This is a genomic window from Pedobacter nutrimenti (assembly GCF_032678445.1).
In the GTDB taxonomy this organism is placed as follows: Bacteria; Bacteroidota; Bacteroidia; order Sphingobacteriales; family Sphingobacteriaceae; genus Pedobacter; species Pedobacter nutrimenti_A.
On record NZ_JAVTSQ010000006.1, the window covers coordinates 288,358 to 346,028 of the forward strand.

Consider the following 57,671-nt stretch of genomic DNA (forward strand, 5'->3'; position numbering starts at 1 on the left):
TGTCGCCCTGATTGATCAGGATGAAGCCAATTCTGAGAAGTATTACGCTACCGCGGTAGAAACCTTAGATTCTGCAAAAAGACTGGATAAGTTTCAAAGCAATACAGCATTAACAGATGCAGCAAATTACAATATCATCCTAAAGAAACAGGAAAAAGGAAATAAAGCCTATAATAACAATGAATTCAAAACAGCCTTTACTTTATTGAAAGAAGTAAGTGATTTTTTCCCAAAAGACACTGTCATTTCGATCAATACAGCTCTAAGTGCTCAAAACATCAATGATTATAACAGTGCATTGTATTATTTTAAACGCGCTAAAGACAATGGCATTAAAAATCCTGTCGTATTTCAATCCATGGCTGGAATATATACTTCCAAATTTGAGCAGGAAGCAGCCATCAGAATTCTTGAAGATGGACTGAAAGTTAATCCATACAATATTTACCTCAATAACAATTACATTAACTTACTGCTCGACAATGAGCGTTACGATCAGGCCAAGCAAGTCATTGAGAAATCACTCACTATAGAATCCAAAAATAAACTGCTGTATTTTCTATACGGCTATTTGTACCAAATCAGTTCCAACAATTCTACAGCAGAATTGGCTTATAAAAAAGCACTTGCACTTGATCAGAATTATTTTGACGCATTGTACCAGTTGGGACTTGTCTATGTCAACAATGCTAATGATGCTTTAAAGGGCGATAAAGAAAAACGCGCACAAGAATTCTCCGCATTAATCAACCGTGCTGAATTTGTATTACTGCAAGCCCACGAGATCAATCCCAATGACAGACCTACAGTACAGCTCTTAATTGATATTTATACCCGTAAGAACAGATTGGACAAAGCACAGGAGCTTAAAAGAAAATTAGAGGAATTTTAGAGTAAATACGGTAGAGGGATAGTGCATATAAAAACGTACTTAACATAATATTAATTATGATACATATTTATAATTAAGCAAACCGGCATAAAGATTGTTCTCAGACGCTATAACAAACACGTAACACCACATATGTTCCAGAAGCCAATAAGAAATATACATGATTTTTTATTAAGTACTTATTTTGCTGATGGGCTTCGGATCACTTTTGGAGTTTTATGCCCGTCATTAATTCTGGCCCAGTTTGGAATGCTTAAATTTGGAATGACGCTGTCCTTAGGTGCATTATGTGTTAGCGTTGTAGATACACCGGGGCCAATTGTACACCGCAGAAATGCAATGGCTGTAACCACAGGATTAATCTTTGTATTGTCCATACTGGTTGGCTTAACCAATCGAAATATTTATTTTACAGGAATTCTGCTCGCTCTTGGCAGTTTTGTATTTTCCATGTTCTTCCTGTACGGCACTCGTGCTGCTGCAATTGGAACAGCATCCTTGCTGGTCATTGTTTTGAGTGTTGACGATATCAGGCCATGGCAGGAAGTTTTACGCTATGGAGGACTCATTTTATGTGGCGGCTCCTGGTATGCCTTGCTCAGTTATTCCATCTACAGACTTCGTCCATACCGTGTTGTACAACAAACCTTAAGTGATTCCATATATGAAGTTGCTTCATTTTTAAGGGCAAAAGCAAAATTTTACCACGAGAACATCAATTATGATGATCATTACGCAATATTGCTTCAACAGCAGGTTCTCGTTAATGAAAAACAAGATGCCGTAAGAGAAGTTTTGTTCAAAACCCGCGAAATTGTTAGAGAATCGACACCTGAAGGCCGTTTTTTACTGTTGGTTTTTGTTGATATGGTCGATTTATTCGAGCAAATCATGTCTACCTATTACAATTACAAGCGTTTGCATGAACAATTCGATTCCATTGGCATTTTGACCAGTTACGAGTTGGTTATCAATAAAATAGCAGACGAATTAGACGAAATTGCCTTTTCATTAAAAACAGGTGGCACCCCTCGCCTGCCGACCCTCCTGATCGAACAGGTGGCAAAGTTAAAAGCACAAATCATTGATTTAGAATCCAATAACGTAGATGGTCAATACAATACCCTGGGCATTGTAGCGCTAAAAAATATCGAGGTAAATATCGAGAATATCCTGGCCAGAGTTAAAACCATCAACAGCTACTTCAATAAAAACGAGAAGAAAAACCTTAAAGCCAGGCAAATAGACACCGAAAAGTTCATTACCAGGCAAAACATAGATCCAAAATTGATGCTGGAGAATTTAACCTTCAGCTCATCAACCTTCCGTCATTCGATAAGAGTTGCCATCGTCATGCTGATCGGCTACATTGTCTCTAAATCTCTCGGTTCTTCTCATAGCTACTGGATCCTGCTTACCATTCTGGTAATCTCAAAACCCGGTTTTAGCCTTACCAAACAGCGAAACTACCAAAGAATCATTGGTACTACCATTGGCGCCCTGGTTGGAATGCTCATTCTTACCTTTGTACACGACAGACATGTACTTTTTGTGATTCTGTTGGTTTGTATGGTGGCCTGTTACAGCTTCCAGCGCAAAAATTATGTGGTGAGCGTTCTTTTTATGACACCCTATATCCTGGTACTATTTGATTTTCTTGGTATGGGAGGTCTTTCAATAGCCAGCGAAAGGATCATTGACACCGCTATAGGTTGCGGTATTGCTTTGGTAGCGAGTTATTTCCTTTTCCCGAACTGGGAATATGAAAAACTCAAAGAAGCCATGATCGAGACCTTAAAAGCCAATGTGAACTATTTTGAGCAGGTGACCAGTTTATATTTCCAGGAAGAACAGAACCTTACCAATTATAAAGTAGCGCGAAAAGAAGTATATGTGACCTCTGCAAACCTGGCCTCACTCTTCCAAAGAATGTTTTCTGAGCCCAAGAGCAAGCAAATACTGATGAAGGAAATGCACCAGTTCACAGCCTTGAACCACCTTCTATCCTCCTACGCAGCTACACTTTCTTTATATAATAAAGAACATAAATTTAGCTTTAAGAATTTTGAAGAATTACAACCTGTCATCAAAAACACCATTTACCTGATCAATCTCTCTGCAGAAATCTTAACAAACCATAAAGCTGAAATCAGTAATGTCCCCCTGATCAGAATTAAAGAAGAAGTTACAGGCCCTATTCCACAAGACGATTCTTCGGTGATCAGCGACCTTCTCGATCTTATCCAGAAAGTAGCTTACGACATTTATAAACTGAGCGAAAAAATCAGATTCTAAAAACATACTACCCCTTACTTTGTTCCTTTAATATAGAAATTAATATTATGGAAAAAGTATATACGGCCTCAGTACTGGCCAAAGGTGGCCGCGACGGGCATATTAAATCAAGCGACGGACAAATAGAATTTGACCTTAGAAAGCCAAAAGAAATGGGTGGACAAGGAGGAGCAACAAATCCTGAACAATTATTTGCAGCTGCATGGGGACCATGTTATTTAGGCGCTTTAGGCTCTATAGCCAAACATGATGGCGTAGATGTTTCAGAAGCTACCGTCAATGTACATGTCTCCTTTAATAAAGACGGAAATTCATTTGTACTATCCGCAGATCTGGATGTGCATATCCCAGGAATTTCACAACAGGAAGCTCAGCAATTGGCAGATAAAGCCCATCGGGCCTGTCCATATTCCAAAGCAACTAAAGGCAATATAGAAACGAGAGTAACAGCCCTTTAAAACCTATAGGTTCAGGCCTGAGAAAACTTAGGCCTGAATTTTATAATAACAATTTGCTCGCCAATCCCAGGAGCAGAAAAAAACCAAAAACATCCGTAAACGTAGTAATAATAATAGAGGAGGCAATTGCCGGATCTATCCCTACCCTTTTCAGTATCAACGGAATTCCAGCCCCTGTAATACCGGCAATCACCAGATTTCCGGTCATTGCAAGAAAAATGACCACACCGAGCAAAGGATTGCTGTCAAAATAAAGCGCAAAAACCAATACAATCAGGCCAGTCGCCGCACCATTAATCAAGCCCACTGTAAACTCCTTTAATACCGTACGATACGCCTGACTATCTGTTAAGTCGTACAATGAAATCCTCCGTACAGTAACCGCCAGGGCCTGAGTAGCTGCATTTCCACCCATTCCGGCAATAATGGTCATATAGGCAGACAGAACCGCTATTTTTTCAAGTGTGGGCTCAAAATAACGTACCACCGCCGAAGCCAGAAAAGCTGTAGCCAGATTGATAATTAACCAGGGTAGCCTTGATTTTACCGCGTCTATCCAGTTTCCACTTAATTCCTCATCTTCCGATACCCCGGAAATTTTCAAGATATCCTCCGTATTCTCATCTTCCAGAACGTCAATAACATCATCAAATGTAACCCTTCCAAGCAGATGCATCTCATGATCAACTACCGGAATACTGGTAATGTTGTACTGCGAAATTAAACGGGCCACCTCTTCCTGGTCCATATCCGGATATACCCAGGCCACTTCCGTTTTAACCAGCTCTGTGATGTGTACGTTTCCCTTCGATTTGATAATATCTTTCAGAGAAACAATTCCACGGAAAATATTATGGTCATCTACCACAAATATGGTGTAGAACTCTTCAATCTCCTCGCTCTGCCTGATGATCTCCTCAATCGCATCCTTTTTAGTAAGGTTCAGGTTAATCCGGATGAACTCCGTGTTCATCAAACCACCCGCAGTATCCTCATCATAACGAAGCAAATTTCTGATCTCAGATGCGTCATCTTCGCTCAGATCACCCAGGATTTCCTTTTGTTCATGTTCCTCCAGTTGAGAAATGATATCCGTTGCATCATCATAATCCAGCTCCTCAACAATCTCCGTACGTTTTTCCGGATGCAGCTGCAAAAGCAGTTCTTCAGGGTGCGCCTCTTCATGCATCTCCGAAATTACCTCAGAAGCGATTTCTACAGATAGAAGATTAATGATCCGCTGGCGATCCTCTTTAGTAATGCTCTCAAATAAAATGGCAATTTCAGAGGCATGATATTCCCCAAGAACAGCCTTTAAGTGTTCGTCATTACCACTACTTAATGCCGATTTTATCTTAGATACATCGGTCTTATCCAGGTCAAAAGATTGCATGTATCGCGAATGTAAAAATAATTTGGCTTAAATCCCCTTCTTAAGCTATTTAAACCAACCTTTTCTCCAGAAATAAATGACCTGTACTACGGCTATCACCACCATAATGATCATGGTATACAAATAGCCATGCTGTGCATACAATTCCGGCATGTTATCAGGCATCAACTTACCGGTAACGGGATCCTGCCTGGCAAAGTTCATCCCATAAATCCCAGCGATAAAGGTTAGAGGAATAAAGATCGAAGACATAATGGTTAAAACCTTCATGATCTCATTCATCCTGTTGCTGATGATAGAAAGATACATATCCAGGTTACTGGCCGAAATCTCCTTCAAAGACTCTACAATATCGATAATCTGGATACAATGGTCGTAAGCATCCCGAATGTATAATTTAGTCTGATCTGTAATCAACGGGCTGTCACTTCTTAAAAAATCATTCAATTTATCACGTTCAGGCCAGGCAACCCTTCTGATGGCAATTAAGTTTCTCTTCACTGCCTGAATATCATACATGATCGAGCGATCGGGCTTGTCAATCAGGCGATCTTCGATCTGGTCCAGATCTTCTCCCCAAATATTCAGAATTTCAAAGTATTTGTCAATCACCACATCCATAATCGCATACATGATGTAACTGCTGCCAGAAACCCGGATATTGCCCTTACCCGCTTTTAACCGGCTCCGAACAGGATCAAGACAATTCTCATAGCCTTCCTGAAATGTAAAAACCGCATTATCCGTCAAAATGAAAGAAATCTGCTCATTTTCCAGGTTGTTCTCCTCATCAAAAAACAACATCCTGCTCACCGCAAAAACATAGGTATCGTATTCCTCTTGTTTTGGCCGCTGATAGGTTCTGGTAATATCCTCAAGAACCAGTTTATTGACATTAAAATCACGTGTCAGTGTTTCAAACATTGCTTCAGATTTGAAACCTCTGATGTCGACCCAAAAAGTAAGATTCTTATCCGATAAAACCCTGCTTAAGTGCTCAATAGAATTGGTTTCCTCAATCTTATATTCGCCAGCGTTAAAAGCGTGAACGGTCACCTTGGGTTCCAGTGAATGCTCATCAATATAGACCTGACCCGGGCTGGAGCCCACCACAGGCAGAGCGTAATGCTTCCTTTTTCTTTTTGACTTAATGCGTTTTCCCATATGCGTTAGAAGAATAATTTTGCCTGAGGGCCCTGGCTAAATAACAAATCCACCACACTCAGGTTTTCAATAAAACCAGTCCTGTCATCAAAAACCTGGAAATAAGGCTTAGCCGGATGAACCAGTGATGGATTTTTAAAACTAAGCCTGTCCCTGTAATCCAGTTCCGTGCCTATATTTTTAATGTACTCTTCCGTAAAAGACAATTCCGCAGGCTTTTTTAGTTTTTGCAAAATCCATTCAAAAATCTCCAGGTTGTAATCAAACAGGAATTCAAATTTCTGCGTATAAAAACGGGAAAGCTCATCTTCATAGTACTCAAAGTAAGCAGAATTCCTGTAGGAAGTCTGTAAACTAAGCCAGTGAAGCCGCTGCCATTTAAAATCGTAACTTATTTTGACATCTTTATAAACCGTATGCACTTTTGACCCCTTAACCACAGGAACATATAAATCCAGACTCCCGTTTGGAGAGGCAATTTTAGCTCTGTTCCTATACGTTTGCTTAGGAAAATGTTCAAATCTTTCTATTATAAAATTAAAATCATGCGCATTAAGTGCTGAAAAATACCCTACGGGCGGAAGATAAAAAAGTGGAAATGTTGCCGGACTTTGCATTTGTTAATTTATGTTTGCATTCTCAATTCGCCAAATTAATGATAAAAAAGGGGTTTTCTTACATGGGTATATTTTTTTTATACCTCATCGCTCTATTGCCAATGCCCCTATTATATTGTTTTTCAACAGCTTTATACCATTTCGTCTATCATATTACCGGCTATAGAAAAAATGTAGTTCGCGAGAATTTGACTCGCTCCTTTCCCAGTAAAAGCACAGCTGAAATTGAAGTGATAGAAAAACGCTTCTACCGCTTTCTGTGCGACTTGATCTTTGAGATTATAAAAATGCCACTGATCAGTAAAGCAGAATTGGAAAAAAGATGCAAATTCACTAATCTCCATCATATTGAAGCCTTACTCGCCAGTAAAAAAAGCGTAATTGTTTGCTCTTCCCACTATGGAAACTGGGAATGGGGAATGCTGGCCTTCGGAATCAAAGTATCCAGTCCAAAGTTTGTGGTTTATAAACCTCTGCACAGCGCAGCCTTTGACGCCTGGTTTTACAAAATGCGCTCCAGATTTGGGAACACCATGGTGTCTATGAAACAAACCCTAAGGGTACTGGCCAGTTCAAGAAACACACCTTCCGTACTTTGTCTGGCCTCAGATCAGACACCAGAAACAGACCAGGCCAAATACTGGATAGACTTTCTTCATCAACCAACAGCTGTCTATACAGGACCCGAAAAAATTGCAGTTCAAACCGACAGGGCAATTTTTTACATACAAACCCGTATACTCAAAAGAGGATATTATGAGTTAGATTGCGTCCCCCTGTCGGAAGAACCAAAGGAAACTGCCACACACGAAATCACAAAAAAACAATTTAAACTACTAACAGAGAGCATACTTGCAGAACCACAATACTGGTTATGGAGTCACAAAAGATGGAAGCACAAACAACAATCAGCATAAATATGGAGCCAAGTGTAGCAGTTGTTATCTTAAACTGGAATGGAAAAGCATTGTTAGAGCAATTTTTGCCCAGTGTTGTCCAATCACAATACCCCAACCTTCAAATCATTGTTGGCGATAATCACTCTTCAGACGACTCCGTAAATTTTGTTAAAACAAATTACCCGGATATCCAGATTATACAAAATGACCAGAACTACGGATTTGCCGGAGGCTACAATAAAGTTTTAGAACAAGTAAAAGCAGACTATTTCATCCTCCTAAATTCAGACGTAGAAGTGCCGCAAAACTGGATCAGCCCGGTCATCAGCCTGATGGAAAGCGATACGAACATAGCAGCTGCACAACCAAAAATCAAATGGCAGAAAGATAAAAGTCAATTTGAATATGCAGGAGCCGCAGGCGGGTTCCTGGATAAATACGCCTTTCCATTTTGCCGTGGAAGAATTTTTGATGCCATAGAAAATGATCAGGGACAATACAACAACACTCTGGAAATCTTTTGGGCAAGCGGTGCCGCTTTTTTTATAAAAAGCAAGTATTGGATAGAAACCGGGGGACTAGATGCAGCACTATTTGCCCATATGGAGGAAATTGACCTCTGCTGGAGACTAAAGAACCTCGGCTATACCATCATGTTCTGCCCGGATGCCGAAGTTTATCATGTAGGTGGTGGCTCATTAAACGCCACCAATCCGTTTAAAACCTATTTAAATTTTAGGAATAACCTGATGATCATGCAAAAGAACCTTCCTGCACCAGAAGTGTTTTCAAGAATATTTATCCGCTTTTTCATTGATTTTGCTGCGTTGCTCCATTTCCTGTTAAAAGGAGAAGTAAAATTTGCAATGGCCGTATCCAAAGCCCATTTTCACTTCTTCAAACACCTTTCTGCAACACGCAGAAAAAGAACAGCTAAACAGATACCATATAAACAGCATACAGGTGTATTGCATGCCAGTATTGTTTACAGCTTCTTCATTAAGAAAATCAGAAAATTCAGCGGCATCGAATTCAAATAACCCTATAATGGATGAATCAGGTGCTCTATCGCCAGCCTGTAACCGTCCATTCCAAATCCGGTTAAAATACCTTTGCAGTTTTTGCCTGTAATGGAAACATGACGGTATTCCTCTCTCGCGTAAATATTAGAAATATGCACCTCTATAACCGGAGTCTTTATAGCCGCAATCGCATCAGATATCGCAACCGAAGTATGCGTATACCCCCCTCCATTCAAAATGATACCATCAAATGAAAAACCAGTTTCATGCAGTTTGTTGATCAACTCTCCCTCTACATTGCTCTGATAATAATGAATATCAACCTCTTTATAGTGTTCCTTCAACCGCACCAGATAGTTCTCAAAACTCTCGTTACCGTAAACACCAGGCTCCCGTACCCCTAAAAGGTTCAAATTTGGTCCATTTATAATTTGTATCTTCATCCCGTCAAACATAATGGTAAAAATTTACAGTATAAAATTTTTGTGTGATAATCCACCCCTACCTAAAAGAATTTAAAAGCTACCTCAAACTGGAACGTGCGCTTTCGGGGAACTCTGTTGACGCCTATCTGAACGATGTCGCTAAACTCAGCCAATACCTGGACGCGGTAAACCTCGATCTGCAGGTTAAAGAAATTCATACCGAACATTTAAAGGCACTCCTGGTCTGGCTTCATGAACTGGGCGTACTTCCCAATACACAAGCAAGGATCATTTCAGGTTTGAAAGCCTATTTCGGCTACCTGCTCCTGGAAAATCTCATCCAGAGTGATCCATCAGAACTACTCGAAACCCCAAAGATCCGTAGAAAGCTTCCAGACGTGTTAACCATTCACGAAATTAATGAACTCATCGGAGCAATTGATGCATCAAAGCCCGAAGGTATGAGAAACAAGGCCATTATAGAAGTACTCTACGGCTGTGGGCTCCGTGTTTCAGAACTGGCCGGCTTAAAAATCTCTGACCTCAACTTCGAATCCGAATTTATTAAAGTAACTGGTAAAGGAAATAAAGAAAGGATCATTCCCATAGGTACAACCGCACTTCATCTCATTCGTATTTACATCACAGAAATCAGAGTACACCTCAACATTAAAAAAGGGAATGAAGATTTTATCTTTCTCAACAGAACAGGCACAAGTCTGTCCAGGATATCCGTCTTTACCATGATCAAGAGCCTGGCAGAACAAATTGGTCTAAACAAAAGTATCAGCCCACACACCCTAAGACATTCATTTGCAACACATTTAGTAGAAGGCGGCGCAGACCTGCGTGCAGTGCAGGAAATGCTGGGACATTCCAATATCACAACTACAGAAATCTATACCCACTTGGATAGAGATTACCTGCAGGGCATTATCACACAATTCCATCCAAGAAACTAACAGACAGTACGTTAAATACTACAACTCACCATTCTGTCCTTACCCTGCATATCACTTTTAAGGGTAACTCGTTTAAAGCCTTTGAGCTCCAGCATTTCAACAGTTTCCTTTCCGAGATATTCATTGATTTCAAAAAAGAGCAAGCCTTGCGGATTCAAATGCACCAGCGCAAAATCGGCTATTGCCTTATAAAAAATCAACGGGTTCTCACTACTCACAAAAAGCGCACGATGAGGCTCGTGGGCCAAAACATTTTCATGCATTTTAGGCTTCTCATCTTCCTTGATATATGGAGGATTACTCACAATAAGATCAAAACTTTCAGTTCCGGAATAGGCCAGAATATCTGCCTCTATAAAATTCACAACTACCTTATTCATAGCAGCATTATACTGAGCGACCTCAAGTGCATCCACAGAAACATCCAACGCAGAAACCTGGAAACCATCCAATGATTTTTTCAGCGCAACAGCAATGCAGCCACTCCCGGTACCTATGTCCAGCAAGCTTCCGCCATTCTGGCCTTTTAGCGTTTCAATAATCCAGTGAACCAGTTCTTCCGTTTCCGGCCGGGGAATCAAAACCCCAGAATTTACCTTGAAAGGAAATCCATAAAACCACGTTTCTTGAAAAATATACTGAATAGGCTGTCCGGACTTCAGTTTTTCCAAAACTTCCAGGTATTTGGGCAAATCAGAAGCCTCAATATATTTATCCAAACTCGTCACTGCCTTCGTTCTGCTCCAGCCCAACAGCTGGTCTAGCGTCCTGTAAAACAATGCGGAAGCCTCTTCCTGGTTGTAAAATTCAGCGCCTTCCCTAATAAAAAGGTCTCGTAGTTCTTTAAAATTCATGACCTGTAAAAGTAACTAAATCAAACAATATACCTTACTTTTGCCCTAATGAGAGATGAATTATATATGCAGCGATGCCTGGAACTGGCAGAATTAGGAATGGCCTCTGTAAGTCCAAACCCAATGGTCGGCTGCGTCATCGTCAACAATCATAAAATTATTGGTGAAGGTTACCACCAAAAAATCGGGCAGGCTCATGCAGAAGTGAACGCCATTCGTTCTGTACTGGAAAAATATGGCGAACAAGCCGAAAGCCTGTTAAAAGAGGCCACAGTATATGTAAGCCTCGAACCTTGCGCACATTTTGGTAAAACACCGCCCTGTGCCGATCTGCTGATCAAACACCAGGTCAAAAAAGTAGTCATAGGCAATAGAGACCCCTTCCCTGATGTAAATGGTAAGGGTATATCCAAACTGGAAAATGCAGGCATAGAGGTGATCCACGGCGTTCTTGAAGAACAATGCAGGCAGCTCAACAGACGCTTTTTTACCAGAATAGAAAAACAGCGTCCTTATATCATTTTAAAATGGGCACAAACAGCCAATGGATTTTTTGCACCCCTAAAACCTTCCATGCAATGGATTACAGGTGCACTTTCCAAAAAACTAGTTCATAAATGGAGAGGTGAAGAAGATGCTATTCTCGTTGGTAAAAAAACCGTACTGACCGATAATCCCGAACTCACAACCAGAGCGTGGCATGGAAAAAACCCAATCCGGATCGTTATCGATAAAAACCTCGAAATCCCATCTGATAAGAACATTTACAACGATGCTGTTAAAACTATTATTTTCAACGAGTTAAAAACGGATGTAATGAATAACCTGCATTACGTTCAAATGGAAGATATGCAATACTACCTGCCACAAAAAATTGCCTTCCAGCTTTACCTGATGGATGTACAATCGGTAATGATTGAAGGCGGCGCCAATATCTTAAATCAGTTCCTTTCTGCAAATCTATGGGATGAAGCACGGGTCTTAACATCCCCCGTAAGTTGGGAATCAGGCATTTCCGCACCCCGGATCAATGGGAATCTTGTAAGTGTTTCACCAATAAATGAAGATCAACTCATTCTATATAAAAATACGTCATCCTAATGATATACATACTCTTAAGTATTTTTTGCAGTGTTACTGTAGCCGTTTTTCTAAAACTCGCCAAGCGATATAAGATCAATGTGATCCAGGCAGTTACCTGGAACTATTTGTTCGCTATCTTATTTAGCCTGGTGTTTTTCAGACCAAAATTAGGAGACCTGCTCCAGGCACCATCGCCAGTATATATCGGGCTGGGTATACTATTGCCTGTTGTATTCTGGATACTAGCTGCTTCAATCAAAAATATTGGCATTGCAAAATCAGACATTGCCCAGCGCTTGTCTCTTTTTATCCCCATACTAGCCTCCTATTTCCTGTTTAAAGAAAACATCAGCGGTTTAAAACTTGCGGGCCTGCTCACCGGGATAGTCGCTATACTCCTTACCTTATTTAAAAAACAAGGTAAAAGAAGCGGCAGCCAAATTTCCGATTGGATCTATCCAACCGTGGTATTTATAGGCTTTGGTGTCATCGACGTTTTGTTTAAAAAAATAGCCCAGGTTCAATCCATGCCTTTTACCACCTCATTAGTGCTGGTATTTGGACTTTCATTTGTCATTTCCCTGATCGCTATTGGCTATCTGGCCATCGTAAAAAAGCAAAAACTGGAACTGGTCAATTTTTTATGCGGCTGTATCCTGGGGGCCTTTAATTTTGGCAATATCTTTTTTTACCTCAAAGCCCATCAGGCATTAGCCGGTAACCCCTCAACGGTATTTGCGGCCATGAATATGGGGGTTATTATTCTAGGCAGTCTGATTGGACTGATCATCTTTAAAGAAAAGTTCATCAAAATCAATTATATCGGACTCCTGCTGGCCCTTGCCTCTATTATTTTGATCACCTTAGCTCAGTTGCATGCTTTTTGAAGACACCTATAATACTATTGAACAGCCATCCGAAGGACTGTTTAAAGATAAAGGAAGTAAGTTTATTGGCTATGCCTATCCCATCAGCAGTGAAGATGAAGTAAAATCCATCCTGCTCAACCTCAGATCTGAACACGCCAAAGCCAGGCATTTCTGCTGGGCATTGCGTTTAAGTCCAGACAGAAGCGTATTCAGGTTAAATGACGACGGAGAACCCTCAGGAACAGCAGGAAGACCTATATTAAATACACTGTTATCTGCAGACCTCACCAATATCCTGGTGGTCGTGGTCCGCTATTTCGGAGGAACACTTCTAGGCGTACCCGGACTGATCAACGCCTATAAAAATGCCACCATAGATGCGCTGGACCATGCGGTAAAAATTCAAAAAACTGTCAATGATCTATATAGGATCTCTTTTGAATACCTGAGTATGAATGAGGTGATGAAAGTCATCAAAGATGAGGAACTGGCGGTTAAACAACAATCCTTCGATACCAACTGCAGCATGGACATTGAAATCCGGAAGCTAAAACTAAATAAGGTCATTGACCGTTTAGAAAGCATAGACAGCGTAAAAACGACCTATCTCAGTACCATTTAACAAAATTAACTCTATATACTATGAGCAAATTATCAGAATCAGACTTAGTGATCAATGAAGACGGAAGTGTTTATCACCTTAATTTAAGGCCCGAAGATATTTCCAATACCATTATAACTGTGGGAGATCCGGACCGCGTTTCCGAAATCACCAAATATTTTGATCGGATAGAGCTAAAAAAAGGAAAAAGAGAGTTCATCACCCATACCGGCTACCTTGGGCAAAAGCGCTTAACCGTTTTGTCAACCGGCATTGGTACCGATAACATAGACATCGTCATCAATGAATTAGATGCCCTGGTAAATATAGACCTCGAATCCCGCGAAATAAAAAAGGACCTGACCTCTTTAAACATCATTCGCATAGGTACCTCCGGCGCCGTACAACCGGATCTGGCCATGGGAACCATCCTGGCCTCCTCTTTCGGCCTCGGACTTGATGCACTGATGAATTACTATGTACAGGAACACTCCGGAGAAGAACACAGTTTGCTGGATAATATCAAAACACATTTCGCTCACCTGAAAAACATCCATCCCTACCTCACCGCTGCCAGCCCGGAACTGCTACAAACCATTGGAAAAGACCTGGCACAAGGCATAACGGTAACTGCGCCTGGTTTTTACGCGCCGCAGGGCAGACAAGTCAGAGCAAAAAATGCGGTACCCAACTTTATTCAGATGATCAACAGCTTTAAACAAGGACCTTACCGCATTACCAATTTAGAAATGGAAACCGCAGGTATCTATGCCCTTGCTAAAACACTTGGCCATAAAGCATTGTCTATTAATGCCATTCTAGCTAGCCGTGTAAACTTTGAATTTAGCAAAGAGCCACAAAAAGTAGTAGAGAATGCAATTAAACTGATCCTGGAACGCCTAAGTGACAGCGAAAATTAATTCCTTCAAACAGAAGCAGATAAAATCACAATTCTAGAAATTACCCGTTTGGGCAAACAAAATGTGGCTTAGCAGTGTTAAATTTAAAGATTAAATTGAGAACGAATGTTAAGAATTTTAAAACATAAACTTGCAATTTTTACTGGAAAAACCCTTCTGTTAAATAGTGGCGATAGCAAAGAACTGGAAATAGGTAAACGAATAGTGTCGGTTATAGCAGGCGCTTATATCTTTCAAAGAGGAATACGTACAATTTATAAAACCCCCGCAATGGGAGTACAGGAACTCCTGTTGGGAGGCTTCCTGTTGTATAATGGTGCCACAGGAATTAACGCACTGTTCGATAAAAAACCAAAAGAGATCTCTGATGTAAGGAAAAACCAGATACAGGGAAACGATCCTGCTGAGCGTGTACCAGCTTTCGTTTAGTAAAAATTTCCTGGTCAGGAACATCCTGATCAGGAATTACAATTTGTTTCGAAAGATACTTACATTTGCCCTAAGCTTTCTAAGGGCAATCTCCCGGAGCTGCCGCACACGCTCCTTTCCAATACCTAATGCCTTGGCTATATCCTGAAGCTGAACAGGTTCTGTATTTCCCAAACCAAAATTTAAGGTCAATATATATCTTTCTCTTGGAGACAAGATGGACATCATCCGCTCAATAGAACCTTGTAAGGACTCCGCATCCATACTTTTATCCGGAGCATACCTGTAATCTCTCAACACATCCAATAAAGAACTACCAATATCTGATGTAGCATCCATCGAAACCGGTAACCTCGCATTCAACAGATAATCCTCCACACTTTCTTTCGCAATTCCCGATTGCTCCGCTAATTCTTCAGCCGTAGGAAGCCGTTCCAGCTGTTGTTCCATACTTTGTATCACATTATTCAATTTCGTAATATGACTTACCTGGTTGAGCGGAAGCCTGACCGTACGTGTCTGGTCACCAAGGGCCTGCAGAATGGTCTGCCTGATCCACCATACTGCAAAAGAAATAAATTTGAAGCCCTTGGTTTCGTCAAACCGTTTTGCCGCTTTAATCAGCCCTAGATTTCCCTCATTAATCAGATCTGTCAAAGCTATTCCGCGGTGCTGATATTGTTTCGCAACCGAAACCACAAATCTTAGATTAGAGACAATAAGCTTATAAAAGGCTTCCTGGTCTCCTTCCCTGACCTTCTTTGCCAAAATGCATTCATCATCAGCCGTTAAAAGTTCAAACCTTCCAATCTCGTTCAGGTATACATCTAAAGATTCAGATTCCCTTTTAGTAATACTTTGTGTAATCTTCAATTCCCTCATACTACAGGTATTATTTTCATAATTATCTAAATATTTACTTAAATCAACATATTTATATGTCACTGGCAAATATTAAAAGATATTTGAAAACAGAAAGCGCATCCCTTACATTCCGGAAATAAACCTGAAATGCCCTGATCAATCAGAACTAAATTCTTAATATACTTCAAAACACCTCATAATATTTAGCCCTGAAAATGTCATTTTACAAGGAACTGACTTCAGAACCGACTTTTTTTACATTAAAAAAATTACTTTTGCATTTGATAAAAAGACAATGAGTAAAAGAGGCAGAATTTTAGTAGCCATGAGTGGCGGTGTGGATAGTTCAGTAGCAGCAGTGATGTTACACGAACAGGGATATGAAGTAATTGGCCTAACCATGAAGACCTGGGACTATGCCACTTCCGGAAGCAGCAGCAAGGAAACTGGATGTTGCAGCCTGGATAGCATCAATGATGCCCGTACACTGGCCGTAAATTACGGCTTCCCTCATTATATTCTCGACATCAGGGATGAATTTGGTGATTATGTTATTGACAACTTTGTTGATGAATATCTTGCCGGACGTACCCCAAACCCATGTGTACTTTGCAATACCCATATTAAATGGGAAGCCTTGTTAAAACGCGCCAATAAACTAGACTGTGAGTTCATTGCCACAGGTCACTATGCGAATATAAGACAACAAGACAGCGGCAGATATGTGATTTCCAAAGGTCATGATGAAAACAAAGACCAGAGTTATGTACTTTGGGGCGTCTCACAGGAAAATCTATCGAGAACACAATTCCCTTTAGGTTCCTTTGCAAAATCTGAGATTCGCCAAATGGCACTCGATATGGGACAGGAAGAACTTGCCAAAAAAAGCGAAAGCTATGAAATATGTTTTGTACCTGATAACGACTACAGAGCCTTCTTAAAACATAAAGTAGAAGATCTGGAAGAAAAAGTTGCCGGCGGAAATTTCGTTCTGAGCAACGGTATGGTTGTAGGACAACACAAAGGCTATCCATTCTATACCATCGGGCAACGTAAAGGCTTAGGTATTGCGTTTGGCGAACCTATGTTTGTTACCCAGATCTTACCAGAAAGTAATACTGTAGTTTTAGGCCGTGCAGACGAGCTGGAAAGACGGGAAGCAATGGTGCGCAACATCAACCTGGTTAAATACGCCAACATCAACGATCCAATGGATAACGTGATCACTAAAATTCGTTATAAAGATGCAGGGATGCTGAGCACTATTGTACAGGAAAATGACAAAATGAGGGTGGTATTTGACCATTCTGTATCCGCAATTGCTCCAGGGCAATCCGCAGTATTCTATGAAGGCAATGACCTTCTGGGTGGTGGTTTCCTTTGCTAATTAGGCTTTGCATCCAGCCATAATTCAAGTAGACCACCTTTGCTAAAGTCATCATGAGAAAAAGAAAACTGATGATGATCTTTACTGTTTAATCTCATTTTCTGTATATAGCAATTGGCTTTAGAATTATTGTAGGTCTTAATCACAAACTCTTTACCTGGATAGTAATGCTTGTTGAGTTGAATCGTCACCTCATCAAATACCGGGCTCGTAATATCATATTCCGGATCGACAGAACTCGTTCCGGTTAAACTAAACAAACCAATAGAAGTCAACGCACTAACACCACCCATTTGCCCCTGGTCTTCATCATGCCCCCCATATCCTTTATCGGGAGTAACTCCACCATAAGCCTGTTCATTGACCCTGCGAACCCAATATTGGGTTAAATCAGGCCTACCTGCATAATTGAACACATGCGCATTGGAACAACCCGGCTGGTTCGCATAACTTATATAGCCCGAACCATAACCAAACACAAAATCCTGATCCCTGGCTTGCTCAAAAGCATAATTCAGCTTTTCACAAAGCGTATCATTGCCGCCCATCAATTTTGCCAGTTCATGAATGCCATGCGAAACCGACCAGGTTGCCTGCCAGGCATTCGCTTCAACCCAACCCTCACCATCAAAAGGATTCCTGTGCAACCAGGTTCCATCCTTTTTTTTCGGAAAAAGTAACTTCTCTTCTGGATCAAAAAGCTTAGTCCATCCCTTCGAACGATTGTTAAAATACTCGTAGTCCTTCTTCTTGCCCAATTTCTTTGCCATTTGCCCCAATGCCCAATCCTGGAACGAAATTTCAGTAGTAATACCTGCATTGGAAGGATAATACCCATTCTTTATATAAAATGCAATGGCATCATCTGGCCCTAATAACCCCATCATGCCACCCGGTTCATGATTTCGTTTCATCACCTCATAGGCTATCGAAGCCGGTTTCTTTGTAAGAATCCCCTTTTGATAAGCAGAAGTAATCAGGCTCGTAGCAGGGCAGCCTGTCATGATATAAGAATATCCACCCGCACAAGGGCCACGCGGAAGCAACTTGCCATTTTGAGCATATTGCACCAGCGAGGCAGCAAAATCATCCAGTACTTCTGGCCAGGCCAGTCCCCAAAGCACATTCAGATTCCACTGCGTTAACCAGAAAGCGTCAGAATTGTACATATGAAATTTTGCCTTTCCATTTCCATCCTTCGGCAAAGTCCTTATTTTAAACTTTGTATTGATAGTCGAACTTCCATGACGTTCACCCTCAGTGTTATCCGGATAATCGCCAGATACATCATCAAGTTTATGCCTTCCCAGTAAAACATGCCACAAATCGGTATAGAATTTTACTTTTTGATTGGCACTTCCACCCTTAACCATAATGCGCCCCAGCATTTCGTTCCACTCATTTTGCGAAGCCGTACGAAGTTCATCAAAGTTCCAATGCCTGGCCTCCGACTTCAAATTGAGCCTTGCATTTTCTATACTCGTATAAGAAACTGCTATTTTCATTTGTACAGTTTCCCCAGCTTTCACCCGATACTCTGCAGAAACACCCGTAGTAGGCGCATCATAATAACTCATACCGCCACTGTTCCTTGCTGTTTTCTCTGACGTACCCGTTAATTCATTAATATCAGAAAGTTCATGTTTGCTATCCCATCCCTTCAGTTTTTCAAAAGGCTTTTCAAACTCAACAGCAAAATAAATACGTACATTCTCAGGGCCTCCCCATAAACGCCCGGTCGTATTAACCGAACCGTCAATACGTGTATTACTTATTTTCTTTACCCTTGCATCATTCATCGTTGCCTCACCAACATAACCACCCAGGTTGATCAGCACATTGGCCAAAGCATCTTTGGTATAGGTAAAACGATAAAAACTAATGCGGTCGGCAGCCGTTTGTTCAACCCAGGTATTGTACTTCTCCAAATAAAGCCGTTGATAACCCGGTTGTACAATCTCTCCATCATGCGAAAAATCAGATTTCCATTCCTGTTCTCCCTTATTCGGATTAACCTCACCAGTGGTTGGCATCAATGTTATACCAGAGAGCATCCAGCAATGTATTTGCGGAAAGCCCAATATCTCTGTAGAATTGTAATTGTAGCCACCACCATACTGATTTTTATTACGCGTTAAAGGTGCCGCGCTAATCATACCAAAAGGCTGGCTGCCAGTAACAAAATAAAAATAGCGCCCCCGGTTCGTTTCAATATAAGGATCCACCCACGAAACAGGATCAGCAATCTGAGCAGGTGAAGGATACACCTCTATTTCCGATAAACCAATTGCAGCACCATCAGCATCCGTGGTTTCAAACCGCACCCCATCCACAGTTTGCTCTGGAAAACTCACTACCTTAGGCGCACCATTATTGGGTATTTGAACCACAGGCACCCTATAACCATTACTAAATATCAGTACACCACCAGCATTATGAGAAGCACTGCTCACCCTGTCGTATAAAATGATCTTATTGATGCTTTGCGGCTGTTGCCATTTCAACTGTATCCAGGGATAATCAATCTGCCCCCAAAAAGTAACCGTACTTTTTGACACCCATTCACCTTTACCATCAATCCTGATAATCCCATCCACCACATTAGCAGCATTTCCTTTCCCAGCTATTTCCGATGAAGCCGTTACGCTCGCTTTATGAGCAATATTACCTGGCCCGGCATAAACAAAGCCAGCACAAAACAGCAATAAGAAAACAATGAAGACTTTAGATATCGATGAGAAAACAGCTGCCATTAGTTTATTCATTTAATTTTTATACCACTATGTACAAACATATGAACAAATATCAAATATGCAAACCAGAATCAAATAAACTACCTCACCGATCTGCACTCCATCAAGAGCCCAGTTTCTTTAAAATACCCCTAGCCACATCATCAACGTCAACCTCAGCATTCGAAATCACCGCCACAGCAATTTTTTTCTCTATATTAAAGATCAGAAAGCTTCTGCAACCACCAGTTCCCCCGTTATGCCAGTAATATTTATCATCCTTTACCTGATATAGATGCCAGCCCAGGCCCACTACGGGACCCTTCGAAAAAGTGACCTGATGGCTTAAACCAAAAGCATTAGATAAAGAAGAAGGTTCACATTTTATGTTCGCTTTTGCATAAAGCAGCAAATCATTAACGGTAGAACGAAGACATCCACAAGCAGCAAGAGCATCAAAATCCCAGGGTTTTGTCTCATCGCCATCGGCATCATAAACCTTAACAAAACGACTTGATAGCAAGGGCGTTAAATACTGGCAAGTACTGTTCATCTTTAATGGAACAGTAACCAAATGTTGCATAAGCTGTTCATATGTTTTCCCAGATACCCTTTCCAAAATTACCCCAAGTAAACCCACCGCTTGATTTGAATAAGAATACACTTCACCCGGAACAGATCTCAATTTACAGGTCTTAAGACTAGCAAAGAGCATCTTTTCATTGTAAGATTTATATGGATCGAACCTGTCCATTCCTTTATAAATAAAATTGGCAGGCAGCGATGGTAACCCTGAAGTATGGTTACTTAAATTAATAATTTTGATTTTTTGAAGTTCGGGATTTGCAAATAGAGAATCTGGTAAATATTTGGTGATCGGATCGCTTAAACTAATTTTGCCCTCATTAACATAATGAGCCAATATACTTGCCGTAAAAGTTTTGGTAATTGATCCTATTTCAAAAATCGTATTGGCATCCGGAAGTTTACCCTTTCCCTTCTCTGTTTCTCCGTAGCCGTAGTTTTGAACCACACCATTATTCAAAATTCCAATACTTAATCCTACTGTATTAGACTTCTGAATGTACGCTCTGGCAATAGAATCTACCTGCCTGTCCAATACAGACTTTAAAATATTAGATGTAGCAACAGGTACCGGCTTATTAAAAATGACCGATTTAAACGGAGTAAAAGTTATAGAATTAAATTTATTCTCCTTATCAAGCGCAAAAGAAAGCACCAGTTTTCCGGATTCAAACACCAGCTTATATCTGCTAATGGCATTATCTAAACCATCAAACGACGATTGTTTAATTCTCCCTAAAGGATATATTTCCTTTTCAAAAAAAGTATTCAGATTTTTTTCATTAACAGCCTTTCTATACTCTTCGCTCCCCAAAGCGTATATTAAACTTGTATTCCTTTGATCAATGTATTTCTTTATTGCAAAAAATACAGAATCACTTCTTTGTTGCTGATTACTTTGTGCTTGTATCTTGAATGAACTAAGGCTCAATAATAAAACTGACACCAGGAGATACGTTAATTTAATACTTTTCATTAATAACGAATTTACCAATAAGTATCAAGAAAGCAAAAAGTGAAAACATGCTACTCCTCCGCTCCGCAGATACAAGAGCACTATGGGCACGGTTTTCCCGAAAATGCATCCAAAATTCCTTTTGCTATTCTTGCCATAATATTGGTGATGATTTGATTTAAAAATGATATTTATTGCATCCCTGTAGTCAGATGATTGGGATTATCGGCTGCTATGACCAATTCCTCAGGAATAAATAGCTATTTCATCGAATAGAATACGAATTTAAGCCTTATCCATTACCTAGCTGTTAGCTATCTGTTGTAGGCCGGAAAAACCCATTTTTTTTTTATACGTTCCCATAACTCAAATTTTAAATTTTCTTTTATACCAATAGCCCAACATAAACCCCAATGCGATGACAGATCCAAATACTGAAGGCAGAAATTGGCTGTATGGATGGTATTGGGGCAAAACTGTTCCTGTAAAAGCGGAAAGCAACGCGCTGAAAGCACTCACCATCTTTATAATATGTTCGTACATCCACATGTTCTGATAGGTCTTTTTTGCGAAGAGGTATTTGCCCAAATCATAAACAACAACCAACACCAGATAACCTACCGTACTGTAAATGATTACCGGCGACCAGATCATACCAATTGACCTGAAGTAATAAATAAAGAAGAAAACAGACAATATCGAAAGCAGAGCAGCCGCAACATCAGGCAGTCTTGGTTTATTGGATCTGTTGCGCATCACCCTGAACCCGGAAAAGCCCAGATAACCACTAAGCACAGTGATCACCAGCAGAAAACTGTTCCGTTTAAAGATGAACACCCCCAACAGGCCTGTTAAGATGACAATGGACAGAAGCCATAGGAAGAGGCGCCCATAAATACGGTGCCGTTTTCCGCCCTTTGTAGCAGCAAGGATAAATATACCGATGAGCAAAGCAGAGGATCCGGCAAGAATGTGGATCACGATGTTTGTTCTGTGAAATAAAGAAAAGATATCCATAGTGTTTTTTAAGGCAAAGGAGCGCAACTTGTACAAAACATGCGCCCCATAATGTAGGGCGGGACTCCTATTTTACAGTTTTTCTTGCCTTTGATATTCCAATGGACTTGATCCGACCTGTTCTTTAAATATCCTGTTAAAGGCCGACTTCGACTTAAACCCGCATTCAAAGGCAATTCCGAGAATAGAAAGATGGGCAAAAGCCGGGTCAAGCAATTTCACTTTCACAGCCTGCACACGATAGGCATTAACAAAGGTAAAAAAGTTACTCCCCGACCGCTGATTGATCACCTGGGAGAGCTGGTTAGGGCTCACGTTCAGCTGGGCAGCTAAGGCAGACAAACTAAGATCATCGGATAGATAAGGATGCTGTGTTTCCATATGTTCAATCAGCGAACCATAGATTTTTTCTACAGCACGTTCATCCAGGCCTGAATTTCGATAAGGAACAGCATCCCCGGCAGGTTCAGGCAGTATATCTTTTTCTATTCCGATTAATACCGTTCCTTGCCTGATCCCGAGATAACCAATCAAAAATATATACCCGGAAAGCACTGCTCCAACGACACTGAATAAATCATCTGGTCCCAGAGCAATTCTTCCAAAACGAATGAGCAGAAAAAGGCCTATAAAAAGTACAAGTATGGATATAACCAGCCACTTGAGCCAGTTCAGGGTAATCTTTTCCGTATAGGAATATTGCGCAGAAAGACTGCTCTGGTACCTGATCAGTGTGATTAATCCCCATATCGCATAGCCTCCAGGTATAATCGCCATAGGAATGGTAAAAATATAGAGCACCAGCCCAGGAACCTCGGGGTCAAAATGCGGATATCCCTTCAATACCTCGATCTCCTGGCCATAGTGAAATTTAAACCATATATTAACGACCCAATAGAATACAACAGGCAGAAAATAGAGCAAAGCAAAACCTGTGGTTAAGTTCTTTCCAAAAGACAAACTCCTGATATACTGGTAAAGCATGGGTGCACTGAGAAGTGGGATAGAAAAGGCCAACACCCCGATATAACCAGTGGCTACCGGAGCCCCGGAGAAACCATCATAGTAAAACAGCAACTGAAAGGATACCAGGAGCAGCCAGGCCATCAGCCATTTATCCGCTAAGGCGTTCCGTGTCTTCGAACCCAGCAACAGGATTTGAAAAAAGCCCTGAACAAAACCCGTAAATAAGATGGCTTTGATTAGCATTTTAAAGACGATGAAGGAATAACAACGCAAATGCCATCAGTTCTTTTTTAGTAATCTGGTGAAAGTGTAAGAAACCATAGCCAATACCCTATTTTGCTTAAATTACGTTTAATTTACTTATTTTCTCTTAATTGTAAGATATGGGCTGAAGCCATTTATAAAAACTTTCAGCAATAGTATTAATTTATTGACAAGAAACAATAGTTGCCATGCTTTCAACAATAGGTAAAAAAGAATTTGGCTTTATCTTTTCTATACTCGCAGTAGGTATTATTTGCGCCGGACTGATCAACACCAGGTTACTCAAGCACTTTGAAATCAAAACCATTACGAAATTCGCATTGATTACTCAGCTGATTGCCGGCGCAGGAATGATTTTAGTGATTTACTTTAACGGATCATTCGCCATCTTATTTCTACTTACCTTTATATTCCTGGCCATGCTAGGGTCTATCCTGCCCAATACAACAGCATTATACCTGGCCTCCCTCCCAACTGCGGCAGGCTCTGCCTCAGCACTGGTAGGTTCCGTGAGTTATCTCTCCGCTTTCCTCATCACCTCGCTCCTGAGCCTCCTCCACAACAACACCACCTACCCCATGGTTTTCATCATGTGGTCCTGCACGATAGTCGCCTTAAGCTGTTTACTATACAGAAAAAACAACTATAATTAACTCCTTCAAACCACCCATTTTTACGAAAAACGCCCGGGACTGCGCTTGAATTCACAAATTTTTGGCTTATAAATTTATTTCAAAATATCAGAAAAAATTTATACGTTTACACCGAGAGCGTTAATTTAATGAAAGGGGCCAGTCGAAAGATTTGGTCCCTTTTTCTTTTCACGCTCTTAACTAATCGCCGCTGTCTTCCCAGCTCCAACCCTATGCAACTTCGCGGTCTCCACTCTCCCTCTGCAATTTGTTATGAAAAATTCTCGTACGCTGCGGAAAGACCTCAGAGATCTGTCCGCTCCTTCAGTAGACCTGATATCGTTAGTCTTGAAGCAGCTGTACAGAATTTTCAATAAAATTTTTTCAACAAATCTACTCTCTTGACCTATTTGCTCATAAAAAAACCTGGTCAGCAAATCTCGCCAACCAGGTTCCAAAAAAACAATTAAAAAACTACCAGTAAATACCGTAAAGCGCAACCAGCAAACCAACAATAAGCAATGCGCCAACCGCAAAACCCGTAGTCGTTTTGAACATCTTCGCATCGATTTCCAAACCTTTGCTTTCGCCCCCACGTTTAAACTGAAGCATACTAATAATATACATACCAATAATACAGAACACGAACACAAAGCCCATTCTGTCAATAAAAGGAATCTCAAAAACCCCCGAAGAATTCTTAACAGAGAAACCCATACCCGATAGCCACGAAAGATCCGTCCATCCAGGTAAGAATTTCAACACCAAAGACAACACAAAACCACCAATCGTAGCAAATAGCGCCGCATCAGAAGTCGTCTTTTTCCAGAAAAACCCTAAAATAAACATCGCAAAGATACCCGGAGAAACAAAGCCCGTATACTCCTGGATATATTGGAAACCACCCTTTTTATCAATACCCAAATGTGGAGCAATCAAAACACCAAGAATCATAGCCACAATAATAGTCACCTTACCCGTAACCACCAGGTTCTTTTCAGTAGCATCCGGTTTAATCACCTTTTTGTAAATATCCAAAGTAAAGATCGTCGCGATACTATTGGCCTTACCCGCCAACGAAGCAACCACAGCAGCAGTAAGCGCCGCAAATGACAAACCTTTCAAACCAGCAGGCAACAAGTTCAGCAATACTGGATAAGCCCGATCGGGATTAACCGATCCACCCTGAACCATTTCCGATTGAAACGCACCATCCTTGTATAAAACATAGGCCGCAATACCAGGTAAAACAACAATGATCGGCATCAATAACTTTAAGAATGCCGCAAATAGGATACCCCCTCTGGCCGTTTTCAAATCAGCACCCAAAGCACGCTGAGTGATGTACTGATTACAACCCCAGTAATTTAAGTTCACAATCCACATACCACCAATCAATACACTTAAACCCGGCAAATCAATATAATTTTCATTTTCAGGCTTCAGGATCATATGGAAATGCTCAGACGCCTTTGTAGACATCAAATGATAACCTTCCAAAATTCCTTTCGTACCATAATGATCAGAAACCAGGTTTAAAGCCAGATAAGTTGTAGCCAAACCACCCAGGATCAGGAAAAACACCTGGATAACATCCGTATAACCAATTACCTTCATTCCACCAAGGGTAATGATAATAGCAAATACAGCAATCGCATACATACAGAATTCCAGGCTAAAACCAGAGATACTGCTCACTGCCAAAGCACCAAGATACAAAATAGACGTTAAGTTAACCACTACATACAACAACAGCCAAAAAACAGCCATAATCATAGCCACAGTACCGTTATAGCGTTGGCTAAGGAACTGAGGCATGGTCGATATCTTATTTTTAAGATAAACAGGAATAAAAAATACAGCCACAACAATCAAAGTCGCAGCAGCCATCCATTCATACGTAGCAATGGCCAGTCCCATTTTAAAACCAGAACCACTCATCCCAATAAATTGCTCGGCAGAAATGTTTGAAGCAATCAGCGAAGCGCCAATGGCCCACCAGGTCAGTGACCCTTCCGCTAAAAAGTAGTCTTTAGAGCCCGTAGACGCAGATTTTTTCTTGTTATAGATGTAGAGCCCATACGCTGCTACAATAACGAAATAGACTAAAAATACAATATAGTCCTTCGTATCCAGTAAATTGTGTTTCATCAGTTTATATTAGGTTTAGCAAAGCCAGTCCAAAGACTGGCTTTAATGGTTAAAATTCAATAATTTGGCTCGTTCCAGAAGCGGTTTCCACAACATAGGCATCCAGCTTAAGGCCAAATTCCTGCAGATAACCAGCACTCACGGTTTTTATAAGCTCGTCAATATACGCTGTTTTTACAATATTAATAGTGCAACCACCAAATCCGCCCCCCATCATACGGGCACCAAGCACAGCGTCTAAATCTCTAACGCGGTCAACCAGAAAATCCAGTTCACTACAGCTCACCTCATAATCCTTGCTCAAACCATCATGGGTTTCCAGCATCAGTTTACCCAATGCATCCAGTTTTCCCTGCTTTAGAAAATCGGCTGCCCTGCCCAGTCTCTCAATCTCAGCCACCACAAACCGGCATTTCACAAAAACATTGTTGTCCTTAGGCTCAACACATTCCTCGAGCATCGCCAGCGTGACATCTCTCAAACTGTTCACTTCTGGGAATTTTTCTTTTACCCAGGCCACGCCTTGCTCACACTGTGATCTTCTTTCATTGTAAGCGCTGTCAGAAAGAGAGTGCTTTACATTGGTATTGAGCAACAACAGTTTGTAATCGCCCAGATCCAAAGGAAGATATTCATATTCCATAGAGCGGCAATCGAGCAATATCGCATGGTCTTTTTTTCCAAAAACCGAGGCAAACTGATCCATGATCCCGCAGCTTACGCCAGCAAAAACATGCTCAGCCTTTTGGGCAATCAGGGCAAGATCAAGTTGAGCTACCGATAAGGAGAACAATTGATCAAGTGCATAGGCTGTGGCACATTCCACAGCGGCCGAAGACGATAATCCGGCACCAAGGGGAACATCACCGTCGATATACAAATTGAAGCCTCCAAGAATATACCCTCTCTTCTGCAATTGATCTGCAACACCCAAAATGTAATTTGGCCAGCCTTTTTCACAAGGTGCCAATGCAGATAACGCTACAGTATGTGTTTGCTCATAATCTTTAGCAAACAGGTGTACCTGGTCATCTTCTCTTTTGGATATGCCAATATAAATGGCTTTGTCAATGGCTGCAGGCATTACAAAACCCTCGTTGTAATCGGTATGCTCTCCAATAATATTGATCCTTCCCGGCGATCGGACCAGCAGAGGATCAACACCATATAAATTCTTAAATGCTTGTTTTAAGCCTTCAACATCCACTTTGACTGTTGAAGCGACTAGTTTCGAGTCCATAATCAGGCTTTATTTTGTTTATAATGTTCAACAGATAATTCTCTCAGGCGCTGTGCTGCATATTCGGGTGTAATATCCCGCTGCGCATTGGCCAGCAATTCATATCCCACCATAAATTTCTTAACCGTGGCAGAGCGCAATAACGGCGGATAAAAGTGCATATGCCAGTGCCATTCCGGGTATTCCCCATTATTTACAGGAGCCTGGTGCATCCCTGCAGAATAAGGGAACGATGTTTCAAAAAGATTATCATATTTGGTCGTCAGTTTTTTCAAGGCATCGGCCAGGGCCTCCAGCTCAGATTCGGTAAAGAAATTAATTCCTGTTACGTGTCTTTTGCTGATGATCATGGTTTCATAAGGCCATACTGCCCAAAATGGAACCAACACTACAAAATGTTCGTTTTCAAACAAGATCCTTTCCTGTTTTTTAAGTTCCAGCTTTAAATAAGCCGAGAGTAAACTTCGGCGATGAATAGCGTAGTAATTTTTCTGACGCTCACTTTCTTTAATAATTTCCTGCGGAATGCTGCTCTGTGCCCAGATCTGTCCATGCGGATGCGGATTGCTGCAGCCCATGATCTCTCCCTTATTTTCAAAGATCTGAATATACTTGATCCAGTCGTGAGCAGCAAGCTCCTCATATTCCTTCTGCCAAACCTTTACCACCGCAGTGATTTCTCCGAGGCTCAGTTCAGGCAAAGTCAGGTTGTGTTTAGGACTAAAGCTGATCACCTTGCACAGACCTTTTTCTGCACTGGCTACCAGCAGGTCCTCTTCATTGAGTTTATTTTCTGGTGTGTCTTCCAGTAAAGCCGCAAAGTCATTTTTAAATACGAAGCTGTGGGTGTAATCAGGATTAATGGCGCCATCTGCGCGTACATTTCCCGGACACAAATAACATTTAGGATCGTAGGCTGGACGGTTGTCTGGGCTAAGCTCCTCTACCTTCCCTTGCCAAGGTCTTTTTGTGCGGTGCGGGGAAACCAGGATCTGCTCTCCCGTAAGGATATTTAAACGGGTATGCGGATTAGAATCAAGATCAAATAATTGCTGCATGAACAGGTAATATAAATGGTTAAAATTTTCTTAGCGATGAGCTATCGCCGGGCAAATTAGCAATAATTTATTAATTGTCAACAGTACAATTAATAAATTATTATTTTTATTGATATTTGGCAGCTCAACCAACAACTGATCTGAACATGATTGAATATGTTAACCAACCTCACTACCTCGTTGCCGTCGATTGCATTGTATTTGGATTTGATGATGGTCAGCTGAAAATTCTGCTGGTTAAAAGAGGCCTCGAGCCGGAAATCAACAAATGGTGTTTGATGGGGGGATTTGTGGGGGCGGAAGAAACGCCAGACGATGCGGCAAACCACGTGCTTAAAAAGCTAACCGGGCTTGAAGGGGTTTACCTGGAGCAATTGAGGGTATATGGTGAGCCAAAACGGGATCCGATTGAGCGTACCCTCTCCGTTGGCTATTTTGCGTTAATTGATATTCAGAAATACAAAACCCAGCTGATTGACAATTACCAGGCCGAATGGTTCCTGATCAGCGATATGCCGAAACTGATTTTTGACCATAATAAAATGGTTTCAGATGCCAGAAAGGCATTGAGGTATAAAGCATCCCTGCACCCTATCCTTTTCGAGATGCTACCTAAAAAATTTACCATTCCTCAGTTACAAACTTTGTTTGAACAGGTAAATGATACTAAAGTAGATACCGGAAATTTCAGCAGGAAGATCACTTCCACTGGGTTGCTGATTAAACTGGAAGAAAAGGATAAATCCAGTTCTAAAAAAGGCGCTTATTATTTTAAACTCGACAAGAAGAAATATGCAGCTAATTCCCTTACGTTCCCGAGTTTAATACCCAGTTTAAAACCATAAAAAAAGGGCTTTCCTTAGCGGAATGCCCTTTTTCATTAAACGAAACGCTCTTTATTAATAGTAGGTTCAAATTGTCTGCTCTGCAGTAAATCTTTGTAGTCTTCTAACAAAGAGATATATTTTTCCATCCAGTAATTAATGCTGTTTGCCTGGATTTCCTCACTTTCCTTACTTCCGATATGCGGGGGTGGTTTGACATTCTTCAGACTTTCATGGAAGTCTGCGCTAAAATCGTATTCAATTGCGTTTCCGATACTGTAGATTACCTCAGCGGGCAATTTTTTCTGCTGAAACCAATTGTACAATGTTCTCCGGTTTACCTGGAGACGACGTGATAATTCACTAATGTTAATGTTCTGTCTACGCACTGCAAGCTCCACGATCTCCCCAGCATTTTGTACCATAATGTTAAATGTTTAGGACTAATTTACCTTGATAAACAAATAAGTACCACTTATTTATCCATCGCAAAAAACAAGGAACGGCAATCTAATCAGTTCAAATCAAATGGAGATGCTTGGTTTAATTTGGCTGATAAAATAGTTTGTATATTACATAACACTCAATAATCATTCAATTTATTAAAACAATGTTAACTGTGCATATTCAAATTAACCATACTTTCGCTTTGTCCCGGTAATTACCATGATTTTATGGCTATAATCACCGTAAATTAAGTGAAAAATAATTAACCTAATTGCCTTTTCACTACCTATAAAACAAATACATGAGAAAAAAGATTCCCTATTTTACTCATAATGAGTAAAATAATACACACCTATCCTTTGAATTCCTTATTTACATCTCTTGCTTTTTAATGAGCATACCTGTGTAAATTTCCAATAGGTTAATATATTTATTCCTCCAGTATTCTGCTGAATTGATATCTGTTCCGTTTACATGTTCCGCAGCTTCCTTTGCATTAGTCAAATGGTGGTGCAGTTCTTCGTACTTTTCCGGAAAATCATATACAAAGTCGTGGTGAAGTAAATTCCCCAGCTTGGTAATGATTTCTATGCTCAAATGTTCCTGTTTAAACCAATTGTAGATTGATTTTCGGCTTACATTCAGTTTCCTTGAAAGTTCACTGATGTTCATCCTGTCTCTCCGGATGATCAGTTCGATAATTTCCCCGTTGTGCATAAAACAAATTTTTATTTGATCACTCCTGATAAGCAATATCCAATTGTTGGTAGGTTGAATTATTGCTGATAAAATCCGGAAGAATTTCCTTCATTTTCTTAACCATTTCGAAATCATCATTGGAGCGTGCCAGATGTAATAAATCGTCGATCATCCTGTGGACATACAAATAAGGATAATTGGTCACCGCAGATATCTTGATCTTTTCATGGTATGTAGGCAATACCAGTTCTGTTTGATTTAAAAGTTCTTCATAAAGCTTCTCTCCCGGTCTTAAACCTGTAAAGGTAATCTGTATATCTTCATGGGGAGTTAAGCCTGCCAGCTTGATCATATTCACCGCAAGGTCGAAAATCCGTATCGGCATCCCCATGTCAAAAATAAAGATCTCCCCACCCGCCCCCATTGCTGAGGCTTCAAGTACGAGCTGTACAGCTTCTGGAATCGTCATGAAATATCTGGTAATGTCGGGATGAGTTACTGTAACCGGGCCGCCGGCCTGGATCTGAGATTTAAATCTAGGAACAACAGAACCATTGGATCCCAGCACATTGCCAAACCTGGTGGTGATAAACCTTGTTTCATGCGCTGTGCTGTATTCCCGATCCTGTAAAGACTGGATGTAGATTTCAGCAATCCTTTTGGAAGCCCCCATAACATTGGTGGGTTTAACCGCTTTATCGGTAGAAATCATGACAAATTTTTCAACACCCGATTCAATGGAGAGATCTGCCAGGTTCTTGGTGCCCTGTACATTGGTTAAAAGGGCTTCAGATGGATTAACCTCCATCATTGGAACATGTTTGAGCGCGGCAGCATGAAAAACCACCTGTGGTTTGTACACTTCAAAAATGTTCTTCATCCGGCTGTAGTTTTGAATATTCACCAGGAACATTTTACAACAAATCCAACCTGATGATTTTTCAAGTTCCATCTGCAGTTCATGCAGGGGCGTTTCGGCCTGATCACAAAGCAAAACCTGTTCCGGATCGCATTTCAGGATCTGCCTGGCAATCTCTGACCCTATAGAGCCTGCAGCGCCGGTAATTAATATTCGCTTACCTTTTAACTGTTTACAGATGTTATGCTTATCTAATAGTATAGCTTCCCGTTGTAAAAGATCTTCTATTTTCAGATCCGGGATCTGGCTCAGTTTCAGTTTACCTTTTAACCAATGAACAGAAGCAGGAACAGAAATGACCCGTATGCCCAGCTCCAGACATTTTTCAATGATCCGTTTTCTTCCTTCCAGATTACTGGAGCCTTCCATAACAATCATTTTTTCTGCTGCATATTGCTTTTTAAGCCAGGACAGCGCTCCGGAAGGGTAAACCCTTTTCTGTTCGATCTGCTTGTTCGCCTTATCAGGATCGTCATCTACAAAGCCCAGGATATGGAAGTTCTTTTCAGAAGAAGAATCCAATCCTTGTTTGATGAGCAATGCTAAAGGATCTGCGCCGCAGATCAGCACCATTTCCTTACCCGGCAATTGCATATCCTGCAAATGGTAAAACAACAGTTTTACACTGATGCGAAGCAAAGCCAGCATTGTGGTAGAAATAAAGAAATTGAGTAAAAGCATGGTATCAAACCAGTTCCATGTCCAGAACGACACCAGGAAAAGATGGTAGATTAATCCAAAGATCAAACCGGTAATCAGAACCGCTTTCATTACCCTGTAAATGTCTTCCAGATTAGAATAGCGGATAATCCCGGTATGGATCCGCATTCTGATGAAGACAACACCGGTAATTGTGTTGTACAAAAAAAGCCATAAGAAAGGTTCCAGGTTAAACCTGGTGCCGGGGCTTACATTTCTGATCATGGCCGCGGAGAGTAAAATACCAGCATTAACCATTACCTGGTCAATGAGCAGAATAAGCCACCTCGAGTAAATCCTCTCATAAGACAATATTTTTTTCATAGCCGGAATTTAATTGGTAAAATCTGTTAAACTCTTTGTAACTGACTGCGATAGAGTGGAAAAAAATCAACATTTGATTCCGGATCTATGTCCATTTGTACAAGCAACGCATCATATGTAGCCTGATCAGCTATGTAACGCCAGCTGTAGTAGTCGAAGGTCACTTTTGAAAAATGGCTCTTCCATTCAAAAAGAGAATCCCGTTTAAAGCCAAGACCACCGCCCAGATTATAATACTTGACCCCCTGGGCTCGGCCCAGCAGGGTAATTTCGTGGGTAAGCAATTTTGCTGGCGAATCATGCAAAAATTCCTTTCTTGTACCCAGTAAATGCGCCTGCATAATTTGATTTTTCGATACAATGGTGGCTCCGCAGACTGGCAAATCCGTTCCATCATAAACAAATAAAAGCCGGGCGTCATATTCCTCACACCTCAAAAGACGTTTAAAATATTCCTGATCAAACATGTAACAGTCAGAAGCATCCAAACGCATCATATTGGCCGTATAAATTGCAGTAAAGGTTTGAATATCTTCCTCTGTTGTGGCCTCCTTTACATAAAAACCACGCTGCTTCAGCTGTCTGATCTTCCGGCTAACCCTGTCCTGATACTGGCTTTCCTGTACACTCAAGGATGTGGTAAGGTCTATGGCTACGACTTGACCGTTTTCCCATACGCCACCAAATTTACGCAGCAAAGCATTCTGATTAAAAAAAGGATGTAGACGTGAAAACACGGAGATGATTTGCTCTTCCTTTAAAAACAAAAGAAATGCATCCCTGAAGGAGAGCAATAATTCTTCAGAAAGATCGGTAAACGGCTTATTGGAAATTGGGCCGCAATAGCCGTAAACGGAGGTCAAATCATAATAATCTGTTTCAGGGATTCTTCTTTTTACAAAAGGGAAAGCAATGAAATCTTCACCGCTATCTTCAACAAATAATAGCGGAATACCCGTGTGCTCCAATGCATGGTAATTCCAGGAATGATAAAAATCACAATTTACAGACCTCTGCACGTAAGAGATCCATTCCTCCTTTTGAGACAGTGTAATAATTTGTTTCATAGTATTTGATTTAAATGCTGACGAGTATAAGTGGTCCTGCTGATGCTCATCCTGTTAAAAGAAGAAGCATGCCCCACTGTATTAAAACCCCAGGATGTATAGATCCTAATGGCGGCTACGTTGTCTTTGTTGACTTCCAGATCCACCCTTTCAAGCCCAAGGTCATAAAATGCATATTCGAGTAAAAGACGGGTCGCCTCTTTTCCAATCCCCTTTCCCCAGCAAGAAGTCTCCCCGATGAACAGGTGGAAAATAGCTTTTTCACCATCCACCTCCAATAGTTGTATGTTGCCGATATACGCACCAGTATCCTTTAAGCAGATGGCATATCTTTTTTGATCCTGTTGCTTCAGCGTGGCTAAAAGCCATTGTTGTTCCATTTCCAGTGTAATCTCACCGGAGGGATTAAATTTGGTGTATTTCCATATCTCCGGATCATTCCGCCAGTGGAAAGAAGTCTCTGCATCTTCTAACACCAGTGGGCGGAGGAAAATATCTGGTTTCATAAAAGGTGTTTTAGTACATTTAAAAGGCGTTTCATATCACTGTGCGTATACCGGTGGTCTATAGGCAGGCAGATCATATGTGCGGCCAAATAGTTCTCATACATTTTTTTTGTGGTCCATTCAAATACGTTTGGCCAGTAGGTAGCGATATAGATTCTTTTTTCCAGGAGCTTCGCTCTGATGTCTGGAGAGGCATGCAACAAAGGATAGACCATAGGCCCGTTAACCGTAGAAGCATCAAATGAATAGGCATTGTGGTTCACCAGGAAATCATGCAGGTACATGAAATTTGAATTTCTTCTGTATTTACAATCTTTGTAGTCTATGCCAGATAAAAGCGCCTTGCTGAGCGAGGACATTTTACGGATTGGAAGGTTAGACAACTCAACGTTGTGCTTTATATAATCTTCGTAACCACTTTCTATACCAGTCTCTATGCTCTTGATCAGATGCGAAAACCGGTTTAGAGAAATGTCCCTTTCTATTTTCAATCTTGCCTCACTGTTGAGGCTTAAATAAGCACCGTCGGGAACCCCAAAGAACTTTCTGCAGGAGTAAAATGTATCTACATTTTCTATGGGTTCTGAAAAAAATGCTTGTGAATTGTCTGCAATGAGGTTCGGGAATTTAGTACTCAATGCTCTGATGGTCTCCTGTTTCAGACCAAAATAATTGGTATACAACAGGCACTCTGTTGGCCCAACCTCAAAGTCAACAACCGGCTCCATCTGGTCATTGATGGTATAATACTGATACTGGATCCCAAGCTTTCTTATAGGCTCCATAATCACCTCACACGTATAATAAGGTAAATGGACCAATGTATAACCTTTTACTTTGAGGATATATTCGAGCGCATTCCTGCCTGTATTGAGCTTCAACAGAAGCGGATAAAATTCCTGACCTTTTGAAAGCTGCAATTCCAGATAGCCTCCAATTGATTTCACTTTACTTGAATATTCTTTTTGCATGATGGTGTTTTCCTATCCCTGTCCGGGCTGGTACATTCTTTTTTCTACTGGCTGGTAGTATTCATAGAGATCGGCCGGTATTCTGGAATTATACCCCAGGATCTGTTTCATGTGCGGGCTTAAATCAGCCGCCAGGTCATAGCCCATCAGTCTTGGATAATCCAGTTGTTGTTTAAAGAAAGGGCGGGTAAATGCCATAGTTAAGGCTCTTCTTGGTTGGTCTGTCCTGTTATTTCCGGCTGCATGCCACAAATTCGAGTCAAACAGAATCAAGCTGCCCTTCTTGGCCACCGCCCGGTCTGCATGTGCATAAAACTCTTCCTCTCCAGGCTTAATGTCTTGCTTATGGGATCCGGAAAGAAAATAGGTTGCCCCGTTCTCCAGTGTAAAATCATCAAGAACAACCATCATTTGGATCATGACCTTAAAGGTGCCCGTGAAACTTCTGATGTCACGGTGGATGTTCTGCACATAAGGATGATTGTCTTTTATATTAATTACCGCACCCAGAGAATTGAGGATGTAATTGCCGTCCAGAAAATGCCGGATCTGCGCATCACAATAACCACGGGTAAGAAATTCAATGGATACCTCGTTACGTCCAACCAAATGGTGTAAGGTGCCTTTGGTTTGCTCACCAATTCCGTTGTCCAGCTGGATCTGGCGGCGAATCTCATAAGCCTGTTCAAGATACCTATTGATTTCATTCACAAAGTCTTCTTCCAGTGCATCTTCAAAAACGATCCAACCAAATTCTTTCATTTTTTCGTCGAACAGTACATTGCTGGCCGACGCATATGTGTATTTATTGTTCATCACTATATATTTTTGAAATGGTTTCAGTTTTTGGCTGACGGTATAAGGGAAAAAACGTCGAACCATTGTTTACTCCTGCTCCTCTTTTTTTCACCAGTTCATCATAAAGCGGCTGGTTGTGGATATAGCACCAGATTCGGTCTTCAATCTGCTGATCAGAAAAATAGCTTTTGAATTTAAACAGAGAGTCTTCCTTTCCTCCTACGCCTCCGCCCAGGTGGAAAACTTTTTTATTTAGCTGTCTTCCTATCCGGCTGATTTCATCTGTCAATAATTTACTCGGAGAATAAGACAGATAATCGGCTGCAGTTGCAGATAAATGATTTCTAATGATCTCCCCGGAGATCAGTACCAATGCTCCACAGATCATAATCTGTCCGTCATAAATCAAAATCAGTTTGTTCTCAAATTCAAGAGGGTCCAGTAATTTATGAAAATAACTTTCCTCAAAATAATAACTGACCGAGGCTTTCAGCCGATCCATATTCTGACGGTACATGTCTGTAAATTCCTTAATTTCCAAAAGGTCCGATGCTTCTCTGATGGTGTAATTCATTTCCCGGAGTTTTCTGATCTGTCTGGAAAGGCGTTTTTCATAACCCCGGACCTGTTCTTCCAACGTTCTTTGAAGATCCATATATATGGTTTTTCCATTCTCATGCACACCACCAATATTGTTTAGCAAAGAAGCTTGTTCGATAAAGGGATGCAATCTGGAGAATACACAAATGCAATTTTCCATCTCCATAAACTGAAGAAAAGCTTTTTTAAAATGATGGGCATTGTGACTATCCAACCATGACATTTCCTTGTTGGATACCGGACCCGCGTACCCATATACAGAAGTGAGGTCAAAGTGTGTTGAACCCTCAATCTCCCTTTTAATCAAAGGCAGGGCAATAAATACCGGGCCTTCTTCATAAACAAAAAGCAGGGCTTCGCCGCTGGAATTCAATTGGTGGTACGCCCAGGAATGGTAAACATCATGCCTTAACGAACGGGCAATATAATCTTCCCACTCTACTTTTGAACGCACGGCAAAAAAGCGGAAAACCGCAAAGGTATTGATCAGCATAAGCCTATAATTTTAAGATCCTTCCAGGATACCAAGCATTTGCCGGTTCACAACATGAACATCGAACTTCTCCCTGGCGTATTTTCTGCCGTTCCAGCCAAAGCGGATCAGTTCAACCGGGTGCTCAATACAGTGCTGCATATGTGCAGCTAATTCTTTAACATTCTTTACCGGGACCAGGAAGCCATTGGCTTGAGCATGGTCTGGATGAATGGTTTCTCTGCAACCCACAGAGTTGCAGGTGATCAATGTTCTTCCCATGGCCATGGCCTCCAGAAGACATCTGGGCACTCCTTCTCCGTAATACGAAGGCAGCACCACAACAGAAGATTGAGCAATATAAGTTCTTACATCTGTAACCAGCCCTATATACTCTATGGTACCGTCCAGCTTAATTTTGCTATAGAGTTCCTGATCAATGGCGTCTATGTTGTCTTCAAAAGGGCCAATCAGCCGGAAAACAACATTGGGAAATTTCTGTTTCAGAATCCGCGCAGACTGATAATATTCATTGATTCCCTTGGCATTGATCAGACGGGAGATCATTAAGAAGCTGATCCGATCCAGATTTGGTTTGGAATAGGTATAATGATCCAGGTCGACCCCTGAGCCGTTTACAATATAGGCTTGATTTTTTTCTGTAATGACCCGCCTTTTTAACAAGGTTTGGTAGTCATCTTTGTTTTGAAATATAATTTTGGTTCGCTCATTGGCCTTCATGCTAAATTTAAGAAGGATTTTGGTGATTTTTTGGACTAAAGTAGTTTTTGACTTTGTTTCGGGGAAATTATAGCCCAGGCCGGTAAGCATAGGGGTAATTGATTTTACCCGGCAGAAGTTAGCCACCATTGCCCCGTAGATAACAGGTTTAAAGGTATAGGGAAAAAAGACATCTGGTCTGATGTTCCGGATCAGTCTGTACAGCTGATATATATATCCAAGGTCTGACCATATGGACACATTACTAGCTTGCAACGCATTTTCATAAACTTGTACACCAAGTCTTATAAGCGTGCTTCGAATCTGTTCCTGCTCTATTTTTGGTGTAAAGACAGCAACCTCATGGTTTAATGACAGTTCCTCAATCAATTTACCTCTGAAATCCAGCAGGGACCGCGGAGAGTCGCAGGAAATCAAGATTTTCTTTCTTTTCTTTTCCATTATGTAAGAGAATAAAGACGGGCACGAAAGAATAATTTGCCCGGACATCCATCCGGGCAAATCAATGTATTTGGTATTACAAATTTAAAGTTGCGCCTGCGCCTGCAGTGACTACTGCTGGTACATTTGCGGTTGGGATCAATGCAGATTTATATTCATAAGCTGGCACCCATGTAGATGCAGGTGTAGATACCATATCGGCACCACAGTTTTTGAATATATTTGTGCTTGCGCCACTGATATAACCAGGCTTAGCATTGTATTGTGTAAACAAGCCAATATGCTGGTTCTCAAAATAATTGTTATCAATCCTGACAGTTGCTCCCATAGATGCTCCAATTGCATATCCGTCTCCATTTAACATATAATTATTGAAAACGTGCATATATCCGAATCTGGTACCTGGTTGTCTCTCAGAAACATTGTAGAAATAGTTGTCATATACAGTTACCCTGAGATGGCCAATGTCATCTGTATTTTCATCGCCAAAACCAATCAGCATAGGGATATGATTGTCATGGAGTCTATTCCACGAAAGACTCACATAATCTGCGCGTTTTCCAACATCCAATAGGCCATCATAGTAGTCCCATCCATGATCTCTGTCGGATGACAAATCGCAATGGTCTACCCAAACGTGATGTGCCCCTTCTTTAATAATGATGTTAGAGTAAGATACTACATTTCTGATGGTCATGTTTTGAATAATGATGTTACTGGTTCCATAAACCATTAATCCTACGCCTTCCAGACTGGAGCCTTTTACCCCCTGAATGGTTTTATTTGATTTCACATTCAGGAAGCCGGTACCGGTGATCTTGCCGGAAACCTTGATCACCATCGGGGAACTGGATTCTACTGCCGTTTTAAGTGCCGCAAGTGTAGTCACCACAACGGTTTGTCCATTAACCCCTCCAGTGGTTGTACCGTCTACCATAGCATAGCCAATTATACCTGTAGGTGCTGGCGTTGTAATTGCTGGTGGTAGTACTGGTGCTACTGTTCCTGCAGAAGTCATATAGGTATAGGTTCTGCCATTTGTCCTGGGGTCTGTATTGTCCGAACTGGAGAAATAAAGACTGGAAGACCAGTGGCTAAAGCGCCCTTTACCCAAGGCCCTGATGTCTGCATGGGCGCTGTGTGCAGGTCCTAATTCTTTACCGTTCTCGAAAATCCGAACTGTGGAAGCCGTTGGATTTTGCGTGTTGTCACTCACCGCACCAAGGTCATTGTATACCTTGTACGAGAAGCCCCCGTCACTGCTGGCTTTACTCACGTCGAGGGTTTTTGTTCCCGAAGAAGTAACCGCAGAAATTGTGGTGTCATTTGTACTTGGAGCGTTAAATGGTGCAGCCTCATCCGAACTTTTTTTACACTTACTAAAAGTCAGTACAACCAGAAGTAATAGAAAGCTCATGGGCAATCGATTTGGTAATTTGTTTTTTCTTTCCATTTGATTTTTTAAAGTATACAGTGGTAACGCAAATATGCGAAGCCATGTACACCTAAAAAACTAGCGGAAGTTTAGGGTTTTTATTATGGAAATGCCACATCTGACGGCATTCCTAATAGAGTTGTTCTGAGGCAATTAACTATTGTGCTAAAAAATAAAACTTATGGTATCTGAAATTTTGGTCTTCAGGCAAATAAAATCATATAATTCCGGAGACAGATTCTTTAAAAGAAATTTCATTACCAAAAAAATAGATGAATAATTCTAAAAATAAATTTAAATTACTTTGAAAAAGATCTATTTGCCTGCAAACCAGAGCTATCGCTACCCTCTGTTTTGTAATTTTTCTGTCACATAACGGAGGTGAAATTCCTAAAATTCAAAAAACAGGCCAAATTATTTGAAAATCCGGGTTTTTATTTGTATTATTTTATTGCGAATCTGAAGTCTTTGATCAGCTGTGGGAGCACCAATTCTTCCGGCTGTTTTTTTGGAACCAACTCATAGAAATCCTTATACCAGGTTACAAAATTCCTTACCCCCTCTGCAACGGATACTTTTGGCCGGTATTTATATAATCGTTTCAGGTCAGAAACATCTGCCCATGTTTCTGCTACATCACCGTCTTGTAATGGAAGAAACCTCTTACGACTCTTCAATCCTATATTTTTTTCAATTTCTGCGATGAAATCAAGCAGGTTGACCGACTGTCCTCTACCAATATTGAATACTTTAAAAGGAGCCTTGGAACTGGCCGGATCAGGTTTATGTGCTGTCCATTCCTTATTGCAGGTGGCCGGATGGTCCAATACACAGGTAATACCATGCACAATATCATCTATATAGGTAAAGTCACGCTTCATCATGCCGTTATTGAAAACATCGATCGGTTTATTTTCCAATATGGCTTTGGTAAACATAAATAGCGCCATATCTGGTCTTCCCCATGGCCCATATACCGTAAAAAATCTTAGGCCGGTTGTAGGAAGGCCAAATAAGTGGCTGTAGGTATGCGCCATGAGTTCATTGCATTTTTTGGTTGCGGCATACAAGGATACCGGATGATCTGCATGCTGATGAACGGAAAATGGCATTTCCTTGTCCAGTCCGTATACACTGGAAGAACTGGCATACACCAGATTCCGGATGTGGTGTACCTTGCAAGCCTCAAGAATGTTCAGAAAACCTGTAACATTGGCATCCAAATAGGCTTTTGGATGGCTTAGGCTATATCTGACACCTGCCTGAGCGGCCAGGTTACATACAGCATCGTAATGACAATCTTTGAATACTTTCTTTAACTTACCATGATCCATAAGGTCAACTTTAATAAACCTATAATTGGGATAATAAGTACTTTGAACTGTTTTTCCATATTCAATTTGGTCTCTGGAAATCCCTGTGTCTTCCAGCCGTCTGTACTTAAGTTCCACATCATAGTAATCGTTAATGTTGTCTATTCCGGTTACTTCGTCTCCGCGCTGAATCAAGTGTTTGGCTAAATGATAGCCAATAAAGCCGGCTGTTCCGGTAATCAATACTTTCATATATCTGCGTTTAAAGGTTAAATGCTGTAGATTACTTAGGTAAGTTCTGGTACCAAACCTCCAGGCTGAATACGCAGAAGAGTATTTTTGCTCTTCTTTCTTCTGAGATTTGAATCTTTCTGCGCAACAGATCAAGTATAAAATCTCTTTTAAGGAGAGTTGCGTAAAAGGGATCGCCCGCCATCAATACCTGTTCAATAGGTGTTTTCAGTTCGTGATTCACCCATTGGGCAAGAGGGATCTCAAAACCCCTTTTGGGTTGATCAATCAATGTTTCCGGAAGATATCTTGTAGCCAGATCCCGTAGAATGGATTTGGTACGTATACCTTTTATTTTATAGCTGTCTTTTAATCCCGGCGCAAAATCAAGCATCTCCCTGCATAGAAAAGGACTTCTCCCTTCAAGCGAATGTGCCATGGTGGCAATGTCCATTTTAGGTAGCAGCCGCCCAAACAGCATGGATTCAAAATCCAGGTACAAGAGTTTTTTTAAAGGGGAAAGTCCTGAACTTTCCATTCTTTCCAGGTTAGCTGATAAATCTCCCATTAGTGGCTGCACCAGAAACTGATCTTCAAAACCGACAAACAGATCTGAAGAAGCTGAGCAATACATTTTCAAAGGATCGGCATAGCCTGCAAACTTGAGCAATCGGTATAAATAAGTATAATAGCTTTGTTTTTTATGTGCTACGGGTAATACGCTGGTCAGCAGCCTGGCTCCATTTCTTTGAAAAGGGCCTGGATTAAAGAAATCAATGTGTTTAAAAGGTACATAGCGCCGATAGCCACCCAGCATCTCATCGGCTCCGTCGCCATTTAAAGCCACGGTAACGTGTTTCTTCGCTTCTCGTGCGACATAATAACTTGGAATGGCCGAATTATCGGAGTTTGGTTCGCCATGGTTAGTGAGGATTTTTTCAATATCTTTATCTAAATCTGAAAAATCAATTTCTACAACTGTATGTTGTGTTTCATAGCGTTCTGCAACCTGCTGAGCAAGCATAGATTCATCAAAACTCCCTTTCACTTTAACGGTAAATGTTTTCAGCTTAGAACTGTGTGCCGCAGCCATTGCTGTAACCAAACCACTGTCAATTCCTCCGCTTAGAAACGAACCTACATCCAGATCGGAGCTGTCTATCCGCCGGCGCACTGCCTGTTGTAAAATTCCATCCAGTTGCTCTACAGATTCTTTATAGGAAAAAACCTGGTGCTGATGATAAGCCGCCTCAATGCTATACCAGGTAATGTTTTCAGCATACCCGGTCAACGTATCAATTTTCAGATAATGACCGCCTTCCAGTTCGTTAACATGCATATAGGGCGTTGCTTTCCTATAAAAATGCCCCAGATAGAGATAATCGGCCAAGGCTTCATAATTGAGGTCTGGTTTTACACAACGATTTAAAACATTCAGTTCGGATGAAAACACCCAGCTCCCCTGCTTTCCAAATACGTATAAAGGTTTCTTTCCGGCTCTGTCCCTTGCTAAATATATTCTGCGATTATGCTGGTCATATAACGCAAAGGCAAACATTCCGTCAAACTCATCCAGCATTTTCATACCCAGCAGTTCAAAGAGCATTAAAATAGTAAGGGTATCTGAATGGGAAGAAGCTTCCAGGTTGTATTTCTTTCGCAACTCCATATGGTTGTAAATCTCTCCGTTAAAAACAATCACCAATCCGTGATAGCTCATTGGCTGACAGCCTGTAACACTGAGGTCCTGGATGGCAAGACGGGTATGGTACAGCACCACATTGTCCTGGCTACGGGACTGATGCTGATCTGGTCCTCTATGCCGTAAGCCTTCAAATATCAACTCTTCAGCGATAGGGCTTTTATAATCGATCAATCCAAATATTCCACACATAATGCATTAATAAGATCTTTCCAGTGCCCCATAACTTTCTCTTCGCTAAAATCAGATTCAATATAAGCCCTGCCCATGCCCCCCATCCGTAGGCGTTCTTCAGTATCCATTTCCATGATACAGCGCATTTGCTGCGCTAACGAATTGGCATCTGCCGGCTTGCACAGCAGGCCGCATGCAGCTGATTCAAGCAATTCTCTGTTGCCATCTATATTGGTCACCACAATCGGTTTAGCATAGGCCATAGCCTCCAGGATAGCGTTAGGCATCCCTTCTGAAAAAGAGGACAAAACAAAGGCATCTGCATCTGCCAGATAATTGCTGGTATTCGGTTTAAAGCCCTCCAGCCGGACATGGCTTTCAAGCTCCAGGTCCTTGATCATTTGTGCCGGCCATAGCTGCCCATTCAATTCGCCAACTATGGTTAGCCGGTAACTTTTATCTTTAAGTAAAGCAGCTGCTTTAAATAAGGTAACATAATCTTTATTCCATCTAAAATGCCCCACACAGACCCAGTTAAATAAGGAATGCTCTTGTTCCCCGGCTTGCGCACACAGTTCATCATTTCCAGGCAAATCCGGAACTGAAATCCCGTTATGGATCACCACCCCATCTTTTGCCGCCAGGTTCCGGCTTTCAAAATTGAGTTTTGAGGCCAGAGAATTGTACACCACCGCGTCGTCCAGTTTGGCCGTGTATTTAAAAGGCACATACCATTTTGCGGGGATAACGGAAATTCTGATGGAAGAAATGAGCCGGAAGTGAAGGCTTAGTTTCAAAACCCTTGCGCAAAGAATTGCAGCGAACATAAAAGCCACAACCACATCCGGCCGGAATCTTCTAACCGATCGGTAGAGCATTCTTATGTTCCAAAAAGCATTCCAGGTCCAGTTCCGCAAAAACAACACCTTAATTCCCAGCCTGCCCAGTTCTCCATTAAATTCATCAATGGGCTTTAGAGAAATGATCATTACGGTGTGTTTACTGGCTTGCAGCGCCCGGGCCACTTTTAACAGTTGTGTTTCTGCACCACCTTTACTCATGGATGGCGTCATCAGAATGACCCTTTTGTTCACTTTCATAATTTATAAGTAAGCCTGGACCTGTTTGTATTTGATGTTAAAAACCAGATCTACGTATTTGGCATCCCAGGAGTTAAAAAAATTAAAGTGCTGCTTGTAATAAGCATACGCTTTTCCTTTGGTGTCCATTTCCGGATTAGGTTGATAGAACGGACTCACCTCCAGATAAATTGGCTTGGTGCTCAGGTCGTCATTTTGCCAGGTGATGTCAAATGCGCCAGTTGTGATATGTAACGATCTAAACGTATTGGTAATGTCCTGGCGCCAGTGTTCCGGAAAATACTTAAAGTCTACTTTACTGCCGTAGCTGGTAGAAGTTGGCATCCATTCATCTTTCAGGTTGATCCGCCAGTAGTGAAGCACAATTTCATCTTTTACAAAGATCACCCTCAGGTCCTTCCTCATGTTGAGCAGTTCCTGCACAATAATATGTTTGTTTTCTCTTACAAATTTCACATCAGACAACAATTCGACCAGATCCTGGAGCGAACGAATATGGTATAAACCTTCCGATGCACAAGAGTGCTCTGCCTTGATTAAATAAGGATAAGACAGTCCCGCATTCAGCACTTCCTCAAAAGAATTGTAAATGATGGTTTTGGGTTCCCTTACATTGGCCAGTTTAAAGACATCGTGCATATGAGCCTTATTTTCCCACAACAGCGCTTCCTCCGATTTGGGAAAGATTTCGTTTCCCTGCAGTTCAAGCTGGGCGGTAAGTTGCTGAAGTGCTACTGTATAATCCCAGAACCCGTAAATATTATAATGGCTGCTTAAGGTAAAAAAAATCTTCTTGTGGTAGTATCGCCCGATATTTTTTCCATAGACAATCCTGAAGTTTTTACGGGACCTAATCAGGCCGGCAATAGTAGCCATATCCCAGATAAAGGCGTCTGTTCCAAAATAGCGTATTGAACGATCTGGTATCCAAACCAGTATCTGTGCATTCCGGTGGTACAAGTTTTTAAAGGAAAGCCAATTGATATGCCCTGCTATTTTAAAGATCCTGGAGCACCTTTTCATTATTTTGGTGAGTAGATTCATCGTTGGAATTAATTAGGTCAATTTCCCGGATTCCGAAATAGTCAATAGACATGCATGAAACTTCCCTGATCAAATCCTCATACAACTTCACTTCTCCGTGTTCATGATTATAACTCAGGTCATCAATATAAACTACAGGTATACCTTTAGAAATCAAATAATTGATATAAAATAATTTAAGGTTTGCTCCAGGTACAAGAATCAGTTCCGAGGCCCTGATCCCACAAGAAAGCAACCACTTACAGGTGGTAAAATAACTCTGGTAACTTCTGGCTGAAATAAAAATTACCCTGTGCCGTTGTCTGATCTTGTCTAGTATAAAATTCCTCATTCCAATGAAAATGGGTAAAGAGGCATACCTATGCTGTTCATTTCTATAAACATATTGTTGCAGGGAAGGCCAGGAATGGGCCAGAGTATTGTCTATATCGACCAGATATACTTTTGTCCGGTCATCTGCCCTATTCAGCATCCGTCTGAACCGGTACATGAACCAGGTATCCAGCACACCGTACAACCAATACCTAATTAACGCTTTCATGAATTAAATCAGGCATTCTGTTCATAGCCAAACAAGCTTTCATACTGCTGATGATGTATTCGTTCTCCTGTCTTGACCTTGAGGCCAGGCGGATGAACTGGCCTTTTAAACCGATCTTATCGTCGCAAGTCCTTACATAAATCCCATAACTGATGAGCAGTTTGGCTACAAATTCTGTGGAGCGGATGCCTTCTTCCAGCTCAATTAACACGAAATTAGCCATGCTTGGATAGACCTTAATCCAGGGAAGCTGTTGAAGCTCCCTGATGAAATCAAGTGTTTCCATGATATATTTTACGCGTACCTGTTCATATTTCAAAGCAAAATCCCTACGGGTATAAAGACGAAAGAAATATTCTGCCAGTCCATTCGAATTCCAGAGATAGCCGTTGTTTAATAAAGCCGCAACATATTCCGCCCGCATAATTCCATATCCTGCTCTTATTCCGGCTACGCCAAAGTCTTTGGACATGCTTTTGAGCACAATTAAATTTGGATATCTTTCTACCAAATGGGTCAGGGAAACCAGCTTGTAGGTCTCGCTTTCGTAGGCAAAATGAATAAAACTCTCGTCAATGAGTATGTTCTTTACAAAGGAAAGTTCATCCAGCATACGTTGTACATCTGCAATTTTAGTGTAACCACCATTTGGATTGTTGGGATTGATCAGCACAATGGTATCTGGCTGATGTTTTTTAACCAGAGAAATATAGCCGCCGATGTCGAGCGTATAATGGTCTTCTTTAGATAATTCATTAAAAACTACCTCTACTCCGTCTTTTACATATTCGTAATAGGAAGAAAAGGTGGGAATATTGATGATAATCTTCTTCTCGGTAAAATTGTGGATCACAGCCTGTATAATTTCAATAGCACCATTACCAATGAATATATTCTTTGGATTAATGTTCATGAAAGCAGCCAGTATTTCTGCAATTACGCCATTTTGAGAGGGGTAGCTTTCCAACAAATCCCTGATCTTTCCACTGCTAAGTATTTCTTTGTTGAAATACTCAATAAACAGCTCTGTTGCATAAGGGTTGGATAGAAAACAGGCATCCACACGAATGGAAACTTCAGGAAGTTTTTGTTTAAATGTAATGACACTGGGCGAATGAGAACCCGCCTCATTTTTCAAAATTTCCAGTTTCTTTACAATCTTAAGTTCTTCGTTTGTAAATTTTATCATCTTATTTAAATTTTGATTCGTACTGTAAGGCAAATGCTGAACGTGGCCCTTCCCGTTGATCTAATAATTGCTGATAAGTCTTTAAATGCTTTCTAGCGGAGATTTCAATATGAAAATGGGTTTCAAAATGACGAATGATCCTTTCTTTAAGCGCTTGTTTCTCATGGCTGTATAAGGCTCTTTTTAGAGCCAGTTCATAAGATTCCATACGGGTATCTTCACTTAAAAAGCCGGTAAGTCCATCGTTGATCATTTCTTTCATTCCGCCAACAGGCGTACAAACCGGGATACAGCCAACAGCCATAGCTTCAATCAATGAAATGGGCATCCCTTCAAAAAAACTGGAAAGGCAGAAGGCGTCCGCAATACTTAAATAATCAGCAATATGTTGCTGTGCACCTTTAAATTCGATATTCGGATCACCTGCTGCCAGCTTTATTAATCTCATATACAAGGGTCTGTCCTGTATTTCACCAATAAGGAGCAGCTTGCATTTAATTTCCTCGGTTTCATTAAACTTTTGAACAACCTTGATCAGCATTTCCTGGTTCTTTTCGGCCGAGATCCGACCAATATGAAGGAGCAGAAAATTTGATCCGTATTTTTTATACCGGTCTGAAAGCGCGCCCAAATGTTCCGTAGTTTTTAATGACGGCCGGCCATTCTCAATCAGAATATCGTTATCCAGTCCATAATATGTCCGGTAGGTTTCCCTTCCGTTTTCAGAGATGGTAACTGGTTTCACCTTATCGAAACGGTAAAATATCCCCCTTAGGTTTTTTAACCAAAAACCAGGGCATTCTTCCCGGGCAACATTATGGATGGTATGAAAGAATAGGGTTCTGCTGCTGTATAACCGGTAAAGAAATAGATACTCTGAACTGTTTAAATGGCTGTGTACCACTGCAGGGTGCAGGTTTCTGAGCCAAATGGTCAATTTCAGGAATACTTTCAGACTAAACCCCGCCTTCTTTCTGAAACTGACATATTTTACCCGGGCATCCAGGTCTTTTACAAAACCCTCTGCACCATTGTCCATCAGGGAAACCAAATAAATTTCGCATCTGGTATTTCGGGCCATTTCATTACAAAGGTCTACCACAAACCGCTCAGCGCCTCCCCGGCTCAGATTACCGATAATCTGTACAATTCGAATTTTAGGCATAGATATAGGGGTTTAATATGGCATCCTCCGCAACCTCTCTGGTTTGGATATGGTGTAGCTGCAGGATACTGAAATACAAAAAAACGGTGGGCCCATCTGCACTAAGCAACCATGGATTATGCGATAATGCATTCAGGCAAATCCCTATAAAAGAGAAGCATAAACAGATCATTAAGGCATTTTCTTTCTTTCTGATGAATCTAACCGCACCAAGAAACAACTGAATAGGTTTGTAATAAATGGCCAGCAGTAAACCAATACCCGCAAAAGGCCCCAGATAAGTAAAGAACATCAGGTAGGCATTATGCGAGGTAATGCCTGAAGAAAATACATAGTCCCGGTAGATCACATCTCCCCAGTTCTTACCATAAAAAATGAGTCCGAAAGGATACTCTGTGTAGATCCTTAGGTTTTCCATAGCAAGACCAGACCGGTCATTTGAAGCATCATTATGTTCATTTTTGGTCAGGATATTTTCTGCACCACCCAGATTGTCTTTAAGTACGTAATTAAAAAATAAGAAACTGGCCAGCAGGATTATGGCAATAGAGATTACTGCTTTTATCCGATAATTGAGCAGCATGAAAAGAAATACAACAAGCGCAAAGGTTACAAAGGCCGAGCGTTGCATACCCAGAAAGAGAAACAGCAAACAGGCCATCAGAACCAGCAGAACCAGCAGAAAATGTTTTTTATAGACACAAACAAAAATAAAAGCAAAGCTGCACAAGGCTGCCATCTGGTAGCCAAAAGTAAATTGTGTAAGTGCGATGCCAGAGGGACTTTGTACCACCTCGTCTCCCATCAGCAGGGCTCTTAATCCATCTATTTTTCCATAATAATGGTTCAGAACCATGACTACGCCTGAGAAAGTGAGGAGGGCAAAAAAGATCCATATAGACAGCTTAAGACGCTGCAGGTTATCGCCTACAAAGTAATTGAAGTAGAGCGCACAAAGCAAAATACAGATCATATTGGCGGCAAAACCATTAAAGTCGGCCAGGCCAATAACACTGTACAGAAATACGGCAATACCTATCCACAGCAATTCCCTGGCATACAGGAAGGATGTTTCTCCCTGCTGTTTAAAAATGAAGATCAGTGGAAAGCAGAAAATCAGGGGTGCGGGAATTCTAAAAAATGCAGTCATAAATACACCGAAAGCCAGACTGAACAAATACAATGTCACGCAAATGATCACCGGTAATTTCATATCAATAGGTTTTAGATCTTGCCAATTCCCTGTTCAATCTGTTGAACAAAAGATTCGGCATCGTAAATAGCTTTTCTGTAAACTTCCTGCCCATAAGCAGCAATGTCCTGATGGGCTTTGTAATAGGTAATTAAATGGTCCAGTTTTTCTTCCAGATCGAGGAGATCCCATGAAACCGGGATATAGGTTTCGTTTTCCTGATAGAGATTCGGAAAGGTTTCCAAATGATTCATTAGTGGTTTAACCAATAGCGCTCCTGAAATAAAAGTTTCAAAATCACGGTAACAGATTTCCCCCCATCCAAATGGACTCAGGCCAATCTTGGAATTTCTAAGTTCTTTCCAATACCTGCTTTTGCTTACATTACAGCCACTGGCAATTTGCAGCTGCAATTGAGTAAACAAAGCCAACATATAATTCCGCTGATCTGAGATGCCTTTTATCTGTCCCTGATCCTGATGGATTGTTCCCCGGAAGGTGAGATCCAGGCTCCTTTTTTTAACAACGGTTGAAAATCTTGGCGGATAGACTTTATAGCTTAAGTAATTACTCAGTCTGCTCATTTTATAGCCAAAGAACCGATAGTCGTTAAAACCGATGTTCCATCCTGTTTTAATTTTCTGAATCTGGTTTGCCGGACAAGGTTCAAATACTGTTTTAGCGTTTTTGGGTAAGAGATCGAGCCAGAGCCGGAGATTCCTCCCCTGGTTTGCAGCGGTATAATACTTTTTATCTTTCAGCACTTGTTTCTTGAGAAATACATCTACATAAGCGATGATTGGAAAATCTGAAGAGCCTGAAGAATCTGCCGAGTCGAACCAGATCAACCTGCCCGCCTGTGTATTCATTTTTTGAAGGTAAGAGATCAGCTCTGCTTCATTTTGTGCGTTTCTTGTTTGCAAGTGTTGCCATCCACCGGCAAAATATCTGGAGTGCAACAGCAGATAATCTGCATCTGCCAGCCTTTTGTCTAAATGATTTGTATAGAACTCTACTTTTAAACCATGGGCCAGAAATTCGTTTTTCCAGCGGTGAAAAGGGTGGCTTTCTCCATAAAATCTTTTTTCCGGCCAATCCAGGATTTTTAAGCTCTTCATTTTTGTAAATCCTTAAGCATTACCGGTGCAGTATACTCCTGAGTGTATAAGAAATAATTTTCAGGTCAATCCAGAGATTATGGTGATCAATATATTTCAGGTTCTGGTTAAGTTTTAAGGGAATCACCGTATGGATATAGAAGTCTTCTGGATCGTCTGAACGCTCCAGAAGCTGATTTTCATCTATGAATTGTATAGAAGCCCAATCTGTGATTCCAGGTTTTACAGTTAACACTCTTTTTTGATCTGAATCGTACATGTCCACGTATTTGCAGACTTCTGGCCTTGGCCCAACAAAACTCATTTCCCCTTTCAGAATATTGAGCAGCTGAGGCAGTTCGTCAATTTTATACTTCCTCAAATAGTAGCCCGCAGGGGTTATGCGTGCATCATGATTGCCTACGGTAAGTAAACCCGAGCGGTCTGAGCCACAATACATGGTCCGGAACTTATAGAGTTCAAAATTTTTCTGGTTCAGCCCTACGCGTACCTGTTTGTAGAAAATTCCGCCTGCAGAATCGAGTTTCAGCCAGATGATCACCATAATGAATACAGGAAGCAGGCATAGCAAACCCAGAATGGCAAATACCACATCAAACATTCTTTTCGTATTCATAGCTAATGTTGACTTGTACAGCTTCGATAACGCTGTCGATGATAAACCTGATTTCAAGATCGGTAAGCTGAGGATAGATCGGTAAAGAAATTTCGCAGGCATACAGTTTATAGCTGTTAGGATAATGTCTGATCTCATAACCAATACTTTTAAAATAACTTAGCATGGGCATCGGAATAAAATGGACATTAACAACGATGCCTTTGCCAACCAGGTCTTCAATGATCTGATCGCGCTGGGCCTCGGTTATTCCTTTGATACGCAAGGGAAACAAATGATAGGAGGTTTCCCGATGATCGTCTTTGGTTACCGGGGCGATAAACCAGTGCTGGCCTTTAAATCCTTCACAGTATTTCTCGCTGATGTCTTTTCTCAAAGGAAGAAGTGTTGATGTATATTTCCGGATCTGGGCAAGGCCAATAGCTGCACAAACATCGGGCATGTTGACCTTATAGCCTTTTAATAGAATATCATACTTCCAGTTTGCCCCTTTTGATTTGGCAAAAGCGTCCTTATTTTGTCCGTTTAAGGAAAAAAGCTTTAAAAAATTAAACTCTTCTATGTTGTCAAAACTGGCTGGCAGGTTTAAGCAGATACAGCCTCCTTCTGCAGTGGTAATATTTTTTACCGCATGGAAAGAAAAAATGGTTACATCTGCCTGTAAAGCTGCAGAAAGTCCATCATAGTACGAGCCAATGGAATGTGCTGCATCTGCAATCAGCAGGATCCTGCCAAGTGTTGTTTGTCTTGAACTTTCTGCTTCAAACAAGTCCATGATCTGCGGTTCCCGGACTATCGTTTTCAACTGGTCGTATTTGCAGGGTAACCCGGCAATGTCTACAGCAATAATTGCCTTTGTCTTGCTGGTAATTTTGGCTCTTACTTCTACTGGATCCAGGGTACAATCCTCCAGAACGTCCACCATGATCGGAGTTGCTCCGCAATGCAATACACACAGCGCTGTCGCGCAGTAGGAATAGGCCGGCACGATGACCTCATCTCCTTCTTTAACTCCAAACCATTTTAACATCAGCATAGCGCCTGACGTCCATGAATTGACACATACTGCTGCTGCAGAACCGGTTAATTTAACCACTTCGGCTTCCAGCATTTTTACCTTGGGCCCAGAAGTAATCCAATTGGCATACAGCGAGTCAAGAACCTCATTAATCACTGCCTGATCAATAAAAGGAGGAGAAAAAGGAATATTCATAGTTTTAAAAATTTAAGAGTTAAAGAGGATCAGATCCTCCCATTGGCTGGAGATTACTTCAAGATCATTGTTCTGACGGATAAGTCTTGCTCTGTTCTTGAGCTTATGCTGATAAACGGGATCATTAAGAATCTTTAAAATTCCTTGGGAGAGCATCGCTATGTTCTGGTTGGCAATCAATACACCGTTAATTTCATTTACTATGATTTCTGATGGTCCAAATTCACAGTCAAAAGCAACGCAGGCACAACCTAAACTCATGGCCTCAATTAAAGCATTTGGATAGCCTTCATTTCGGGAAGGAAGCACAAATACTTCTGCCTGTTCGTAATAACTACGGAGGTTATCTTTTGCTCCGGTTAAAATTACCCTGTCCTGTAAATCCAAATCTGAGATGAGCTTACAGAGTGATTGTCGTACAGCCCCTTCTCCAACAATCAGCAGATCTATATCCAGGTGCCGCAAATTGTTAAAAGCCATGATCAATAAATCAAAGCCTTTGACCTCAGAAAGCCTGCCTACACCGAGAATGTAGTTTCTGGAGTGTACTTGTCCTGCATGCACGGTCTTGAAATCGAAGATGGGGTTTCTGATCACTTTATAATTATTTAAGCGGTTAAAAGACGGGTAGGATTTCATACAATCTTCAATGCCTTTTGCTGGAGTAACAATTGCCCTGGAGTGTTTATAAATGAAGTAGGAGAAGCGTTTCATCAATGCGTTAAAGCATTTAAGCGTATGATCTGGTGTGGTGCGTTCTGAAACGGCATAAGGGATGTTGAGCAACAGACAACAGGTTCCTGTCCAAAGATTAGCGCTGGTCATAAAAGAAATAACGAAATCGGGCTTTGCGCTGCGCAGAAATTTGCTAAAACGAATTCCGGTTAAAGCAGCATAACGGATCCGCTGAAAGCCGGTATCCTTGTTTTTCCTATCGAGTAAACTGATTACTTTAACTTTTTCAGTAATTGGATAACCCGGAACTGCGGTATTCAGGCAAACTATGGTCACTTCATACTCCCGGTTGCTCAGGCTGTTGCCCAGTGAAGAAAGTACGCGTTCTGCCCCACCCTTTTCCAGAGTATTGATCACTAATACGAGTTTCATGACTTTATAATAATGTACGGATGGTGGTTAATGCTTGTTGTATATTTAAGTACCGCAGATCAAACAATAAATATCTTTGCAAATACATCTTAAACAATTTGCGTTTCATGACTGCCGAATAACTAAAATTTCGGATCATGAGGTTAAAATCACTGATCATCCTGCTTTTTCTCAGTCTGGAATCGATCATACTCCATACGCCACCTGCATGTAAACGATAGCAACTCATCACTTCAGGCAGGACATACACTTTGTGATTGGTTTGGAAAGCTGCGTACAGTTTAAACAGGGTATCTGAACCATGGGTATGGTAATACCATTGCTGTTTTTTTATGTCCATCACCTCCTGTATATTTCGCACCATTAACGAGCAGATGCGGGTTTCTTCCCGTAAACCCATCAACATGGCTGGATAATCAAATTCCAGCGACCTTGGTTCCGGGTGTTCGTAAACGACCTGGTCGTTTTCATCGATAACTCTGGAATAAGTACAGCAAATTACGCCATCCTCATGGCTTTCCAGAAAGTCTACTTGCTTCTGCAGTTTAAATGGATCAATCCAAAAGTCATCTCCATCGCACATGGCAATATATTTACCTTTTGCCCTGGACATTACATCTATCTGATTTCTAACCGCGCCTTTATTGGGCTGATGTGCAATAAGCTGGATTTTTCCAGGATATCGCTGGGCATACTCGGCTATGATGGCTTTGGTATTATCTGTAGAACAGTCCTCTCCGACCAGTATTTCCACCTCAAAATTCGTTTCCTGCATGAGAAAACTCTCTAAGGCCTGTGTAATGTAATTCTCATGGTTATAAGTGATGCAACAAACACTTACCATAACCGGATACGGGCTATGCATCAGGCTAAAAGTTTATGGATGGAATAGACAGCGGCTTCGGTTTCTGCTGGCTCATCATAGTTTTGTGTTCTCAGCAATACCCGGGTAATCAAATCCAGATCACTACAGGTTAAGGTATGGTACAAGGGCAAACAAAGCATCCTTCGGGCAACAGATTCACAAACTGGCATGCTGGCTGGATTTGCAAAAGGAAGTGTAGACAGCGCTGGATAAAAGTATCTCCTGCAATAGACTTTCTCATTTTCCAATGCTTTCAGGCATTTCAGCATGAGTTCTTCTGAATGGAACAATACTGGAAAATAGGCATAATTATAGTCCAGATCTGCATTCAATTTAGGATAACTTGCTTGTAAGTTCCCCAGTTTCTGCCAGTAATAAAAGGAAAGCAACCTCCTTTTATCCAGGATCTCGTCTACTTGTTTCAGGTTACACAATCCCATCGCTGCATGGAATTCGCAGCTTTTTCCATTGATGCCTACATCGGCAAATTCATCCGGACCATTATGTCCGAAATTTCTCATCAAAGCCATTTTCCGGAGCAAATCCGGGCACTGGGTAAAAACGGCTCCGCCTTCAATTGTATGAAAAAGCTTGGTTGCATGAAAGCTGGTTGTACTGATGTCTCCATATTCAAATACCGATTTGTTTTTGTATTTCGTTCCAAAACAATGGGCTGCATCGTAGATCACTTTTAGTCCATATTTATTTGCAATGGCCTGTATGGCTTCAATATCGCATGGATTTCCGTACACATGAGTAGCCAGGATGGCTGATGTTTTGGGGGTAATGGCCAATTCAATTTTAGCTGGGTCAATATTAAAAGTTTCTGCATCTATATCTGCAAAAACCGGTGTGCAGCCCTCCCATAAAATACTGTTGGTAGTGGCCACAAAAGAAAAAGGCGTGGTTATGATCTCACCAGTCAGTTCAAGGGCTTTAATCGCCAGCTGCAGTGCCATGGTGCCATTGGCCACATAAAGCAAGTGCTTTACATTTAAATAGGTTTTTAACTTCAATTCAAGCTCATTGACCAGCGGGCCATTGTTGGTGAGCCATTGACGCTCCCAAATACTGCTGATGTATTCTTCAAACTCCTGGATCTTTGGGAGAAAAGGTTTAGTTACAGGTATCATGGTTTAAGAATTAATTGTTTAAAGTCATGTATAGCGCTCAACTTGGAGAGGCTGCTGCTACCGAGATAAATCAGGGAAAAACACAATCCGTCTATCAGGATCCGGAGTGTATCCGGCAGCAGGTATTGCAGATAAAAATGATCCAAAGCATAACAGAAAATCCCGGATAAAAATGAAATGACCAGTATGGGGAAAATGTCGCTGATTTGCTCCCTGACGGGGTAGTTAATCAGTTTACTGCTATAAATGGAATTAATATAATAGCCCAGAAAATTAAAGCCGAGTTGAAAATAAAGCAGCCCGTATATGCCAAAAGACACCACACCGAGTATTCCGGCCACACAGAGTACCTTCTTGATCATTTCCAGTTTAAGGATCAGGTCACTTCTCCCCTTCACCTTAAGGATATTCAGATTATAGGCATGTAAAGGATAGATGACGCCAGCCATGCAGAGAATCTGAAAATAAGGAACTGCCGGGAGCCATTTACTCGTGAGCAATAGCCTGAACAAGGGTTCGGCAACCACGGCAAGAAATATCAAAACTGGTGCGTTCCAGAAAAGCACCTGTTGCATCAGCTTTTTATAGACTCTTTTCAGTTGCAGATCATCATTCACTATCGTGGCAAACATCGGATAGGTTACTTTATTGATCACCGCCGAGATATTGGATACAGGCAGCTGACTGACTGAATCTGCCCTTGAATAAAAGCCCAGTTGTGTAATGGAGAAATATCTTCCAATAATGAGTACATAAATATTCCTGTAAAGGATATCGAGCAGCCCAGTCAAAGTCATTTTATAACCGAAATGGAAATGCTGTTTAAAGCAGCGTTTACTAAAAACCGGAGATGGTAGCCAACCTGAATACATCCAGTGTAGCAGTGTGGAAATAAAAGATTGCAGCAGGTTCATCCAGACCAGGCTCCAAACCCCAAACCCATTTAAAGCAAGGCCTACACCAAGTAGCCCGCCAATGAATACAGAAGGAATCTGAATGGCCATCTGTATCTTAAAATTCATTTCTTTGGTAAGACGTGCGTTCTGAACACCAAAAAAGGCATTCAAAATGAAGTCGAGCGCATAAACCCGTAATACCAGTGTTAAAACATCCTGATGGTAAAAGGCAGAAATATAGGGAGCCATCATAAATACCAGCAGATAAATCACTACACTTCCACCCAGGTTAAAGAAAAACACGGTAGAATAATCTTCCTGGCTTAAACCCGATGAACGGATTAAGGAGGAGGTTAAACCACCTTCCAACAAGGAGTTGCCAACGGCAATAAAAACAGACAGCATTGCCAGTAGGCCAAACTCTTTAGGTAACAGTATCCTGGCAAGGATAATAGTGATGCAAAAGCTGATGAGTTGTACACTGAACTGCTGTATAAAAGTCCAGATCAGACCGGATAAGGTTTTTTGTTTCAAACTCATCGTCAAATGTCTAGTACGATACAGGTGTAAGCTATTTCAAAAAATAACCAGAAATACGGCTTCTGTTGAAATGAAGGTTTCTTAAAAAATGCAGAACAGGTTTCTCAATAAACCTGGTTACGATCCAGGCAAGTAAGATCATACTTATAATGGTGATCAGAATAGCGACCACTTCACTACTGAGGTACAAGCCAAGTTTCCTGATGAGTATAAAGCCAATGTTCTGGTGGAGCAGGTATAAGGGATAAGAGATATAGCCTAAAAATAAGAATGGTTTCCAGCTTAGAAATGTTATCCGGTTATAAACAAACAGGTAAAACAATAAAAAAGAGACCAGGCATACATAGAAAAAATGAACAGAAGGATAAACCACCATTGCGGTCAGAAAGCAGGCGCCAATCAACAGATGCTCCCGCCAGTCTCCCTGCCCGAATTTTAATTTGTAAAACAAGATCCCGGCCATAAAGAACATCCCATATTGCAGGTTTAAAATATAGGCACCCAAAGGAAGGCCATAAAATGTATTTAATGTCATCAACGAAAGCCAGACCACCGCAAGCGCCCTGGTGTAGGGTAACACCTTTAGAAGATACAAGCTGCCGAGCATCAGATAAAAGAGCAATTCAGGAATCAGTGACCAATAAACGCCATCAATATTTGGGATATTAAAGGCACCTTGAACCATGGTCATATTCCACAATAATATAGAAAAGCTTTGTGGTTCCAGGAGCGGATCACCAGCAAGGGCGATAACCACAAAGGTGATCAATACACAAATCCAATAGGTTGGGTATAACCGCGAAAATCTTTTAAATGCAAAGGACTCCAATGTTGTACCTGTTTGCAGAGACATAA

53 protein-coding genes (2 of these 53 only partly in view) are annotated in these 57,671 nt (G+C 41.1%); 14 read left to right on the plus strand and 39 right to left on the minus strand.

What is annotated here, in order from left to right; genetic code table 11:
• The 3 genes from R2S08_RS12745 to R2S08_RS12755 form a co-directional block, all read left to right on the plus strand.
• Positions 1-892: the 3' portion of a hypothetical protein gene (locus tag R2S08_RS12745; protein WP_316835540.1), read on the plus strand. The gene continues 254 nt to the left of window position 1, outside the view; 892 of the gene's 1,146 nt are visible here — the last part of the coding sequence; its start codon lies off the left edge, out of view; the stop codon is at positions 890-892.
• 132 nt (positions 893-1,024) lie between these two features.
• Entirely contained in the window at positions 1,025-3,187 is a 2,163-nt protein-coding gene (locus R2S08_RS12750) for an FUSC family protein (protein ID WP_316835541.1), read from the plus strand.
• A gap of 47 nt (positions 3,188-3,234) precedes the next feature.
• Entirely contained in the window at positions 3,235-3,645 is a 411-nt protein-coding gene (locus R2S08_RS12755) for an organic hydroperoxide resistance protein (protein ID WP_316835542.1), read from the plus strand.
• 40 nt (positions 3,646-3,685) lie between these two features.
• On the opposite strand, the gene mgtE is transcribed toward R2S08_RS12755, so the two are convergent.
• From mgtE to R2S08_RS12770, 3 genes are read right to left on the minus strand one after another with little or no spacing between them, the layout of a single operon-like run.
• Positions 3,686-5,038 (minus strand): magnesium transporter, encoded by a 1,353-nt coding sequence (mgtE, locus tag R2S08_RS12760; protein WP_199082897.1) that lies wholly within the window; start codon positions 5,036-5,038, stop codon positions 3,686-3,688.
• A 45-nt stretch (positions 5,039-5,083) separates the two neighbouring features.
• Positions 5,084-6,202, minus strand: a complete 1,119-nt coding sequence (gene corA / locus R2S08_RS12765; RefSeq protein WP_316835543.1) for a magnesium/cobalt transporter CorA — start codon at positions 6,200-6,202, stop codon at positions 5,084-5,086.
• 5 nt (positions 6,203-6,207) lie between these two features.
• The gene (locus R2S08_RS12770; protein ID WP_316835544.1) at positions 6,208-6,819 is read right to left on the minus strand and encodes a WbqC family protein; all 612 of its coding nucleotides are present in this window, start codon (positions 6,817-6,819) and stop codon (positions 6,208-6,210) included.
• 62 nt (positions 6,820-6,881) lie between these two features.
• Here R2S08_RS12770 and R2S08_RS12775 point away from each other — a divergent pair, with 62 nt between their 5' ends.
• Entirely contained in the window at positions 6,882-7,736 is an 855-nt protein-coding gene (locus R2S08_RS12775; RefSeq protein WP_316835546.1) for a lysophospholipid acyltransferase family protein, read from the plus strand.
• Positions 7,709-8,758, plus strand: coding sequence for a glycosyltransferase family 2 protein (locus R2S08_RS12780; protein WP_316835547.1), 1,050 nt, complete (start codon positions 7,709-7,711; stop codon positions 8,756-8,758). Before R2S08_RS12775 ends, R2S08_RS12780 begins: the two co-directional genes overlap by 28 nt.
• 2 nt (positions 8,759-8,760) lie before the next feature.
• Here R2S08_RS12780 and aroQ read toward each other — a convergent pair whose 3' ends face one another.
• A complete protein-coding gene (aroQ, locus tag R2S08_RS12785) occupies positions 8,761-9,183 on the minus strand; it encodes a type II 3-dehydroquinate dehydratase (protein WP_316835548.1) in 423 nt (140 codons plus the stop codon).
• A gap of 44 nt (positions 9,184-9,227) precedes the next feature.
• On the opposite strand from aroQ, the gene xerD reads away from it, so the two are divergent.
• The gene (gene xerD / locus R2S08_RS12790) at positions 9,228-10,127 is read left to right on the plus strand and encodes a site-specific tyrosine recombinase XerD (RefSeq protein WP_316835549.1); all 900 of its coding nucleotides are present in this window, start codon (positions 9,228-9,230) and stop codon (positions 10,125-10,127) included.
• A gap of 11 nt (positions 10,128-10,138) precedes the next feature.
• On the opposite strand, the gene prmC is transcribed toward xerD, so the two are convergent.
• Positions 10,139-10,981 (minus strand): peptide chain release factor N(5)-glutamine methyltransferase, encoded by an 843-nt coding sequence (gene prmC, locus R2S08_RS12795; protein WP_316835550.1) that lies wholly within the window; start codon positions 10,979-10,981, stop codon positions 10,139-10,141.
• 48 nt (positions 10,982-11,029) lie between these two features.
• On the opposite strand from prmC, the gene ribD reads away from it, so the two are divergent.
• The 5 genes from ribD (at position 11,030) to R2S08_RS12820 (ending at position 14,883) form a co-directional block, all read left to right on the plus strand.
• The gene (ribD, locus tag R2S08_RS12800; protein WP_316835551.1) at positions 11,030-12,082 is read left to right on the plus strand and encodes a bifunctional diaminohydroxyphosphoribosylaminopyrimidine deaminase/5-amino-6-(5-phosphoribosylamino)uracil reductase RibD; all 1,053 of its coding nucleotides are present in this window, start codon (positions 11,030-11,032) and stop codon (positions 12,080-12,082) included.
• The gene (locus R2S08_RS12805) at positions 12,082-12,951 is read left to right on the plus strand and encodes an EamA family transporter (RefSeq protein ID WP_316835552.1); all 870 of its coding nucleotides are present in this window, start codon (positions 12,082-12,084) and stop codon (positions 12,949-12,951) included. Before ribD ends, R2S08_RS12805 begins: the two co-directional genes overlap by 1 nt.
• On the plus strand, positions 12,941-13,555 hold the full coding sequence (locus tag R2S08_RS12810; RefSeq protein ID WP_316835553.1) for a YigZ family protein: 615 nt from the start codon (positions 12,941-12,943) through the stop codon (positions 13,553-13,555). The genes R2S08_RS12805 and R2S08_RS12810 overlap by 11 nt, the downstream gene beginning before the upstream one ends.
• Positions 13,556-13,575: 20 nt before the next feature.
• Positions 13,576-14,454 (plus strand): nucleoside phosphorylase, encoded by an 879-nt coding sequence (locus R2S08_RS12815; RefSeq protein WP_316835554.1) that lies wholly within the window; start codon positions 13,576-13,578, stop codon positions 14,452-14,454.
• A gap of 105 nt (positions 14,455-14,559) precedes the next feature.
• Positions 14,560-14,883 (plus strand): hypothetical protein, encoded by a 324-nt coding sequence (locus tag R2S08_RS12820; protein WP_316835555.1) that lies wholly within the window; start codon positions 14,560-14,562, stop codon positions 14,881-14,883.
• A 36-nt stretch (positions 14,884-14,919) separates the two neighbouring features.
• Here R2S08_RS12820 and R2S08_RS12825 read toward each other — a convergent pair whose 3' ends face one another.
• A complete protein-coding gene (locus tag R2S08_RS12825; RefSeq protein WP_316835556.1) occupies positions 14,920-15,765 on the minus strand; it encodes an RNA polymerase sigma factor RpoD/SigA in 846 nt (281 codons plus the stop codon).
• A 277-nt stretch (positions 15,766-16,042) separates the two neighbouring features.
• On the opposite strand from R2S08_RS12825, the gene mnmA reads away from it, so the two are divergent.
• Positions 16,043-17,134 (plus strand): tRNA 2-thiouridine(34) synthase MnmA, encoded by a 1,092-nt coding sequence (gene mnmA / locus R2S08_RS12830; RefSeq protein WP_199079911.1) that lies wholly within the window; start codon positions 16,043-16,045, stop codon positions 17,132-17,134.
• On the opposite strand, the gene R2S08_RS12835 is transcribed toward mnmA, so the two are convergent.
• The 4 genes from R2S08_RS12835 to R2S08_RS12850 all read right to left on the minus strand — a co-directional run bounded on the left by R2S08_RS12835 (position 17,131) and on the right by R2S08_RS12850 (position 23,632).
• Positions 17,131-19,899 (minus strand): GH92 family glycosyl hydrolase, encoded by a 2,769-nt coding sequence (locus tag R2S08_RS12835; RefSeq protein ID WP_316835557.1) that lies wholly within the window; start codon positions 19,897-19,899, stop codon positions 17,131-17,133. The genes mnmA and R2S08_RS12835 overlap by 4 nt on opposite strands.
• Before the next feature lie 91 nt (positions 19,900-19,990).
• Positions 19,991-21,427, minus strand: coding sequence for a serine hydrolase domain-containing protein (locus tag R2S08_RS12840; RefSeq protein ID WP_316835558.1), 1,437 nt, complete (start codon positions 21,425-21,427; stop codon positions 19,991-19,993).
• A 345-nt stretch (positions 21,428-21,772) separates the two neighbouring features.
• Positions 21,773-22,423, minus strand: coding sequence for a hypothetical protein (locus R2S08_RS12845; RefSeq protein ID WP_316835559.1), 651 nt, complete (start codon positions 22,421-22,423; stop codon positions 21,773-21,775).
• A 72-nt stretch (positions 22,424-22,495) separates the two neighbouring features.
• A complete protein-coding gene (locus tag R2S08_RS12850) occupies positions 22,496-23,632 on the minus strand; it encodes a helix-turn-helix domain-containing protein (RefSeq protein WP_316835560.1) in 1,137 nt (378 codons plus the stop codon).
• A 209-nt stretch (positions 23,633-23,841) separates the two neighbouring features.
• Here R2S08_RS12850 and R2S08_RS12855 point away from each other — a divergent pair, with 209 nt between their 5' ends.
• The gene (locus tag R2S08_RS12855; RefSeq protein WP_316835561.1) at positions 23,842-24,306 is read left to right on the plus strand and encodes a hypothetical protein; all 465 of its coding nucleotides are present in this window, start codon (positions 23,842-23,844) and stop codon (positions 24,304-24,306) included.
• Positions 24,307-24,759: 453 nt separating this feature from the next.
• Here R2S08_RS12855 and R2S08_RS12860 read toward each other — a convergent pair whose 3' ends face one another.
• From R2S08_RS12860 to R2S08_RS12870, 3 genes are read right to left on the minus strand one after another with little or no spacing between them, the layout of a single operon-like run.
• The gene (locus R2S08_RS12860) at positions 24,760-26,436 is read right to left on the minus strand and encodes a sodium/sugar symporter (RefSeq protein WP_316835562.1); all 1,677 of its coding nucleotides are present in this window, start codon (positions 26,434-26,436) and stop codon (positions 24,760-24,762) included.
• Positions 26,437-26,485: 49 nt separating this feature from the next.
• Positions 26,486-27,676: a galactokinase gene (locus R2S08_RS12865; RefSeq protein WP_316835563.1), complete on the minus strand. Its 1,191-nt coding sequence runs from the start codon at positions 27,674-27,676 to the stop codon at positions 26,486-26,488.
• Positions 27,677-27,678: 2 nt separating this feature from the next.
• Positions 27,679-28,734, minus strand: coding sequence for a UDP-glucose--hexose-1-phosphate uridylyltransferase (locus R2S08_RS12870; protein WP_316835564.1), 1,056 nt, complete (start codon positions 28,732-28,734; stop codon positions 27,679-27,681).
• Between the two features lie 146 nt (positions 28,735-28,880).
• Between R2S08_RS12870 and R2S08_RS12875 the strand changes: the two genes are divergently transcribed.
• Positions 28,881-29,579 carry an NUDIX hydrolase gene (locus tag R2S08_RS12875; protein WP_316835565.1) on the plus strand — a complete coding sequence of 233 codons (699 nt, stop codon included), beginning with the start codon at positions 28,881-28,883 and terminating at the stop codon, positions 29,577-29,579.
• Between the two features lie 35 nt (positions 29,580-29,614).
• Here the strand turns inward: R2S08_RS12875 and R2S08_RS12880 are convergent, their stop codons facing one another.
• The 26 genes from R2S08_RS12880 to R2S08_RS13005 all read right to left on the minus strand — a co-directional run.
• Positions 29,615-29,983 carry a hypothetical protein gene (locus tag R2S08_RS12880; protein ID WP_316835566.1) on the minus strand — a complete coding sequence of 123 codons (369 nt, stop codon included), beginning with the start codon at positions 29,981-29,983 and terminating at the stop codon, positions 29,615-29,617.
• A 394-nt stretch (positions 29,984-30,377) separates the two neighbouring features.
• On the minus strand, positions 30,378-30,722 hold the full coding sequence (locus R2S08_RS12885; RefSeq protein ID WP_316835567.1) for a helix-turn-helix domain-containing protein: 345 nt from the start codon (positions 30,720-30,722) through the stop codon (positions 30,378-30,380).
• 19 nt (positions 30,723-30,741) lie between these two features.
• Positions 30,742-32,646, minus strand: a complete 1,905-nt coding sequence (locus R2S08_RS12890; protein ID WP_316835568.1) for a nucleoside-diphosphate sugar epimerase/dehydratase — start codon at positions 32,644-32,646, stop codon at positions 30,742-30,744.
• 26 nt (positions 32,647-32,672) lie between these two features.
• The gene (locus R2S08_RS12895) at positions 32,673-33,713 is read right to left on the minus strand and encodes a GNAT family N-acetyltransferase (protein ID WP_316835569.1); all 1,041 of its coding nucleotides are present in this window, start codon (positions 33,711-33,713) and stop codon (positions 32,673-32,675) included.
• A complete protein-coding gene (locus R2S08_RS12900; protein ID WP_316835570.1) occupies positions 33,710-34,219 on the minus strand; it encodes a GNAT family N-acetyltransferase in 510 nt (169 codons plus the stop codon). The genes R2S08_RS12895 and R2S08_RS12900 overlap by 4 nt, the downstream gene beginning before the upstream one ends.
• The gene (locus R2S08_RS12905; RefSeq protein WP_316835571.1) at positions 34,216-35,190 is read right to left on the minus strand and encodes a hypothetical protein; all 975 of its coding nucleotides are present in this window, start codon (positions 35,188-35,190) and stop codon (positions 34,216-34,218) included. The genes R2S08_RS12900 and R2S08_RS12905 overlap by 4 nt, the downstream gene beginning before the upstream one ends.
• A 12-nt stretch (positions 35,191-35,202) precedes the next feature.
• A complete protein-coding gene (locus R2S08_RS12910) occupies positions 35,203-36,006 on the minus strand; it encodes a phytanoyl-CoA dioxygenase family protein (protein ID WP_316835572.1) in 804 nt (267 codons plus the stop codon).
• The gene (locus R2S08_RS12915; RefSeq protein ID WP_316835573.1) at positions 35,996-37,081 is read right to left on the minus strand and encodes a GNAT family N-acetyltransferase; all 1,086 of its coding nucleotides are present in this window, start codon (positions 37,079-37,081) and stop codon (positions 35,996-35,998) included. The genes R2S08_RS12910 and R2S08_RS12915 overlap by 11 nt, the downstream gene beginning before the upstream one ends.
• A 12-nt stretch (positions 37,082-37,093) precedes the next feature.
• Positions 37,094-38,242 (minus strand): glycosyltransferase family 4 protein, encoded by a 1,149-nt coding sequence (locus tag R2S08_RS12920; RefSeq protein ID WP_316835574.1) that lies wholly within the window; start codon positions 38,240-38,242, stop codon positions 37,094-37,096.
• Positions 38,243-38,318: 76 nt separating this feature from the next.
• Positions 38,319-39,659 (minus strand): pectate lyase, encoded by a 1,341-nt coding sequence (locus tag R2S08_RS12925; RefSeq protein WP_316835575.1) that lies wholly within the window; start codon positions 39,657-39,659, stop codon positions 38,319-38,321.
• A 461-nt stretch (positions 39,660-40,120) separates the two neighbouring features.
• Positions 40,121-41,242, minus strand: a complete 1,122-nt coding sequence (locus R2S08_RS12930) for an NAD-dependent epimerase (RefSeq protein ID WP_316835576.1) — start codon at positions 41,240-41,242, stop codon at positions 40,121-40,123.
• A 31-nt stretch (positions 41,243-41,273) separates the two neighbouring features.
• On the minus strand, positions 41,274-43,115 hold the full coding sequence (gene asnB, locus R2S08_RS12935) for an asparagine synthase (glutamine-hydrolyzing) (RefSeq protein WP_316835577.1): 1,842 nt from the start codon (positions 43,113-43,115) through the stop codon (positions 41,274-41,276).
• The gene (locus R2S08_RS12940; protein ID WP_316835578.1) at positions 43,094-44,197 is read right to left on the minus strand and encodes a glycosyltransferase; all 1,104 of its coding nucleotides are present in this window, start codon (positions 44,195-44,197) and stop codon (positions 43,094-43,096) included. The genes asnB and R2S08_RS12940 overlap by 22 nt, the downstream gene beginning before the upstream one ends.
• 3 nt (positions 44,198-44,200) lie before the next feature.
• Positions 44,201-45,220, minus strand: coding sequence for a hypothetical protein (locus tag R2S08_RS12945; protein WP_316835579.1), 1,020 nt, complete (start codon positions 45,218-45,220; stop codon positions 44,201-44,203).
• The gene (locus R2S08_RS12950) at positions 45,195-45,782 is read right to left on the minus strand and encodes a hypothetical protein (protein ID WP_316835580.1); all 588 of its coding nucleotides are present in this window, start codon (positions 45,780-45,782) and stop codon (positions 45,195-45,197) included. Before R2S08_RS12950 ends, R2S08_RS12945 begins: the two co-directional genes overlap by 26 nt.
• Positions 45,766-46,971: a histidinol-phosphate transaminase gene (locus tag R2S08_RS12955; RefSeq protein ID WP_316835581.1), complete on the minus strand. Its 1,206-nt coding sequence runs from the start codon at positions 46,969-46,971 to the stop codon at positions 45,766-45,768. The genes R2S08_RS12950 and R2S08_RS12955 overlap by 17 nt, the downstream gene beginning before the upstream one ends.
• A gap of 1 nt (position 46,972) precedes the next feature.
• A complete protein-coding gene (locus R2S08_RS12960; RefSeq protein WP_316835582.1) occupies positions 46,973-48,136 on the minus strand; it encodes a glycosyltransferase family 4 protein in 1,164 nt (387 codons plus the stop codon).
• Positions 48,129-49,349, minus strand: coding sequence for an O-antigen ligase family protein (locus R2S08_RS12965; RefSeq protein WP_316835583.1), 1,221 nt, complete (start codon positions 49,347-49,349; stop codon positions 48,129-48,131). Before R2S08_RS12965 ends, R2S08_RS12960 begins: the two co-directional genes overlap by 8 nt.
• A gap of 11 nt (positions 49,350-49,360) precedes the next feature.
• Entirely contained in the window at positions 49,361-50,446 is a 1,086-nt protein-coding gene (locus tag R2S08_RS12970) for a glycosyltransferase family 1 protein (protein ID WP_316835584.1), read from the minus strand.
• 19 nt (positions 50,447-50,465) lie between these two features.
• Positions 50,466-51,062, minus strand: coding sequence for a sugar transferase (locus R2S08_RS12975; protein ID WP_133778153.1), 597 nt, complete (start codon positions 51,060-51,062; stop codon positions 50,466-50,468).
• Positions 51,040-52,275, minus strand: a complete 1,236-nt coding sequence (locus R2S08_RS12980; protein ID WP_316835585.1) for a DegT/DnrJ/EryC1/StrS family aminotransferase — start codon at positions 52,273-52,275, stop codon at positions 51,040-51,042. Before R2S08_RS12980 ends, R2S08_RS12975 begins: the two co-directional genes overlap by 23 nt.
• Before the next feature lie 12 nt (positions 52,276-52,287).
• Positions 52,288-53,382, minus strand: a complete 1,095-nt coding sequence (locus tag R2S08_RS12985) for a glycosyltransferase family 4 protein (protein WP_316835586.1) — start codon at positions 53,380-53,382, stop codon at positions 52,288-52,290.
• A gap of 4 nt (positions 53,383-53,386) precedes the next feature.
• Positions 53,387-54,247 (minus strand): glycosyltransferase family 2 protein, encoded by an 861-nt coding sequence (locus R2S08_RS12990; RefSeq protein WP_316835587.1) that lies wholly within the window; start codon positions 54,245-54,247, stop codon positions 53,387-53,389.
• The gene (locus tag R2S08_RS12995; protein ID WP_316835588.1) at positions 54,247-55,380 is read right to left on the minus strand and encodes a DegT/DnrJ/EryC1/StrS family aminotransferase; all 1,134 of its coding nucleotides are present in this window, start codon (positions 55,378-55,380) and stop codon (positions 54,247-54,249) included. The genes R2S08_RS12990 and R2S08_RS12995 overlap by 1 nt, the downstream gene beginning before the upstream one ends.
• Positions 55,377-56,816 (minus strand): lipopolysaccharide biosynthesis protein, encoded by a 1,440-nt coding sequence (locus R2S08_RS13000; protein ID WP_316835589.1) that lies wholly within the window; start codon positions 56,814-56,816, stop codon positions 55,377-55,379. The genes R2S08_RS12995 and R2S08_RS13000 overlap by 4 nt, the downstream gene beginning before the upstream one ends.
• A gap of 31 nt (positions 56,817-56,847) precedes the next feature.
• Positions 56,848-57,671, minus strand: the 3' portion of a protein-coding gene (locus tag R2S08_RS13005; RefSeq protein WP_316835590.1) for an acyltransferase. 178 nt of this gene lie beyond the right edge of the window; only the last 824 of its 1,002 coding nucleotides appear in the window; the start codon falls outside the window, past its right edge; its stop codon occupies positions 56,848-56,850.

Bases quoted from the DNA above. Each gene is read 5' to 3' on its own strand.
- R2S08_RS12750 (WP_316835541.1), top strand. From the start codon at position 1,025: ATGTTCCAGAAGCCAATAAGAAATATACATGATTTTTTATTAAGTACT.
- R2S08_RS12755 (WP_316835542.1), top strand. From the start codon at position 3,235: ATGGAAAAAGTATATACGGCCTCAGTACTGGCCAAAGGTGGCCGCGAC.
- mgtE (WP_199082897.1), bottom strand. From the start codon at position 5,038: ATGCAATCTTTTGACCTGGATAAGACCGATGTATCTAAGATAAAATCG.
- corA (WP_316835543.1), bottom strand. From the start codon at position 6,202: ATGGGAAAACGCATTAAGTCAAAAAGAAAAAGGAAGCATTACGCTCTG.
- R2S08_RS12770 (WP_316835544.1), bottom strand. From the start codon at position 6,819: ATGCAAAGTCCGGCAACATTTCCACTTTTTTATCTTCCGCCCGTAGGG.
- R2S08_RS12775 (WP_316835546.1), top strand. From the start codon at position 6,882: ATGGGTATATTTTTTTTATACCTCATCGCTCTATTGCCAATGCCCCTA.
- R2S08_RS12780 (WP_316835547.1), top strand. From the start codon at position 7,709: ATGGAAGCACAAACAACAATCAGCATAAATATGGAGCCAAGTGTAGCA.
- aroQ (WP_316835548.1), bottom strand. From the start codon at position 9,183: ATGAAGATACAAATTATAAATGGACCAAATTTGAACCTTTTAGGGGTA.
- prmC (WP_316835550.1), bottom strand. From the start codon at position 10,981: ATGAATTTTAAAGAACTACGAGACCTTTTTATTAGGGAAGGCGCTGAA.
- ribD (WP_316835551.1), top strand. From the start codon at position 11,030: ATGAGAGATGAATTATATATGCAGCGATGCCTGGAACTGGCAGAATTA.
- R2S08_RS12805 (WP_316835552.1), top strand. From the start codon at position 12,082: ATGATATACATACTCTTAAGTATTTTTTGCAGTGTTACTGTAGCCGTT.
- R2S08_RS12810 (WP_316835553.1), top strand. From the start codon at position 12,941: ATGCTTTTTGAAGACACCTATAATACTATTGAACAGCCATCCGAAGGA.
- R2S08_RS12815 (WP_316835554.1), top strand. From the start codon at position 13,576: ATGAGCAAATTATCAGAATCAGACTTAGTGATCAATGAAGACGGAAGT.
- R2S08_RS12820 (WP_316835555.1), top strand. From the start codon at position 14,560: ATGTTAAGAATTTTAAAACATAAACTTGCAATTTTTACTGGAAAAACC.
- R2S08_RS12825 (WP_316835556.1), bottom strand. From the start codon at position 15,765: ATGAGGGAATTGAAGATTACACAAAGTATTACTAAAAGGGAATCTGAA.
- mnmA (WP_199079911.1), top strand. From the start codon at position 16,043: ATGAGTAAAAGAGGCAGAATTTTAGTAGCCATGAGTGGCGGTGTGGAT.
- R2S08_RS12835 (WP_316835557.1), bottom strand. From the start codon at position 19,899: ATGAATAAACTAATGGCAGCTGTTTTCTCATCGATATCTAAAGTCTTC.
- R2S08_RS12840 (WP_316835558.1), bottom strand. From the start codon at position 21,427: ATGAAAAGTATTAAATTAACGTATCTCCTGGTGTCAGTTTTATTATTG.
- R2S08_RS12845 (WP_316835559.1), bottom strand. From the start codon at position 22,423: ATGGATATCTTTTCTTTATTTCACAGAACAAACATCGTGATCCACATT.
- R2S08_RS12850 (WP_316835560.1), bottom strand. From the start codon at position 23,632: ATGCTAATCAAAGCCATCTTATTTACGGGTTTTGTTCAGGGCTTTTTT.
- R2S08_RS12855 (WP_316835561.1), top strand. From the start codon at position 23,842: ATGCTTTCAACAATAGGTAAAAAAGAATTTGGCTTTATCTTTTCTATA.
- R2S08_RS12860 (WP_316835562.1), bottom strand. From the start codon at position 26,436: ATGAAACACAATTTACTGGATACGAAGGACTATATTGTATTTTTAGTC.
- R2S08_RS12865 (WP_316835563.1), bottom strand. From the start codon at position 27,676: ATGGACTCGAAACTAGTCGCTTCAACAGTCAAAGTGGATGTTGAAGGC.
- R2S08_RS12870 (WP_316835564.1), bottom strand. From the start codon at position 28,734: ATGCAGCAATTATTTGATCTTGATTCTAATCCGCATACCCGTTTAAAT.
- R2S08_RS12875 (WP_316835565.1), top strand. From the start codon at position 28,881: ATGATTGAATATGTTAACCAACCTCACTACCTCGTTGCCGTCGATTGC.
- R2S08_RS12880 (WP_316835566.1), bottom strand. From the start codon at position 29,983: ATGGTACAAAATGCTGGGGAGATCGTGGAGCTTGCAGTGCGTAGACAG.
- R2S08_RS12885 (WP_316835567.1), bottom strand. From the start codon at position 30,722: ATGCACAACGGGGAAATTATCGAACTGATCATCCGGAGAGACAGGATG.
- R2S08_RS12890 (WP_316835568.1), bottom strand. From the start codon at position 32,646: ATGAAAAAAATATTGTCTTATGAGAGGATTTACTCGAGGTGGCTTATT.
- R2S08_RS12895 (WP_316835569.1), bottom strand. From the start codon at position 33,713: ATGAAACAAATTATTACACTGTCTCAAAAGGAGGAATGGATCTCTTAC.
- R2S08_RS12900 (WP_316835570.1), bottom strand. From the start codon at position 34,219: ATGAAACCAGATATTTTCCTCCGCCCACTGGTGTTAGAAGATGCAGAG.
- R2S08_RS12905 (WP_316835571.1), bottom strand. From the start codon at position 35,190: ATGCAAAAAGAATATTCAAGTAAAGTGAAATCAATTGGAGGCTATCTG.
- R2S08_RS12910 (WP_316835572.1), bottom strand. From the start codon at position 36,006: ATGAACAATAAATACACATATGCGTCGGCCAGCAATGTACTGTTCGAC.
- R2S08_RS12915 (WP_316835573.1), bottom strand. From the start codon at position 37,081: ATGCTGATCAATACCTTTGCGGTTTTCCGCTTTTTTGCCGTGCGTTCA.
- R2S08_RS12920 (WP_316835574.1), bottom strand. From the start codon at position 38,242: ATGGAAAAGAAAAGAAAGAAAATCTTGATTTCCTGCGACTCTCCGCGG.
- R2S08_RS12925 (WP_316835575.1), bottom strand. From the start codon at position 39,659: ATGAGCTTTCTATTACTTCTGGTTGTACTGACTTTTAGTAAGTGTAAA.
- R2S08_RS12930 (WP_316835576.1), bottom strand. From the start codon at position 41,242: ATGAAAGTATTGATTACCGGAACAGCCGGCTTTATTGGCTATCATTTA.
- asnB (WP_316835577.1), bottom strand. From the start codon at position 43,115: ATGTGTGGAATATTTGGATTGATCGATTATAAAAGCCCTATCGCTGAA.
- R2S08_RS12940 (WP_316835578.1), bottom strand. From the start codon at position 44,197: ATGAAAGTGAACAAAAGGGTCATTCTGATGACGCCATCCATGAGTAAA.
- R2S08_RS12945 (WP_316835579.1), bottom strand. From the start codon at position 45,220: ATGAAAAGGTGCTCCAGGATCTTTAAAATAGCAGGGCATATCAATTGG.
- R2S08_RS12950 (WP_316835580.1), bottom strand. From the start codon at position 45,782: ATGAAAGCGTTAATTAGGTATTGGTTGTACGGTGTGCTGGATACCTGG.
- R2S08_RS12955 (WP_316835581.1), bottom strand. From the start codon at position 46,971: ATGATAAAATTTACAAACGAAGAACTTAAGATTGTAAAGAAACTGGAA.
- R2S08_RS12960 (WP_316835582.1), bottom strand. From the start codon at position 48,136: ATGCCTAAAATTCGAATTGTACAGATTATCGGTAATCTGAGCCGGGGA.
- R2S08_RS12965 (WP_316835583.1), bottom strand. From the start codon at position 49,349: ATGAAATTACCGGTGATCATTTGCGTGACATTGTATTTGTTCAGTCTG.
- R2S08_RS12970 (WP_316835584.1), bottom strand. From the start codon at position 50,446: ATGAAGAGCTTAAAAATCCTGGATTGGCCGGAAAAAAGATTTTATGGA.
- R2S08_RS12975 (WP_133778153.1), bottom strand. From the start codon at position 51,062: ATGAATACGAAAAGAATGTTTGATGTGGTATTTGCCATTCTGGGTTTG.
- R2S08_RS12980 (WP_316835585.1), bottom strand. From the start codon at position 52,275: ATGAATATTCCTTTTTCTCCTCCTTTTATTGATCAGGCAGTGATTAAT.
- R2S08_RS12985 (WP_316835586.1), bottom strand. From the start codon at position 53,382: ATGAAACTCGTATTAGTGATCAATACTCTGGAAAAGGGTGGGGCAGAA.
- R2S08_RS12990 (WP_316835587.1), bottom strand. From the start codon at position 54,247: ATGCATAGCCCGTATCCGGTTATGGTAAGTGTTTGTTGCATCACTTAT.
- R2S08_RS12995 (WP_316835588.1), bottom strand. From the start codon at position 55,380: ATGATACCTGTAACTAAACCTTTTCTCCCAAAGATCCAGGAGTTTGAA.
- R2S08_RS13000 (WP_316835589.1), bottom strand. From the start codon at position 56,816: ATGAGTTTGAAACAAAAAACCTTATCCGGTCTGATCTGGACTTTTATA.